At 66.4% G+C, this 55,895-nt stretch carries 54 protein-coding genes, 6 tRNA genes and 1 riboswitch (2 of these 61 only partly in view); of the genes, 32 read left to right on the top strand and 28 right to left on the bottom strand.

Annotation, left to right across the window (positions count from 1 at the left end; all coding sequences use genetic code 11):
- Positions 1 to 195 carry the end of a guanine deaminase gene (guaD, locus tag PQB87_RS05400; protein ID WP_111940422.1) on the top strand. 1,122 nt of this gene lie to the left of the window's left edge, so only the last 195 of its 1,317 coding nucleotides appear in the window; the start codon falls outside the window, past its left edge; its stop codon occupies positions 193 to 195.
- Between the two features lie 150 nt (positions 196 to 345).
- A riboswitch (yybP-ykoY riboswitch) is annotated at positions 346 to 483 on the top strand.
- Between the two features lie 78 nt (positions 484 to 561).
- A complete protein-coding gene (locus PQB87_RS05395) occupies positions 562 to 1,134 on the top strand; it encodes a TMEM165/GDT1 family protein (protein ID WP_021163944.1) in 573 nt (190 codons plus the stop codon).
- Positions 1,135 to 1,188: 54 nt separating this feature from the next.
- On the opposite strand, the gene PQB87_RS05390 is transcribed toward PQB87_RS05395, so the two are convergent.
- On the bottom strand, positions 1,189 to 1,887 hold the full coding sequence (locus tag PQB87_RS05390; RefSeq protein WP_059685575.1) for a DUF4136 domain-containing protein: 699 nt from the start codon (positions 1,885 to 1,887) through the stop codon (positions 1,189 to 1,191).
- Between the two features lie 187 nt (positions 1,888 to 2,074).
- Between PQB87_RS05390 and pepN the strand changes: the two genes are divergently transcribed.
- The 7 genes from pepN to PQB87_RS05355 all read left to right on the top strand — a co-directional run bounded on the left by pepN (position 2,075) and on the right by PQB87_RS05355 (position 9,919).
- The gene (gene pepN / locus PQB87_RS05385) at positions 2,075 to 4,771 is read left to right on the top strand and encodes an aminopeptidase N (protein ID WP_489242656.1); all 2,697 of its coding nucleotides are present in this window, start codon (positions 2,075 to 2,077) and stop codon (positions 4,769 to 4,771) included.
- 269 nt (positions 4,772 to 5,040) lie between these two features.
- On the top strand, positions 5,041 to 6,054 hold the full coding sequence (locus tag PQB87_RS05380) for a class 1 fructose-bisphosphatase (RefSeq protein ID WP_006485729.1): 1,014 nt from the start codon (positions 5,041 to 5,043) through the stop codon (positions 6,052 to 6,054).
- 205 nt (positions 6,055 to 6,259) lie between these two features.
- A tRNA-Thr gene (locus tag PQB87_RS05375) sits at positions 6,260 to 6,335 on the top strand.
- 170 nt (positions 6,336 to 6,505) lie between these two features.
- Positions 6,506 to 7,315, top strand: coding sequence for a helix-turn-helix transcriptional regulator (locus PQB87_RS05370; RefSeq protein WP_111940418.1), 810 nt, complete (start codon positions 6,506 to 6,508; stop codon positions 7,313 to 7,315).
- Positions 7,316 to 7,459: 144 nt separating this feature from the next.
- Positions 7,460 to 9,193 (top strand): FAD-dependent oxidoreductase, encoded by a 1,734-nt coding sequence (locus PQB87_RS05365; protein WP_111940416.1) that lies wholly within the window; start codon positions 7,460 to 7,462, stop codon positions 9,191 to 9,193.
- Positions 9,190 to 9,402 (top strand): hypothetical protein, encoded by a 213-nt coding sequence (locus tag PQB87_RS05360; RefSeq protein WP_111940414.1) that lies wholly within the window; start codon positions 9,190 to 9,192, stop codon positions 9,400 to 9,402. Before PQB87_RS05365 ends, PQB87_RS05360 begins: the two co-directional genes overlap by 4 nt.
- Before the next feature lie 262 nt (positions 9,403 to 9,664).
- Positions 9,665 to 9,919 (top strand): GlsB/YeaQ/YmgE family stress response membrane protein, encoded by a 255-nt coding sequence (locus tag PQB87_RS05355; protein WP_027788093.1) that lies wholly within the window; start codon positions 9,665 to 9,667, stop codon positions 9,917 to 9,919.
- A 79-nt stretch (positions 9,920 to 9,998) separates the two neighbouring features.
- Here the strand turns inward: PQB87_RS05355 and PQB87_RS05350 are convergent, their stop codons facing one another.
- The 3 genes from PQB87_RS05350 to PQB87_RS05340 form a co-directional block, all read right to left on the bottom strand.
- Positions 9,999 to 10,613: a hypothetical protein gene (locus PQB87_RS05350; RefSeq protein WP_111940412.1), complete on the bottom strand. Its 615-nt coding sequence runs from the start codon at positions 10,611 to 10,613 to the stop codon at positions 9,999 to 10,001.
- A complete protein-coding gene (locus PQB87_RS05345; protein WP_111940410.1) occupies positions 10,601 to 12,964 on the bottom strand; it encodes a TonB-dependent receptor in 2,364 nt (787 codons plus the stop codon). Before PQB87_RS05345 ends, PQB87_RS05350 begins: the two co-directional genes overlap by 13 nt.
- A 126-nt stretch (positions 12,965 to 13,090) precedes the next feature.
- The gene (locus tag PQB87_RS05340) at positions 13,091 to 13,480 is read right to left on the bottom strand and encodes a DUF2946 domain-containing protein (protein ID WP_111940408.1); all 390 of its coding nucleotides are present in this window, start codon (positions 13,478 to 13,480) and stop codon (positions 13,091 to 13,093) included.
- 240 nt (positions 13,481 to 13,720) lie between these two features.
- Here PQB87_RS05340 and PQB87_RS05335 point away from each other — a divergent pair, with 240 nt between their 5' ends.
- Positions 13,721 to 13,825 (top strand): chorismate mutase, encoded by a 105-nt coding sequence (locus PQB87_RS05335; RefSeq protein ID WP_162269111.1) that lies wholly within the window; start codon positions 13,721 to 13,723, stop codon positions 13,823 to 13,825.
- 223 nt (positions 13,826 to 14,048) lie between these two features.
- Positions 14,049 to 14,642 (top strand): chorismate mutase, encoded by a 594-nt coding sequence (locus tag PQB87_RS05330; RefSeq protein WP_111940406.1) that lies wholly within the window; start codon positions 14,049 to 14,051, stop codon positions 14,640 to 14,642.
- Positions 14,643 to 14,660: 18 nt separating this feature from the next.
- Here PQB87_RS05330 and PQB87_RS05325 read toward each other — a convergent pair whose 3' ends face one another.
- Together PQB87_RS05325 and PQB87_RS05320 are read right to left on the bottom strand one after the other, a co-directional pair.
- A complete protein-coding gene (locus PQB87_RS05325; RefSeq protein WP_111940404.1) occupies positions 14,661 to 15,800 on the bottom strand; it encodes an exonuclease domain-containing protein in 1,140 nt (379 codons plus the stop codon).
- Positions 15,801 to 15,941: 141 nt separating this feature from the next.
- Positions 15,942 to 16,145: a cold-shock protein gene (locus tag PQB87_RS05320; protein WP_011351289.1), complete on the bottom strand. Its 204-nt coding sequence runs from the start codon at positions 16,143 to 16,145 to the stop codon at positions 15,942 to 15,944.
- Between the two features lie 399 nt (positions 16,146 to 16,544).
- Here PQB87_RS05320 and PQB87_RS05315 point away from each other — a divergent pair, with 399 nt between their 5' ends.
- Entirely contained in the window at positions 16,545 to 16,811 is a 267-nt protein-coding gene (locus tag PQB87_RS05315; RefSeq protein ID WP_027788099.1) for a hypothetical protein, read from the top strand.
- Between the two features lie 499 nt (positions 16,812 to 17,310).
- Positions 17,311 to 18,456: a porin gene (locus PQB87_RS05310; RefSeq protein ID WP_059685587.1), complete on the top strand. Its 1,146-nt coding sequence runs from the start codon at positions 17,311 to 17,313 to the stop codon at positions 18,454 to 18,456.
- An 83-nt stretch (positions 18,457 to 18,539) separates the two neighbouring features.
- Here the strand turns inward: PQB87_RS05310 and greB are convergent, their stop codons facing one another.
- Positions 18,540 to 19,103, bottom strand: coding sequence for a transcription elongation factor GreB (greB, locus tag PQB87_RS05305; RefSeq protein ID WP_021163929.1), 564 nt, complete (start codon positions 19,101 to 19,103; stop codon positions 18,540 to 18,542).
- 129 nt (positions 19,104 to 19,232) lie between these two features.
- Here greB and PQB87_RS05300 point away from each other — a divergent pair.
- From PQB87_RS05300 to PQB87_RS05290, 3 genes are all read left to right on the top strand, one after another.
- Positions 19,233 to 19,309, top strand: a tRNA-Arg gene (locus tag PQB87_RS05300).
- A 66-nt stretch (positions 19,310 to 19,375) separates the two neighbouring features.
- Positions 19,376 to 19,452 (top strand) — tRNA-Arg (locus PQB87_RS05295).
- Between the two features lie 60 nt (positions 19,453 to 19,512).
- Positions 19,513 to 19,589 (top strand) — tRNA-Arg (locus PQB87_RS05290).
- Positions 19,590 to 19,776: 187 nt separating this feature from the next.
- Here the strand turns inward: PQB87_RS05290 and PQB87_RS05285 are convergent.
- The 4 genes from PQB87_RS05285 to PQB87_RS05270 form a co-directional block, all read right to left on the bottom strand.
- Positions 19,777 to 22,143: a RelA/SpoT family protein gene (locus tag PQB87_RS05285; RefSeq protein ID WP_021164124.1), complete on the bottom strand. Its 2,367-nt coding sequence runs from the start codon at positions 22,141 to 22,143 to the stop codon at positions 19,777 to 19,779.
- A gap of 63 nt (positions 22,144 to 22,206) precedes the next feature.
- Entirely contained in the window at positions 22,207 to 22,410 is a 204-nt protein-coding gene (rpoZ, locus tag PQB87_RS05280; RefSeq protein WP_006025620.1) for a DNA-directed RNA polymerase subunit omega, read from the bottom strand.
- A gap of 58 nt (positions 22,411 to 22,468) precedes the next feature.
- Positions 22,469 to 23,152 carry a guanylate kinase gene (gene gmk / locus PQB87_RS05275; RefSeq protein WP_060060678.1) on the bottom strand — a complete coding sequence of 228 codons (684 nt, stop codon included), beginning with the start codon at positions 23,150 to 23,152 and terminating at the stop codon, positions 22,469 to 22,471.
- Positions 23,153 to 23,240: 88 nt separating this feature from the next.
- Positions 23,241 to 24,164 carry a YicC/YloC family endoribonuclease gene (locus PQB87_RS05270; RefSeq protein WP_021164126.1) on the bottom strand — a complete coding sequence of 308 codons (924 nt, stop codon included), beginning with the start codon at positions 24,162 to 24,164 and terminating at the stop codon, positions 23,241 to 23,243.
- A 173-nt stretch (positions 24,165 to 24,337) separates the two neighbouring features.
- Between PQB87_RS05270 and rph the strand changes: the two genes are divergently transcribed.
- The 9 genes from rph to PQB87_RS05225 all read left to right on the top strand — a co-directional run bounded on the left by rph (position 24,338) and on the right by PQB87_RS05225 (position 30,858).
- Positions 24,338 to 25,069: a ribonuclease PH gene (gene rph / locus PQB87_RS05265; RefSeq protein ID WP_059695881.1), complete on the top strand. Its 732-nt coding sequence runs from the start codon at positions 24,338 to 24,340 to the stop codon at positions 25,067 to 25,069.
- 1 nt (position 25,070) lies between these two features.
- A complete protein-coding gene (gene rdgB / locus PQB87_RS05260; RefSeq protein WP_021164128.1) occupies positions 25,071 to 25,697 on the top strand; it encodes an RdgB/HAM1 family non-canonical purine NTP pyrophosphatase in 627 nt (208 codons plus the stop codon).
- A 34-nt stretch (positions 25,698 to 25,731) separates the two neighbouring features.
- Positions 25,732 to 26,946 (top strand): radical SAM family heme chaperone HemW, encoded by a 1,215-nt coding sequence (gene hemW / locus PQB87_RS05255; RefSeq protein WP_059498438.1) that lies wholly within the window; start codon positions 25,732 to 25,734, stop codon positions 26,944 to 26,946.
- Positions 26,947 to 26,990: 44 nt separating this feature from the next.
- Positions 26,991 to 27,078, top strand: a tRNA-Ser gene (locus tag PQB87_RS05250).
- 142 nt (positions 27,079 to 27,220) lie between these two features.
- The gene (locus tag PQB87_RS05245) at positions 27,221 to 27,616 is read left to right on the top strand and encodes a hypothetical protein (RefSeq protein WP_027788107.1); all 396 of its coding nucleotides are present in this window, start codon (positions 27,221 to 27,223) and stop codon (positions 27,614 to 27,616) included.
- Between the two features lie 233 nt (positions 27,617 to 27,849).
- Positions 27,850 to 28,143 (top strand): hypothetical protein, encoded by a 294-nt coding sequence (locus tag PQB87_RS05240; RefSeq protein ID WP_027788108.1) that lies wholly within the window; start codon positions 27,850 to 27,852, stop codon positions 28,141 to 28,143.
- A gap of 334 nt (positions 28,144 to 28,477) precedes the next feature.
- Positions 28,478 to 28,969: an energy transducer TonB family protein gene (locus tag PQB87_RS05235; RefSeq protein WP_059685594.1), complete on the top strand. Its 492-nt coding sequence runs from the start codon at positions 28,478 to 28,480 to the stop codon at positions 28,967 to 28,969.
- Positions 28,970 to 29,263: 294 nt separating this feature from the next.
- On the top strand, positions 29,264 to 30,574 hold the full coding sequence (locus PQB87_RS05230) for an MFS transporter (RefSeq protein WP_021164135.1): 1,311 nt from the start codon (positions 29,264 to 29,266) through the stop codon (positions 30,572 to 30,574).
- A 104-nt stretch (positions 30,575 to 30,678) separates the two neighbouring features.
- Positions 30,679 to 30,858, top strand: a complete 180-nt coding sequence (locus tag PQB87_RS05225) for a hypothetical protein (protein ID WP_021164136.1) — start codon at positions 30,679 to 30,681, stop codon at positions 30,856 to 30,858.
- A gap of 19 nt (positions 30,859 to 30,877) precedes the next feature.
- Here the strand turns inward: PQB87_RS05225 and waaC are convergent, their stop codons facing one another.
- Positions 30,878 to 31,876: a lipopolysaccharide heptosyltransferase I gene (waaC, locus tag PQB87_RS05220; RefSeq protein ID WP_489242655.1), complete on the bottom strand. Its 999-nt coding sequence runs from the start codon at positions 31,874 to 31,876 to the stop codon at positions 30,878 to 30,880.
- Between the two features lie 170 nt (positions 31,877 to 32,046).
- Between waaC and PQB87_RS05215 the strand changes: the two genes are divergently transcribed.
- Positions 32,047 to 33,606, top strand: coding sequence for a chloride channel protein (locus PQB87_RS05215; RefSeq protein ID WP_111940476.1), 1,560 nt, complete (start codon positions 32,047 to 32,049; stop codon positions 33,604 to 33,606).
- A 116-nt stretch (positions 33,607 to 33,722) separates the two neighbouring features.
- On the opposite strand, the gene PQB87_RS05210 is transcribed toward PQB87_RS05215, so the two are convergent.
- The 5 genes from PQB87_RS05210 to PQB87_RS05190 form a co-directional block, all read right to left on the bottom strand.
- A complete protein-coding gene (locus PQB87_RS05210; RefSeq protein WP_059485255.1) occupies positions 33,723 to 34,124 on the bottom strand; it encodes a YXWGXW repeat-containing protein in 402 nt (133 codons plus the stop codon).
- Positions 34,125 to 34,284: 160 nt separating this feature from the next.
- The gene (minE, locus tag PQB87_RS05205) at positions 34,285 to 34,539 is read right to left on the bottom strand and encodes a cell division topological specificity factor MinE (RefSeq protein ID WP_006486661.1); all 255 of its coding nucleotides are present in this window, start codon (positions 34,537 to 34,539) and stop codon (positions 34,285 to 34,287) included.
- A gap of 12 nt (positions 34,540 to 34,551) precedes the next feature.
- Positions 34,552 to 35,367, bottom strand: coding sequence for a septum site-determining protein MinD (minD, locus tag PQB87_RS05200; protein WP_042978309.1), 816 nt, complete (start codon positions 35,365 to 35,367; stop codon positions 34,552 to 34,554).
- A gap of 59 nt (positions 35,368 to 35,426) precedes the next feature.
- Positions 35,427 to 36,206, bottom strand: a complete 780-nt coding sequence (gene minC / locus PQB87_RS05195; protein ID WP_048024177.1) for a septum site-determining protein MinC — start codon at positions 36,204 to 36,206, stop codon at positions 35,427 to 35,429.
- Between the two features lie 169 nt (positions 36,207 to 36,375).
- Complete coding sequence (locus tag PQB87_RS05190; RefSeq protein WP_226214401.1) at positions 36,376 to 36,996, bottom strand: GNAT family N-acetyltransferase; 621 nt, start codon at positions 36,994 to 36,996, stop codon at positions 36,376 to 36,378.
- A 559-nt stretch (positions 36,997 to 37,555) separates the two neighbouring features.
- Between PQB87_RS05190 and PQB87_RS05185 the strand changes: the two genes are divergently transcribed.
- On the top strand, positions 37,556 to 38,716 hold the full coding sequence (locus PQB87_RS05185; protein ID WP_059685598.1) for an alkane 1-monooxygenase: 1,161 nt from the start codon (positions 37,556 to 37,558) through the stop codon (positions 38,714 to 38,716).
- A 105-nt stretch (positions 38,717 to 38,821) separates the two neighbouring features.
- On the opposite strand, the gene PQB87_RS05180 is transcribed toward PQB87_RS05185, so the two are convergent.
- The 4 genes from PQB87_RS05180 to serS form a co-directional block, all read right to left on the bottom strand.
- On the bottom strand, positions 38,822 to 40,357 hold the full coding sequence (locus PQB87_RS05180; protein ID WP_174414557.1) for a methyl-accepting chemotaxis protein: 1,536 nt from the start codon (positions 40,355 to 40,357) through the stop codon (positions 38,822 to 38,824).
- 56 nt (positions 40,358 to 40,413) lie between these two features.
- The gene (locus PQB87_RS05175; RefSeq protein WP_174414558.1) at positions 40,414 to 40,653 is read right to left on the bottom strand and encodes a hypothetical protein; all 240 of its coding nucleotides are present in this window, start codon (positions 40,651 to 40,653) and stop codon (positions 40,414 to 40,416) included.
- A 311-nt stretch (positions 40,654 to 40,964) separates the two neighbouring features.
- Positions 40,965 to 41,055: transfer RNA gene (locus PQB87_RS05170), tRNA-Ser, on the bottom strand.
- 134 nt (positions 41,056 to 41,189) lie between these two features.
- Entirely contained in the window at positions 41,190 to 42,491 is a 1,302-nt protein-coding gene (gene serS, locus PQB87_RS05165; RefSeq protein WP_021163430.1) for a serine--tRNA ligase, read from the bottom strand.
- 262 nt (positions 42,492 to 42,753) lie between these two features.
- Between serS and PQB87_RS05160 the strand changes: the two genes are divergently transcribed.
- Complete coding sequence (locus PQB87_RS05160; protein ID WP_021163431.1) at positions 42,754 to 43,020, top strand: DUF2164 domain-containing protein; 267 nt, start codon at positions 42,754 to 42,756, stop codon at positions 43,018 to 43,020.
- 39 nt (positions 43,021 to 43,059) lie between these two features.
- On the opposite strand, the gene PQB87_RS05155 is transcribed toward PQB87_RS05160, so the two are convergent.
- The 3 genes from PQB87_RS05155 to PQB87_RS05145 all read right to left on the bottom strand — a co-directional run bounded on the left by PQB87_RS05155 (position 43,060) and on the right by PQB87_RS05145 (position 47,605).
- Entirely contained in the window at positions 43,060 to 44,370 is a 1,311-nt protein-coding gene (locus PQB87_RS05155) for a replication-associated recombination protein A (RefSeq protein WP_027788118.1), read from the bottom strand.
- Between the two features lie 189 nt (positions 44,371 to 44,559).
- On the bottom strand, positions 44,560 to 45,249 hold the full coding sequence (lolA, locus tag PQB87_RS05150; RefSeq protein ID WP_021163433.1) for an outer membrane lipoprotein chaperone LolA: 690 nt from the start codon (positions 45,247 to 45,249) through the stop codon (positions 44,560 to 44,562).
- A gap of 46 nt (positions 45,250 to 45,295) precedes the next feature.
- Entirely contained in the window at positions 45,296 to 47,605 is a 2,310-nt protein-coding gene (locus tag PQB87_RS05145) for a DNA translocase FtsK (protein ID WP_021163434.1), read from the bottom strand.
- Positions 47,606 to 48,018: 413 nt separating this feature from the next.
- Between PQB87_RS05145 and trxB the strand changes: the two genes are divergently transcribed.
- From trxB to PQB87_RS05130, 3 genes are all read left to right on the top strand, one after another.
- On the top strand, positions 48,019 to 48,981 hold the full coding sequence (gene trxB, locus PQB87_RS05140) for a thioredoxin-disulfide reductase (protein WP_021163435.1): 963 nt from the start codon (positions 48,019 to 48,021) through the stop codon (positions 48,979 to 48,981).
- Between the two features lie 136 nt (positions 48,982 to 49,117).
- Positions 49,118 to 49,897 carry a Smr/MutS family protein gene (locus tag PQB87_RS05135; RefSeq protein WP_175829412.1) on the top strand — a complete coding sequence of 260 codons (780 nt, stop codon included), beginning with the start codon at positions 49,118 to 49,120 and terminating at the stop codon, positions 49,895 to 49,897.
- Entirely contained in the window at positions 49,884 to 50,507 is a 624-nt protein-coding gene (locus tag PQB87_RS05130; protein WP_039343458.1) for a trimeric intracellular cation channel family protein, read from the top strand. Before PQB87_RS05135 ends, PQB87_RS05130 begins: the two co-directional genes overlap by 14 nt.
- 89 nt (positions 50,508 to 50,596) lie before the next feature.
- On the opposite strand, the gene PQB87_RS05125 is transcribed toward PQB87_RS05130, so the two are convergent.
- The 4 genes from PQB87_RS05125 to PQB87_RS05110 form a co-directional block, all read right to left on the bottom strand.
- Positions 50,597 to 51,715 carry an ABC transporter ATP-binding protein gene (locus PQB87_RS05125; RefSeq protein ID WP_021163438.1) on the bottom strand — a complete coding sequence of 373 codons (1,119 nt, stop codon included), beginning with the start codon at positions 51,713 to 51,715 and terminating at the stop codon, positions 50,597 to 50,599.
- Positions 51,716 to 51,827: 112 nt separating this feature from the next.
- A complete protein-coding gene (locus tag PQB87_RS05120) occupies positions 51,828 to 52,685 on the bottom strand; it encodes a carbohydrate ABC transporter permease (RefSeq protein WP_059685608.1) in 858 nt (285 codons plus the stop codon).
- Positions 52,675 to 53,613, bottom strand: coding sequence for a carbohydrate ABC transporter permease (locus PQB87_RS05115; RefSeq protein WP_111940396.1), 939 nt, complete (start codon positions 53,611 to 53,613; stop codon positions 52,675 to 52,677). Before PQB87_RS05115 ends, PQB87_RS05120 begins: the two co-directional genes overlap by 11 nt.
- Positions 53,614 to 53,750: 137 nt before the next feature.
- A complete protein-coding gene (locus PQB87_RS05110; protein WP_027788123.1) occupies positions 53,751 to 54,998 on the bottom strand; it encodes an ABC transporter substrate-binding protein in 1,248 nt (415 codons plus the stop codon).
- A gap of 432 nt (positions 54,999 to 55,430) precedes the next feature.
- Here PQB87_RS05110 and zwf point away from each other — a divergent pair, with 432 nt between their 5' ends.
- Positions 55,431 to 55,895 carry the start of a glucose-6-phosphate dehydrogenase gene (zwf, locus tag PQB87_RS05105; RefSeq protein ID WP_027788124.1) on the top strand. It continues 1,005 nt past the right edge of the window, so 465 of the gene's 1,470 nt are visible here — the first part of the coding sequence; it begins with the start codon at positions 55,431 to 55,433; its stop codon lies off the right edge, out of view.

The following is a 55,895-nucleotide window of genomic DNA, read 5'->3' as shown; positions in this document are numbered from 1 at the left end:
CGCACGGAGGCCGACTTCGTCGTGCTCGATCCGCGGGCCACGCCGCTGCTCGCGCGCCGCACGAAGCGCGCGGATTCGCTCGAGGAACTGCTGTTCGCGTTCGCGCTGCTCGGCGACGACCGCGCGGTGTACCGCACCTATGCGGCCGGCAAACTCGTCCACGAGCGCGGGGCGGCGCGCCGCCCCGCCGCGTAACGGCGTTCCGGGGGGTGTCCCGGCAGGCGCGGGCGTTCGCCGCCGCGTCTGCCTGCCCGTCTGCCCGTCTGCCGTACAGCCGGAGCTTGCCGAGCACCAGGCGCCGCGCCGCTCGACCGCTTTCCCGCGCGCGACACGCCGTGCTAGAATTCGCCGCTCATTGGGGAGTAGCCGCTCCGCTCGATGTCCCGCGCCCCCGGCGCGCATCGTGACGGAGGCGTCCGTCAACAGACTTGGCCTTGCGGCCATGGCGGGCGCAGCCACCTAGGCCTGGCGAGACCGATGGTTCACAGTGCGCCGCATCAGGGCCCGGCGCGCCGTGGATCGTCGCTCGCACGCACAACACCGGCCCGTGGAACCCCATACGTGTCCCAAGCCTTCCTGATCTCCACCGGCGCCGTCGCCCTCGCTGAAATCGGCGACAAGACCCAATTGCTTTCCCTCGTCCTGGCCGCGCGCTATCGCAAGCCGGTGCCGATCATTCTCGGCGTGCTCGTCGCGACGCTCGTGAACCACGGTTTCGCCGGCGCGCTCGGCGAATGGCTCGGCGCGCTGGTCACGCCGTCGATCATGCGCTGGGCGCTCGCGTTCTCGTTCATCGCGATGGGGTTGTGGATCCTCGTGCCGGACAAGCTCGACGCCGACGAGGCCAATGCCAACCGTTCGCGGCTCGGCGTGTTCGGCGCGACCCTCGTCGCGTTCTTCCTCGCGGAAATGGGCGACAAGACGCAGATCGCGACCGTCGCGCTGGCCGCGCGCTTCCAGGACTACATCGGTGTCGTGGCCGGCACGACGTTCGGGATGATGCTCGCGAACGTGCCCGCGATCCTGCTCGGCGACCGCTTCGCGCACCGCCTCCCGACGAAGCTGGTGCACGGCATCGCGGCCGTGCTGTTCGTCGTGCTCGGCGCGCTGGCGCTGCTGGGCGTCGGGGTCTGACGGGGAAGAAAACGGCAGGCGCGGCCGGACGGCCGCGCCGAGGCTGATGCCGCGTTACTTGGCGGCGGCGCCCGAAGCGGGCGCAGCCGGCACCGCGCGCTCGTTGGCGGCCGGTGCCGCCGGGCCGCCGCGCTTGTCGACCGGCAGCCGGACCGAGCGAACCGCGCCGTTCGACAGCGGGAAATCGGCGAGCGCGCTGCGCGCGAGGAACGGCATCGCGTACAGCAGCGTGCCGTTGTCGCCGGTCGTGCGCGCGGACACGTTGTAAACCTCCTTGCCCGTCGCGCGCTCGGTGATGCGGATGCCGAGCGTGTAGTCGAACACCTGGTACGTCTGCGCGACATAACCGGCCGGCATCGGCCCCCAGGGCCCCCACGGGCCCCACGGCCCGCGCCGCCAGTACGGCCCCGGCCCGACGAACCACGGATCGTAATAGACGGGCTGCGGCACCGTCACGAGATCGCTGCCGACCGCATAGGTCAGCCCGACGAGATACCGCGCCTGCGCCTGCGGCACCTGCCGGAACGCATACGTGGACAGCTCGTTCGCGACGATCGGCTCGTAAGTCGACTGCTCGATGCTGTTCTTCTGCGCATCGGTGCGGGTGAACGCATAGGTGCGTGTCGCGTCGCTGCCGCTCCAGTCGGAGAAGGCCGTGACCTGGGTCGTCACGTAGCTGGTGCAGCCGGTCAGCAGCGCCACGCACAGCACCGCCGCCCAGCCCGCACCGCGTTGAATCCATTCGCGTTTCATGTTGATCCTCTTCGATCCGTCACCCGTTCGTCGCACCGCGCGAACCGTAACGGGATGCCGATAATACGCGGACTCCCGGAACCGGTAAAAAGTTCGCCCGGCACGCAGCCGCAAGCCTTTGTACAATGGCCCGGTTCGCCCGGCCCGTGCCACGGGCCCGTCCCCCACACCACCGATCTCGACGACCATGTCCGACAACGCTTCCTCCACCGTGATCCGCCGCGCCGACTACACGCCGCCGGCCTTTCTCATCGATACCGTTGCGCTCGAATTCGATCTCGCGCCGGCCCGTACGATCGTCAGGAATACGATGCGCGTGCGCCGCAACCCGGACGCCGCGCCCGCGCCGCACCTGGAGCTGATGGGCGAAGCGCTCGAATTCGTCGGCGCACGGCTGGACGGCGCGCCGCATGGCGCCGTGCGCGCGCACGAGCACGGGCTGACCGTCGAGAACGTCCCCGATGCATTCGAGCTGACGCTCGAAAGCGCATGCGCTCCCGACCAGAATACGACGCTGTCGGGTCTCTATGTATCGAGCGGCAACTTCTTCACGCAGTGCGAAGCCGAGGGCTTTCGCCGCATCACCTACTTCCTCGATCGCCCGGACGTCATGGCGTCGTACACGGTGACGCTGCGCGCCGACAAGGCCGCCTACCCGGTGCTGCTGTCGAACGGCAACCTCGTCGATTCCGGCGACCTGCCCGATGGCCGCCACTTCGCGAAGTGGGAAGACCCGTTCCGCAAGCCGAGCTACCTGTTCGCACTGGTCGCCGGCAAGCTCGTCGCGATCGAGGAGAAGATCACGACCGGCTCGGGCAAGGAAAAGCTGCTGCAGGTGTGGGTCGAGCCGGCCGATCTCGACAAGACGCGTCACGCGATGGATTCGCTGATCCATTCGATCCGCTGGGACGAGAAGCGCTTCGGCCTCGAGCTCGATCTCGACCGCTTCATGATCGTCGCGGTCGGCGACTTCAACATGGGCGCGATGGAAAACAAGGGGCTCAACATCTTCAACACGAAGTACGTGCTGGCGAACCCCGAGACCGCGACCGACACCGACTTCGCGAACATCGAGTCGGTGGTCGGCCACGAGTACTTCCACAACTGGACCGGCAACCGCGTGACCTGCCGCGACTGGTTCCAGCTGAGCCTGAAGGAAGGGCTGACGGTGTTCCGCGACCAGGAATTCTCGGCCGACATGGCCGCGGGCGACGCCGTCGAATCGGCGGCCCGCGCGGTCAAGCGCATCGAGGACGTGCGGGTGCTGCGCCAGTTGCAGTTCGCCGAGGATGCCGGCCCGATGGCGCACCCGGTGCGCCCGGAGAGCTACGTCGAGATCAACAACTTCTACACGATGACCGTCTACGAGAAAGGCTCGGAAGTCGTGCGGATGTACCAGACGCTGTTCGGCCGCGACGGCTTCCGCAAGGGGATGGACCTGTATTTCAAGCGCCACGACGGGCACGCCGTGACCTGCGACGACTTCCGCCACGCGATGGCCGACGCGAACGGGCGTGACCTCGCGCAGTTCGAGCGCTGGTACAGCCAGGCCGGCACACCGCGCGTGTCGGTGCGCACCGCGTACGACGCGGCCGCGCGCCGCTATACCGTCACGCTCGCGCAGGGGGGCTACGGCGACGCGTCGCCGGCCGCGCGCGAAACGCAGCAAGGCCCGCTGCTGATCCCGTTCGCGATCGGCCTGATCGGCCGCGACGGCCGCGACCTGCCGCTGCGCCTCGACGGCGAAGCCGCCGCGGCCGGCACGACGCGCGTGCTCGACTTCACCGACACCGAACAGACCTTCACGTTCGTCGACGTGCCGGAACAACCGCTGCCGTCGCTGCTGCGCAACTTCTCGTCGCCGGTGATCGTCGAGTACGACTACAGCGACGACGACCTCGCGTTCCTGCTCGCGCACGACAGCGATCCGTTCAACCGCTGGGAAGCCGGCCAGCGCCTCGCGACGCGCGCGCTGCTGACGCTCGCCTCGCGTGCCGCCGCGAACGAGCCGCTCACGCTCGGCGAGAACTTCGTTGCCGCCTTCCGCCGCGTGCTGACCGACGCGACGCTGTCGCCCGCGTTCCGCGAACTCGCGCTGACGCTGCCGTCGGAAACCTACCTCGCCGACCAGATGGCGGAAGCCGATCCGGCCGCCGTGCATCGCGCGCGCCAGTTCGTGCGCCGCCAGCTCGCCACCGCACTGCGCGCCGACTGGCTCGCCGCGTACGAGCAGCACCAGACGCCCGGCGCCTACGAACCGACGCCCGAGGCCTCCGGCCGCCGCGCGCTGAAGAATCTCGCGCTCGCGTATCTCGCCGAACTCGAGGATCCGGTCGATGCCGTGCGCCTCGCGACCGCGCAATACGACGCGGCGAACAACATGACCGATCGCGCGGCCGCACTCGGCGCGCTGCTGTCCGCCGCGGCCGCCGGCGCGAACGAACCGGCCGAGCACGCGCTCGACGATTTCTACCGCCGCTTCGAGAAGGAAGCGCTCGTGATCGACAAATGGTTCGCGATGCAGGCCGCGCAACGCGGTACGCCCGCGCAGCCGACGCTCGCGAAGGTTCGCAAGCTGCTCGCGCACCCCGCGTTCAACCTGAAGAATCCGAATCGCGCACGTTCGCTGATCTTCAGCTTCTGCGCGGCCAACCCCGCGCAATTCCACGCGGCGGACGGCTCGGGTTACGCATTCTGGGCCGAACAGGTGCTCGCGCTCGACGCGATCAACCCGCAGGTCGCGGCGCGCCTCGCCCGCTCGCTCGAACTGTGGCGCCGCTTCACGCCCGCGTTGCGCGACCGGATGCGCGAAGCGCTCGAGCAGGTCGCCGCCGGCGCGAAATCGCGCGACGTGCGCGAGATCGTCGAGAAGGCGCTCGCGTAACGCAATCCTCCGCATCGCTCACACGCGAAACAGCCGGTGCCGCCAGTGGCGGCGCCGGCTTTTTATTGCGTGAATACTGCCGGCCCCGGACGCAGTCGCGGGGTCTGACCGCGCCCGCTGCATGGCGCGTCCCGCGCGTCGTCGCCGCCGGAAACCGGGTCGATCCGGCCGCCCGGCCGTGTAACCGGACGAAAAAAGCCGGCGGCACGGGAGGCGCGACGGGTAAAATTGCGGCCATTCAAGGATTCTTTGGCCTTCTGGAGTCTGTCATGTCCATTGCCCGCCGCACCACGCTGTCGAAGTTCCTGATCGAACAGCAACGTGAGACCAACAACCTCCCCGCCGACCTGCGCCTGCTGATCGAAGTCGTCGCACGCGCGTGCAAGGCGATCAGCTACAACGTGTCGAAGGGCGCGCTCGGCGAGGCGCTCGGCACCGCCGGCAGCGAGAACGTCCAGGGCGAAGTGCAGAAGAAGCTCGACATCCTGTCGAACGAGATCCTGCTCGACGCAAACGAATGGGGCGGCAACCTCGCCGCGATGGCATCGGAAGAAATGGAAACCTTCTTCCCGATCCCGGCGAACTACCCGCGCGGCGAATACCTGCTCGTGTTCGACCCGCTCGACGGTTCGTCGAACATCGACGTGAACGTGTCGATCGGCACGATCTTCTCGGTGCTGCGTTGCCCGGACGGCAAGCAGGCAACCGAGGAATCGTTCCTGCAGCCGGGCACGCAGCAGGTCGCGGCCGGCTACGCCGTGTACGGCCCGCAGACGGTGTTCGTGCTGACGACCGGCAACGGCGTGAACTGCTTCACGCTCGACCGCGAAGTCGGCTCGTGGGTGCTCACGCAGAGCAACATGCAGATCCCCGCCGACACGCGCGAATACGCGATCAACGCATCGAACGCACGCCACTGGTACGACCCGGTCAAGCGCTACGTCGACGAACTGAACGCCGGCAAGGACGGCCCGCGCGGCGACAACTTCAACATGCGCTGGATCGCCTCGATGGTCGCCGACGTACACCGGATCCTGAATCGCGGCGGCATCTTCATGTACCCGGCCGACAAGCGCACGCCCGATCGTCCGGGCAAGCTGCGCCTGATGTACGAAGCGAACCCGATGTCGTTCATCGTCGAACAAGCGGGCGGCGCCGCGACGACGGGCACGCAGCGCATCATGGAAGTCCAGCCGACGGGCCTGCACCAGCGCGTGCCCGTGTTCCTTGGCTCAAAGAACGAAGTCGAGCGCGTGACCGGCTATCACGACGAAGCAAAATAATTGCACTGCAGCACTAGACGGAGGTGCGATGCGCAAGTACAATCGCGCCTCTTGATGTGGCCCTGACCGGTCGCATCACAGTGAAGTGAAAGCGGGAAGTCCGCCGGATCGAGGGTTTCGCGAAGCAGCAGCAGCAAGCTGAAAAAAATTCGCAAAACCTATTGCCAAGATCCCGGAAATCACCATATAATTTCATTTCTCTGCTGCCGGTGTAGCTCAGTTGGTAGAGCAGCGCATTCGTAATGCGAAGGTCGTAGGTTCGACTCCTATCTCCGGCACCAAGACATAAAGGTCTGACAAGCATCGCTTGTCAGACCTTTTCTCTTTTCCGGCGCCGAAATCGTGCGCCCGCCCTCTCGCCTCACCCCGTCCGCTTGCGGGCATCCCCGGACTCCCGTATCACGCGCCGACGACTACAATCGCCGGACACTCCACCCTCGCCCCCTTCTTCATGCGCACCTGGCGTCTCGAGCGAGCGAATCTCGCCGCGCAGCTGGACGTGTCCCGCGCGACGCGCCTCGTCGCCGCGATCGGCGGCAACGAGCCGAACGCATTCGCGGCCGAAATCCTGAAGCTGTTCGACGACGCGCTGTCCATCACGCAGTGCACGATCTTCGCGTACGAGTTCGGCAATCGCCCGCGCACGATGTCGGTCGCCGATCATCGCGGAGGCCGCTACCTGCGCGACCTCGCCGACACCTACGCACGACATTTCTACGCACTCGACGGCAACCAGCAGATCGTGTCGACCGCCCATCGCGGCACACGCCGCCACGATCTGCTGCTGCACCAGCAGGCCGGCGACGAGATCGATCACGAAGCGTATCGCGCCACGTGCTACCGCGGCCCCGACGTATCCGACCGGCTGGCGCTGCTGATGCAGCCCGGCGATGCGACGTGGCTGTCGATCAACCTGTACCGCGCGCATCGCAGCGGCGCATTCCAGCCGCGCGAGATCGCCGCGATCGAAGCGCTCGCACCGCTGATCGCGCAGGCCGCAAGGCATCACTACGCGCTCGCCGGTGCCGCGCAGATCGGTATCCCGCAACGGATGCTCGCGCGACTGCGCCATGCATGCCCCGATTTGTCCAAGCGCGAGCTCGACGTGCTGCGCGGCGTACTTGACGGCCAGACCGCGCACGAGATCGGCGAGACGATCGGCGTAAAGGCATCGAGCGTCGTCACCTACCAGAAGCGCGCATACCGGCGCCTCGGCATCTCGAGCCAGCGCGAGCTGTTTGCGCTGTGCATGCAGCCGTGAAACGTCGCGGCCTGCGTTGAGCCCCTCGCTGTACCCGAATTGGGGACAACCGGCGCACGACCGGCTTCCATACTGTCCCGACCTGTTGCACGCATCTTTGCGTCGATGCGCGCACGTCGAACCGGACTACCCTGGAAGCCAACGATGGATATCGACTTCAAGCCCTACCCGTTCGTCGCCGAGCGCCATCCCGCGCATCTGCCGGCCTGCGACGACGGTATCGATACACACCGGCATCGCGTTGCGATCGTCGGCGGCGGCCCCGTCGGCCTGGCCGTCGCGCTCGGCCTCGCGAACCACGGCATCCGCAGCGTGCTGATCGAGGCAGACGACGCAGTCTGCCACGGCAGCCGCGCCATCTGCATCTCGCGGCGCAGCCTCGAGATCATCGAGCGGCTCGGCGCGCTCGACGACTTCCTGCGCAAGGGGCTGCCGTGGACCGGCGGGCGCAGCTTCTACCGTCGCGACGAAGTGCTGCATTTCACGATGCCGCAGGACGAAAACCAGAAGCTGCCGCCGATGGTGAATCTCGCGCAGTATCACATCGAGCAGTTCCTGCTCGACGCCGCGCTGCGCCGCCGCGAACTCATCGAGATCCGCTGGCAGACGAGAGTCACCGGCGTGACCCCGCAACCGGACGGCGTGCGCCTCGACGTCGACACGCCGCTCGGCGGCTACGCACTCGACGCCGACCGGGTCGTCGCGTGCGACGGCGGGCGCAGCACGATGCGCGACGCGCTCGGCCTGTCGCTCCGGGGCACGAGCTACGAGGGCCGCTACGTGATCGTCGACATCGCGCTCGACAGCGACCGGCCGACCGAACGACTGGCGTACTTCGACCCGTCGTCGAACCCGGGCTCGACGGTGCTCGTTCACAAGCAGCCCGACAACGTGTGGCGGATCGACTATCAGTTGCGCGACGATGAGGATGCCGAAGCCGCCGTGAAGCCGGAGAACGTGATCCCGCGCGTGCAGAACCTGCTCGACATGATGGGCGAGCGCGGCGACTGGTCGCCGATCTGGATCACGATCTACAAGGCGAACGCACTGACACTCGAACGCTATCGACACGGTCGCGTGCTGTTCTGCGGCGACGCCGCGCACCTCGTGCCGATCTTCGGCGTGCGCGGCGCGAACTCGGGCATCGACGATGCCGACAACCTGGCATGGAAACTCGCGTACGTGACGCGCGGGCTCGCATCGGACACGTTGCTCGACAGCTACTCGGACGAACGCGTGTTCGCGACGCACGAGAACCTCCGCTACGGCACCAAGAGCACCGAATTCATGGCGCCGCCGTCATTCGCATTCGAACTGATGCGCAAGGCCGTGCTGTCGCTAGCGGTCCGCCATCCCGCACTGCGTTCGCTGATCAATCCGCGCCAGACGACGGCCATCGCGTATGCGACGTCGCCGCTCAACGCGGCCGAACGCGACACGTTTTCGGCCGGCCCCGCGCCCGGCACGGTGCTCGCCGAATGCCCGCTGATGCTGTACACGGCACACGGCAGCGACGTGCGCCGCGGCCACCTGACCGACCTCGTCGCTCCACGCTTCACCGCGTTCTGCTTCACCGCGGACGGCGTGCCCGATGCGACGCTGGCCGATCTCGAACGGCGCCTGCAGGCTGCGCGGATGCCGTTCGCGCTCGTCACGCTCGCACGGCATGCCGCGCCACGGCAACCGGCCTGCGGCGGCCATGACGTCGACGGCCGGCTGTTCGACATGTACGGCGCGCGCGACGGCACCGTCTATCTCGTGCGTCCGGACGGTCACGTACTCGGCCGCTGGCACGACGCGCGCGCCGGCGACGTGGCCGCCGCACTCGAACGCGCACTCCATCCGTGCGCATCGACCGATCCTCAGGAGACCGCATGATGACGGATACCGAACGCGACACCCTCTACACCGACCTGTGCCGCACGATGACGCGGATCGGTGAAGCCGATGCGTCGCTCTTTCTCGCCCGTTTCGCACTGCTGTCGATCGAGGCGATCGGCGATACCGCGACCGTCGCACGGCTGATTGCCGACGCAAGCGATGGATTGCCCGCCGCGGGCATGCAGGCTTCGACGCTCGGCCGATGACGCTCGCGGCCGACCGGCGTCACCGGCGGCCACTCCTTACAAATTCATTTCGCCGCGCATCGTCCGTGCGCCAGCCTCGCCGTATGCAGACGAATTCCCTGGAAAATCCGGTTAAGGGTGCATAACATTACTTAACGATTCCGACCCGTCTATCGCGTTACATTGCGTGGGCGGCGCGGCGGGTCGCAATGCCGCCTTCATTCAGCTTGCGGCGACACAGCCGACGTCCGGTCATTCGACACAACACAAGGAGAGGATCACCATGACTCATGGCTTGATTATGTGGCTCATCATCGGCGCGATCGCCGGCTGGCTTGCCGGCTTGCTCGTCAAGGGCGGCGGCTTCGGGCTGATCGTCGACATCATCGTCGGGATCGTCGGCGCAGTGATCGGCGGCTGGCTCGCCGGGCTGCTCGGCATCAGCATCGGCAGCGGTTTCATCGGATCGGTGATCGTCGCGGTCGTCGGTGCGGTGATCCTGCTGTTCGTGATCCGGCTATTCAAGCGAGCGGCCTGACGCTTCTCTCCACGCGCCTTCGGGCGCGTTTTCGCATCAGGCCGGCGCGCGGCCCGTTCGTCGCGCGCCACTGGCCCGTTCAGCGCGTGACGCGCTGCAACCCGCCGTCGAGCACGTCGGCCGTCAGCAATCCGCTGCGTGCTTCGCGTGCGCCATCGCGCCCGATCCACACGGTGCGCGGCACTTCCCCTCTCCATCCCGCATCGAGCGCCGCGCGCAGCCGCTCGGGCATCGGCTCGGCGTTCGCGTACTGCGCGACCTGCGGTGGCAGATTCATCCGCACGAGTACCCGGGAGATCGCCGCACCGTTGTCGTCGTACGCATCCATTGCGACCATCGCGAGCTGCACGTCCGGACTCGTAGCGATCTTCGGACGATTCTCGGCGCTCGTGTAGATCGGCTCCGGCATCGCGTTGACGGTGACGGGTGCGGACAGCGTGCGGCCGGCGTCGTCGGAATGCGCGACGACGACATGCGCGCCTTCGACCCACGCGACCCACAGCCGGTGATGCGTGTCGAATGCCGCCCCCGTCGCGAGCGGCGGCTTCTGCTTCGCGGGCGCGGCCTGCATGCTCATGTGCGCGGCATGCGAATCGGCGGCCTTCGGCACGACGTGGGTGTCGTGCGCACCGGCAGTCGAGAGCAACGCGCACCACAGCGCGCCGCCTGCCGCGAGCGATTTCACAGCGACCATTTCAGTTCTCCATAGAAAGTACGGCCCGGATACGGATGGAACACGTAGTAGCGGCGGTCCGTCAGGTTGTCGATGCCGACCGACGCGGTCCAGTGACGATCGAAGCGGTAGCGCGCCTTCAGGTCGACGATCGTGAACGAGCTCGTGCCGCCGTAGACGTCCGGGTTCACGTCGCTGTTGTCGAGCGTGTTGAACTGGCGGCCCGAATAGCGCACGCCGACGCTCGCGAGCCAGTGTTCGTCGAAGCGATACGACGCGAGCAGGTTTGCACGCATGCGCGGAATACGCGGAAAGCGCGATCCGACGTACGCGGGATTCGCGGCATCGGCGAGAATCTGCGCGTTGCTCGCCGACACGTTCGCGTCGAGACCGAGGCCGCGCAGCCCGACGTTCTCGCCGCTGAACGCGAGTTCGACACCGCGCACGCGCACGCGATCGACGTTCGAGATGTTGGTCACCGTCGTCGCACCCGACACTGTCGTCTGGCTGTAGATCGAATCGCGCAGATCGCTCTGGAACACGCTGGCACGCACGACGCCGACACCCACGTCGCGTTCGGCCGTGAAGTCCCAGTCGATCGCCTTTTCCGGCCGCAGGTTCGGGTTGTTGTTGACGATTGCGTTGTTCGAGATCGTGCCCTGGAACAGTTCGCCGACCGTCGGGTAACGCGTGCCCGTCGCGAACGACAGCCGGAAGCGCCAGACGTCGGTCGCATCCCATTGCAACGCGACTTTCGGCGACAGCGCATGCGCGCTGCGATCCGCATAACCGAGCGTGCCGCTCGCGTTACCGAGCGCGCCGCCGTACGCATCCCAGCGCTCGTAGCGCAGCCCCAGCGTCGCGAGCCAGCCCGGTGCGAAGCGCCACGCATCCTGCCCGAACAGCGCCTGCGTGCGCGTGTCGCCCCGATAGGTGCTCGCGAGCGACGTGGTCGGCCCGGCCAGCCAGTCGGCCGTGTTGTACGTGACGTTGCGCAGGAAGTAGTTGTCGTAGTGATAGCCGAACGTGAACGTGTGGCCCTTCACTTCCGGCGCCTCGGCCTTCAGGTCGAGCGTGCGCCAGCCGGTCCCGTCCCCCTGGAACAGCGTGCCTGCACCGCCCTGCACGGTCGACGCCGAGCGCTGCACGTCGCGCGACACGTCGTACGCGGACACGACGCCCGACAGGCGCCAGCCTGAATCGAGCCGGCCGTTCAGCCCGAGCGCGTACAGCCAGTTCTCCTGGTCGCCGCGCTGCGGCGCGAACGCATTCGGCGCAACGGTCATGTTCCGGCCACCGATCGATACGTTGCCGCCGTAGACCGGATTGCCGGCCGCATCGCGCAGGAAGGTTTCGCCGTGCTGCCGGTAATGGTTCTCCCAATGCCCGAGCATGAGCGTCGCGTCGACATGGTCGGTGAACGCGTAGCCCATCCGGATCGTCTCGTTGAGCTGTTCGGTCCGCTCGATCGTCTGCGCGCCGACGATCGTCCGCGGCTTGCCGTTGGGCCCGATGTCGGTCGCGGCGCCGCTCACGGGCACCGCGGCGCCCAGCTTCGGGTTGTACGCCGAATTGGGGCTCGCATATTGCATCGGCTGACCGTTGTTCTCGAGCCGATCGAGCGACAGCGCGAACCAGAACCGCCCGACGCGGTTCGCGATCCGCGCGGTCTGGTGATTGCCGCCGAAGCTGTCGGCGAATCCGTAGCCGTCGTGGTAGCGCTGCGTAAAGAACTGCGTCGACAGCGACGCCTCGAGCTTTTCCGGCCGGCGCGTCGTGAGCAGCACGGTCGAGCCGATCGAGTTGCCCGGGTACAGCGCGGAAAACGGGCCATAGAGCACGTCGACGCGCGCGATATCGTCAGGCGGAATCAGCGACCAGCGCGGCGGGTACGCGTAGCTCGAGCCGAGCAGGTTCGACAGCAGCACGCCGTCGGCGTAGACGAGCCCGCGCGCGCTCTGCAGTTCGTTGAAGTCGCGACCGGCGAACACGCTGTTGCGGTCGCCGATATAGCGCTTGCGGACCATCAGGTTCGGTGCGTATTTGAGCGCGTCCTCGGTGGTGACGTTGGTATGCGATTCGATCTGCTCGCGCGTGATCGATGTGACGACGGCCGGCGTATCCGGATCGACCGGTTGCCGCTGCGCGGTCACGCTGACCGCGGTCAGCGTACTGCCGGCCGGCACCGGCGAAACGGTTGCGGCGGTGGATGCCGGCGCGACGGTATCGGCGGGACGCTCGACACCACGGCGGGCAGTGTCGACACGCGTATCGTCAGTTGAAGCCGCATGGGCGACAGGCCACGCGAAAGCGGCCGCGCATGCGAGCGCGAGCCGCCCGCGCGACGGCCGCGCGGCGAAGGAGAAGGACATGAAGGGATTCCTGAAAACGTGATCGAACGCCGCCGGACACGAGCGCGCGCACCGCGCACGGACGGCGCGGCACGCGGCCCGGCCGCGAGCGGCACGCGCACCACCGGGGCGCGCGGACGACATCAATCAGATCGGAGCGTTTTCAGGCGGCGCGCGGGGCTGCGCGAGGCGGATACCCTTGCGGGGGCAATCAGGGATGACGGGTGCAGCCGCGCGGTAGGCGAACGTCCGCACGAAGCCCAGCAGCGCGGGCAGGCTCGTACCGAGCGCCACGTTCGCCGCGAAGCCGGGGCAGTACACGCAGTGCGGCACGCCGGCATGGTCGAACGACGGCGCATCGTGATCGCCGCCGGCCTGCGCGAGCACGACCTGGCGAGCGCCCGCTGCACTGCACAACTCGAGCGTGAGCTCACCGGAGCCGCTCGAGGCGAGACGCGCATAGCCGACGACGGGCGACAGTACGTTCAGTACCAGCGCCAGCCATACGAGGCCGATCCATCGCGTCGTTCGTTTCATCGCGGCCCAGGAAAAAGTGCGCGCAAGTATAACAAGCGACCCGATTGTTGCCGATTCCGCACGACTCGATAGTCGGCATCGCAGCGCGCGTCCGAGCGCATGTGCCGTTAATACAACAGAGACAAAATCTAACGATTCGCCACTGGCATAAATCCAAGCGCGAGGATGATAATCATCGAACCTGCTGGAGAAATGACCATGGACGAAAGACCAACTCGCATGCCACCGCCGGAGCAAGTGATGAGCCCGGATCCGGAACCCGTCGGCGTGGAATTCCTCGCCGAATTGCCCGACCACGTACGGGCATTCTTCGACGAGCAGCACAAGCTGTACTCGCCGAAGTGAACGCCTGTTCGGTTCTGTAACCGCCACGTGTCGATCATCGCTATCGTGCGGTTCATCATTGCGCCTCGCGCGCAACTCGCCTCGCACCCGGGCCGCAACAGCCTGACGGTGCCGGATCAGCTCGCCTGCTGATTCCTCTGTCGCGTCGCTACGCCGCGCGACTGTCTTCGTCTATCCTTCTGGTTTTCCACGTCCGGCCCGCCCGGCTCTCCCGATCGTTCCGATGAAGCAAGCCATTCGTGCCAGCGTCGCTGTCGCCGCGCTCGGCGTCGCCCTCTTTTCGTCCCCGCGCATCGCCGTTGCGGACGGCGACGACACCGCCCTCACCAACATCGTCGCACTCGCGTCGCAGCGCCTCGCGCTCGCTGAGCCGGTGGCTCGATGGAAATGGGCGAATCACAAGGCAATCGAGGACCGGCCGCGCGAAGCGGCGCTGCTCGAATCGGTCGGGAAGCGCGCGGCACAGGCCGGCGTCGATCCTGCGTTCGCGCGGACGTTCTTCGAGGATCAGATTGCCGCGAGCAAGGATGTGCAGAATGCCCTGTTCGCAACCTGGCGCGCGACGCGGCCGCCGGAAGGCTCGCCTCCCGATCTCGCGACCAGCACGCGCCCGGCGCTCGACCGGCTGACGCAGAAAATGCTCACCGGGCTCACGCAGGTTGCACCGCTGCGCGATGCGCCTGATTGTCAGGCGCGGCTCGCGCGCAGCATCGCGAACTGGAAGACACTCACGCGCTACGACTCCACGCAGACGCAGGCGCTCGACACCGCGCTGTCGCACGTCTGCTCGGCCGGCGGCGCAAGCGCGATCGGCTGACGCGGCGGTCGCGCCGGGTCAGCCCGCTTGGCCCGCAGGCGTGAGCGCGGCGAGCGGAATCAGTTGCAGGCCGCGCGCGAGATGCGTCTGCAGCAGGCGGTGGGTGAAGGGTTCGAATGCGCCGGCCGCCCCGTCGGCCGCGAGCCGCGCGGCCGCGTCGAGCGATTCCGCGACGCCGAGATAGCGCCAGCCATCGATCACATGAAACAGGCGGCGCTCGCCGCTCGCCTCGAACGCAACGGCGCCTTCGAACGGCCAGGGTGCATTGCCGACACGGGCCGTGTCGGCCGCAGGGCGCCGGTTGTACGACGGACGCAGCCCGGCGATCCATTGCGCTTCCGCAAGCATCGCCCCCAGTTCGTTACCCGTCTCGCGCCATTCAACGCGCCGTACCTGCTGCGCAAGCCGCATTTCCTTCGACGACCGACGCTCTCCCGTCAACAACGCGCGCAGCCGCTGCCGCACGCGTACGCTGCGGCCGACGTACAGTGGCGCGTCGCCCTCCCCGAACAGTGCGTACGCGCCGCACCCGGCCGGCGCGGTATCGAGCCAGGCTTCGGTCAGGTCGCCGCCCAGACGGAAGTGGCGCGTCGTGCGCGCGATCTGGTCGCGCAGCCGCTCGAGCGGCACGATGTCGTGCAACTGGCGCCAGAACTGCCACAGGAGATCGGCATCCGCCAGCGCCCGGTGGCGCGCAGCCGGCACGAGGCCGTGGCGCTCGATCAACGCGTCGAGCCCGTGCCGCGTTTCACGCGGGAACAGCGCACGCGACAGCCGCACCGTACATAGCACGTCGGGATTGAACGCGAACCCGGCGCGCTCGAATTCGGCCCGCAGGAAGCCGCGGTCGAAGCTCGCGTTGTGCGCGACGAAAAGCTTGCCGTCGAGCCGCTCGAACAAGGCCGGCGCCAGCGATGCGAACGACGGCGCGTCGCGCACCATCTCGTCCGAAATACCCGTCAGTTGCTGGATGAACGGCGGAATCGACTGTGCCGGATTGACGAGCGTCGTCCACGTCGACACGCCGAGCGGGCCGATTTCGACCACACCGATTTCGGTGATGCGGTGTTCGGCGGGCGAGCCGCCCGTGGTTTCAAGGTCGACGAAAACGAGCGGCTGTTCGCTGGCCGGATCGGACGGACGGGGGAAATCGGACATGAAAAGACTGGAAAACGATGCTTCCGTGAGTATGCACCGGCATCCCCGTTCGCGGCCAGCCCGAACCGTATTGTTCCGTCCCCGGAAAATGAAAAGCCCCCGCCATGCGGGGGCCGGACGTGATCGGCAATGCGTGGCGCGTCAGACCGCCTGGATATTCGCTGCCTGCTTGCCTTTCGGCCCGACTTTCACGTCGAACGAAACACGCTGGTTTTCCTTCAGCGTCTTGAAGCCGTCCATCTTGATTTCGGAAAAGTGCGCAAACAAATCTTCACCACCATTGTCCGACGTAATAAAGCCGAAACCTTTAGCATCGTTAAACCATTTCACGATACCGGTATCCATGTCTTCGTTCCCCACTCGATTAGATCAAAAAAGCTATTTTTATAGCCGTTTCCCGAAATCCCGAAACATCGCGCCAGCAACTGCACCAGCACCAGCACGCCGCCCGAGGACGGAGTGCTGACTTTATAAATTGGACAATCCGGGTGCGTCAAGAAAATTTTTGATGATCGTTTTATCAAAAAAGTGCTAATGCCATTGGAATCGGTACACCATCGCCTTTTATTAATTGATTCGAGTCAAAAACCTGTCAACATTACCGGGGTGGGAGTTCCGATAATCTCGACCCTGAAATTTCTACCGGGGACAAATCGCCTCGGTAAAATCCTCGGGTTTTTTCCGGGTTGCAGAAATGCGGGGACATTGCGATGCTCACCCAATGCCGGAAGGAAGGAGAAGGTCATGTGGCTGGACGGAATCAAGCGCTTCGCGAGCCGACTCGGGCGCGTACGCCGCAAGTCCCGCGCTCTGGCAGAGTCCGCGCGCGAAGCGCCGTGCGACACCGAGTTCGATACGACCTGGCACGGCGATCACTGGCAGAACCTGCTTGCATCGCCTCTCGATGCCCGTCACTACGTGATGGAAGACTGGACATACACGCCGCCCCCGAACGAAGCCAAGGAGGCCGCGCCTGCGGCCAAGCGCAAGCGGCGCTCGTACACGCAGTAGTGCGCAGCGGCGGGGCAAAAAAAAAGCGCGACTGGGAAGTCGCGCCGACAAAGGTTTGGAGATCTTTTCCGTCAACGAAAAAGTCTGCTTCGGAAAGCAGAGATCGCAGTATAGCGAGAGAACAACCTTTCATTATCCATGCTCCACACAAACCTCTATTGCCGATGTGTCAATAATCGCGCTATGACCGCCGTCGCCTGCCGCTGATTACCTGTCGCGATCGCGCAACGCCCGTTACGCAGTCCTGAGCGCCATTTTCTTTCGCTGCATCGCCGCAAACCCTTGCTGGACAACCGTTTGCCCTACCTCCACGATCTTTGCGGATTCCAAAATATATTATTGCTTAAAGCACGCCCCCTCCCCGCTCCACGCACTCCTTACACTGCAGATGGCTTTTTGAAAAGCGCACCGCCGCTCTGCCGGATCGGCCGCAGCGTCAAGCAAAACATGCCAGTCCGCAGCAGGTTCGATCGACATCATCCTGTTTGGAGACAGATCCATGAAAAAAACTCTGATCGTCACCGCGTTGTCGGGTGTATTCGTTACGGCAGCCCATGCCCAGAGCAGCGTGACGCTCTATGGCCTGATCGACGCCGGCATCACCTACACGAACAATCAGCGCGGCCACAGCGCCTGGCAGGAAACCAGCGGTTCGGTCAACGGCAGCCGCTGGGGCTTGCGCGGCACCGAAGATCTCGGCGGCGGCCTGAAAGCGATCTTCACGCTGGAAAATGGTTTCGGCATCAATAACGGCGCGCTGAAGCAGAACGGCCGCGAATTCGGCCGGCAAGCGTTTGTCGGCCTCGCACACAACAGCTACGGTTCGCTGACGCTGGGCCGGCAGTACGACAGCGTCGTCGACTATCTCGGGCCGCTGTCGCTGACCGGCACCCAGTACGGCGGCACGCAGTTCGCCCACCCGTTCGACAACGACAACCTGAACAACTCGTTCCGGATCAACAACTCGGTCAAATATCAGAGCGCGAACTACGGCGGCCTCAAGTTCGGTGCGTTGTACGGGTTCTCGAACTCGACGTCTTTCGCGAACAACCGCGCCTATAGCGGCGGCGTGTCGTACAGCTACCTGGGCTTCAACTTCGCCGCGGCCTACTTGCAGTTGAACAGCGACGTGAACGCGCTCGCGCAGGCAGCGACCGATCCGGGCGCGGTGACCGGCGACTGGACCTTCGCCTCGCGCGTGCAACGCACCTGGGGTGCCGGCCTGAACTACGGGTTCGGCCCGGCCACGGTCGGCTTCGTCTTCACGCAGACGCGCCTCACCGGCATCCGTGCAATCAGCGCGGGGCAGTCCGGCGTGTCAGGTGGCATCACGGGCCTCGGCGGAACCGCGCGCTTCAGCAACTACGAACTCAACGGCCGCTACGCGCTGACGCCGGCGCTGTCGCTTGCCGGCTCCTACACGTACACGCAGGGCCGCCTGGCCGGCGACAAGCCGACCTGGCACCAGTTCAACCTGCAAGCCGACTATGCGCTGTCGAAGCGCACCGACGTCTACCTGCAGGGCGAGTTCCAGAAGGTCAACAACGACGGCCTCGACCTCGGCGCCAACATCAACGGGCTGGGCGCCGCGTCATCGACCAACAAGCAGATCGCGGTCACGGCCGGCATGCGCCATCGCTTCTGAACGACCGGCCCATTCGCTGCGCGCCGGATGACGAAGCGCCCCGTCGGGGCGCTTTTTCTTTGCCGGACTGCGCCGGGTATCGCTCAGGCGTTGTCGCGCGGCGGGTAGCGAACGTCGAGCACGTCGATCGGCTGCGGGCCGGCCGGCGTCATCAGCATGACGGTATCGCCGATCTTCGCCTTGATCAGCGCACGCGCGACCGGGGAAATCCAGCTGACGCAGCCGCGATCCAGATCGACCTCGTCGATCCCGACGATCGTGATCGTATGATCTTCGCCGTCCGGCGTCTCGTAATCGACCGTTGCACCGAAAAACACCTGGTCGACATTCTCCTGCCGGCTCGCATCGACGACTTCGGCAAGATCGAGCCGCTTCGTCAGGAAGCGGATGCGGCGATCGATCTCGCGAAGCCGCCGCTTGCCGTAGATGTAGTCGCCGTTTTCCGACCGGTCGCCGTTCGATGCGGCCCAGGACACGAGCCGCACGACCTCGGGACGCTCGACGTCGATCAGGTTCAGCAGTTCGTCCCTCAGCCGCTTGTGGCCGGCCGGCGTGATGTAGTTCTTCGCGCCCGCCGGAATCGCCGGCTGGGCCTGGTCGAGATCGTCGTCGTCGCCGTCCGACTCTTTGACAAACGCCTTGTTCATGATGCAGATTCAACGTGGATGACTGATGCTCCAAGGGTACACGATGGGGGCCCCGGCAAGGCCGCGCAGAACAATTCGCGAATAAGGCTTCCCTTTTTATACAACCCTGCTATAATTTCGCTTCTGCGTGCGGCTGTAGCTCAGTTGGATAGAGTACTTGGCTACGAACCAAGGGGTCGTGGGTTCGAATCCTGCCAGCCGCGCCACTTTTTCGAGGGCCTTCCGAACCGAAGGCCCTTTCAGTTCGAAGCAGTAGAAGTTTTGTTTTGCGTGCGGCTGTAGCTCAGTTGGATAGAGTACTTGGCTACGAACCAAGGGGTCGTGGGTTCGAATCCTGCCAGCCGCGCCACTTTTTTGGGGGCCTTCCCATCGCAGAAGGTTCCGACAGTCAAGCAGTACCGTTTTGCGTGCGGCTGTAGCTCAGTTGGATAGAGTACTTGGCTACGAACCAAGGGGTCGTGGGTTCGAATCCTGCCAGCCGCGCCACCTTAAAAGGGCTTTCCTCCGGGAAAGCCCTTTTTCTTTTCCGCCTCCCCTTCCCTTGCTCACGACACGGCCCGGTTACAGGCGCCCTTGCCCAGCCACGCCGCACGTTCGCCCTTCGTGCCGCACAAATGAAAACGGCGGCCATATTGGCCGCCGTCGATCAATCGCCCGCTCGTGCCGGCAAGCTTCAATAATCCTGCCGCTCGCGCTCGATCCGCATGCCGCCGTCATGGCGCGCGTGCGCGCCGTCGTCGGTCGAACGCTCGCGCATGATCCGCATCACGTCCGGATTGGTCCGCACGCGCCGCATCACGTTCGCAAGATGCACGCGGTCGCTGACCTGGATCACGAAGCGCAGTACCGTCGATTCGTGTGTCAGATCCTCGTCCATCGCGATATGCACGATGTTCGCGTCGGCCGACGTGATGTCCGCCGCCACGCGCGCAAAGATGCCCTTGGTGTTCTTCACGAGCGCCTTCACCGCGACATCGAACAGGCGGCCCGGCTGCGGCGCCCATTCGACGTCGATCCAGCGGCCCGGATCGCGGCGATGAATCCGCTGCGCCACGCGGCAATCGGTCGTATGAATCGCCATCCCCAAGCCGATGCCGATGTAGCCCATGATCGCGTCGCCCGGAATCGGCCGGCAGCACGCGGACAACTGCACCGACATCCCCTCGGTGCCGGTAATCACGACCGGCGGCGCATGGTGCGCGGGATGCCGCTCGGACTTCGGCAGATCGTCGTCCGCGTCGCGGCCGCTCATCAGCACCTCGATGCGCTTTGCCATCACCGCGGCAACGCGACGGCCGAGGCCGATGTCCGCGAAGATTTCCTGACGGCTCTTGTTGCCCGTCCACTGCACGAGCTTCTCCCACACCTCCGGCTCGACATCGGCCAGCGCGAGACCATAGCCTTTCAGGCTCTGGTCGACCAGCCGCTCGCCAAGCTGCACCGACTCGTTCAGGCGCATCGTCTTCAGGTAGTGACGGATCGCCGAGCGCGCCTTGCCGGTACGCACGAAGCCGAGCCATGCGGGGTTCGGCTTCGAATACGGCGCGGTGATCACCTCGACGATGTCGCCGCTCTTCAGCTCGGTGCGCAGCGGCAGCAGCTCGTTGTTGATCTTCACGGCCACGCACTGGTTGCCGAGATCGCTGTGGATCGAATACGCGAAATCGAGCGCCGTCGCGCCGCGCGGCAGCGCCATGATCTTCGACTTCGGCGTGAACACGTAGACCGCGTCGGGGAACAGGTCGATCTTCACGTGCTCGAGGAATTCGCTCGAATCGCCGGCTTCGCTCTGGATGTCGAGCAACGACTTCAGCCACTGGTGGGCGCGCTTCTGCACGTCACTGAGATCGGCGCTGCCGTTCTTGTACAGCCAGTGCGCGGCGACCCCCGCCTCGGCAATCTCATGCATCTTGCGCGTGCGCACCTGGAACTCGATCGGCGCGCCGAACGGACCGACGAGCGTCGTGTGCAGCGACTGATAGCCGTTGATCTTCGGGATCGCGATGTAGTCCTTGAACTTGCCGGGCACGGGCTTGTACAACGCGTGCAGCGCGCCGATGCACGTGTAGCAGTCGAGCGGGCTGTCGACGACGACGCGAAAACCGTAAACGTCGAGCACCTGCGAGAACGACAGCTGCTTGTCGCGCATCTTGCGGTACACGCTGTAGATGGTCTTTTCGCGGCCGGTGATCTCGGCGTCGATCTTCGCGTCGGCCATCGCGCGCTGCGCGGCCTCGAGAATCTTGCTGATCACTTCGCGGCGGTTGCCGCGCGCCGCCTTGACGGCCTTCTCGAGCGTCGCGTAGCGATGCGGGTTGAAGTTCGCGAAGCTCATGTCCTGCAGCTCGCGATACGTGTTGTTCAACCCGAGGCGGTGCGCGATCGGCGCGTAGATATCGAGCGTCTCGCGCGCGACGCGGCGGCGCTTTTCCATCGGCACCGCGCCGAGCGTGCGCATGTTGTGCAGGCGGTCGGCGAGCTTGACGAGAATGACGCGCACGTCGCGTGCCATCGCGAGCAGCATCTTGCGGAAGTTTTCCGCCTGCGCTTCCTCGCGACTGCGGAACTCCATCTTGTCGAGCTTCGACAGGCCGTCAACCAGTTCGGCAACCTTCGGGCCGAACCGTTCGGCCAGCTCGCTCTTGGTCACGCCCTGGTCTTCCATCACGTCGTGCAGGAGCGCTGCCATGACGGCCTGCGCGTCGAGCTTCCAGCCGGCACAGATTTCCGCGACGGCGACGGGATGGGTGATGTAGGGTTCGCCGCTCTGGCGATATTGACCGAGGTGGGCTTCGTCGCTGAAGTGGAACGCCGCCTTGACCTCTTTGATTTCTTCCGGAGCGAGATACTCGGCCAGCACGGCCGTCAGTTTCGCGATCGAAACGACGCCGTGCTTGCGCGGCTGCTCCGGTGTGGCGGTCGGCCCGAACAGATGCCGGAAGGACTGTTCGAGGACCGCGTCGATGTACTGGCGCGCAGGCGACTGGGCCGTGGCTTCGGTGGTCGAATCCGCGGAGGCGGACGATGGGGTGGTGCTCATATTCGCCTCCAGGTCGAGTCGTTGCGCGCGTGGATTACATGGCTGGAACGGGCCGGATGCGCGTTACACCGGCACCTTCTTCAGCATCTCGACGCCGACCTGGCCGGCAGCGATTTCGCGCAGCGCGACGACGGTCGGCTTGTCACGGCTTTCGATCTTCGGCGTATGGCCTTGCGCGAGCTGCCGCGCGCGATAGGTGGCGGCGAGCGCCAGTTCGAAGCGGTTCGGGATTTGCTTCAGGCAGTCTTCGACGGTAATGCGAGCCATGTTGGTAATTCCTTCTGAATATAGTCCTTATTCTACCTTATGTCCCTCGTCCCCCGCGTCATTCCGCGTGGGGCAGATGGATGCCGAGCTCGATGAACAGCTCCGTGTGTCGCGCGTACTGCGAAGCAAAGCGCAGGCGCGTAGCCGCGACGATGCATTCGAGCTCCGCGAGCGCACGCTCGAAATTCTCGTTGATCACCACGTATTCCGCTTCCGACGCGTGCGCGATCTCGCTGCCGGCGGCGAGCAGGCGACGCGTGATCACGTTCGGTTCGTCCTGGCCGCGCTTCTTCAGGCGCTCCTCGAGCGCGTCGAGCGACGGCGGCAGGATGAAGATGCCGACCGCGTTGCGGAACTGCTTCTTCACCTGCAGCGCGCCCTGCCAGTCGATCTCAAGCAGCACGTCGTGGCCGTTCTTCATCTGCTCTTCGATCCAGACGCGCGACGTGCCGTAGTAGTTGCCGTGCACTTCCGCGCTCTCGAGGAATTCGTGCGCCGCGTGACGCGCGCGGAAATCCTCGACCGTCGTGAAGTGATAGTGCCGGCCGTCCTGCTCGCCCGGACGCGGCTTGCGCGTCGTGTACGAGATCGACAGGCAGATGTCGTTGTCCTTCGACAGCAGCGCATTCACGAGCGTCGACTTGCCGGCGCCCGACGGCGCGACGACCATGAACAGGTTGCCGGGATAGACGCCGCCGTGCAGCGAATGCGATGCGTGGGCGTCGCGATGGGAATCGGTCATGACAGCCTCCGCCGGGCCGCCCCAAGGAGGCTGGCCGCCCCCTCGAGGGGCAGCGAACATAGTGAGCGTGGGGGTCGTTTCATCTCTTTTACTCCAGGTTTTGCACTTGCTCGCGCATCTGCTCGATCAACAGCTTGAGCGCCATCGATGCGTCGGCCAGTTCCTTCGCCGCCGCCTTCGAGCCGAGCGTGTTTGCTTCTCGATTCAGTTCCTGCATCATGAAGTCGAGACGCTTGCCGACGCGGCCGCCCTTCTCGATCACATGGCGCGTTTCGTTCAGGTGCGCGGTGAGACGCGACAGCTCTTCCGCGATGTCGATCCGGATCCCGTACATCGTCACTTCCTGACGAATGCGCTCCGCGGCTTCCTCGCGCGTGACGATCGTCGCGCCGCCTTCGGGCGCCGCGATCCCGAGCGCTTCCTGCAGCCGTTCGACGATCTTCTGCTGATGCTTCGCGATCAGCTCCGGCACGAGCGGCGTGATGCGCGCGACGATCGCTTCCATCTCGGTGACGTTCGACAGCAGCATCGTCGCCAGTTGCGCGCCTTCGCGCGAACGCACGACGACGAGCTCGCCGATCGCTTCCTTGCCGCACGCGAGCACCGCGTCGCGGATCGCTTCCGCCGACACGCCGCTTTCGGCGATCACGCCGGGCCAGCGCAGGATCTCGCCCGCGCGCAGGCGGCCGACGCCCGGGAACGTGTCCAGCACCGAGCGCTCGAGCTCGGCGAGCTGGCCGAGCGCCGACTGGTTCAGCGCGCCGGCGCCGATGCTCTGCTCGCCGCGCTGCAGGTTGATGCGGATGTCGACCTTGCCGCGCGACAGCTTGTTCATCAGCATTTCGCGCAGCGCGGGTTCGCACGCGCGCACGTCGTCCGGCATCCGGAAATTCAGGTCGAGGAAGCGCGAGTTCACGGTGCGCAGTTCGACCGACACGCTGGTGCCGCCGTTACCGGTGGCCGTCGCGAGTTCGCGCGTCGCGCTCGCGTAGCCCGTCATGCTGTAGATCATGGTTCGTCTCGCCGTCTGGGTGCCCTCGCGGGCGGGGATATGTCGAGGCGCCCGGCGCATCGGAAAGCGCGGGGCGGGAAGCGCGCATTATCCCATTTTTGGGAACCACCCCGCCGGGCAAGCCCGCCGTTCGGCGCTAAAATCGGGGTTTCCTCTCGTTCCGCGATTCCCACATGACGTCCTCCGTTTCCCGCCCGAGCGGCCGCCGCGCCGACGAACTGCGCAAGGTCGCCCTCACGCGCCACTACACGAAACACGCCGAAGGCTCGGTGCTGGTCGAATTCGGCGACACCAAGGTGCTCTGCACCGCGAGCGTCTCCGAACGCGTGCCCGATTTCCTGCGCGACCGCGGGCAAGGCTGGCTGACCGCCGAATACGGCATGCTGCCACGCGCGACGCACACGCGCAGCGACCGCGAAGCCGCACGCGGCAAGCAGACCGGCCGCACGCAGGAAATTCAGCGCCTGATCGGCCGCGCGCTGCGCGCCGTGTTCGACCTCGAGGCGCTCGGCCCGCGCACGATCCACATCGACTGCGACGTGATCCAGGCCGACGGCGGCACGCGCACGGCGAGCATCACCGGCGCGTTCGTCGCCGCACACGACGCCGTGTCGACGCTGATCGCGGCCGGCAAGCTCACGCGCTCGCCGATCACCGACCACGTCGCCGCGATCTCGGTCGGCGTGTACGAAGGCGCGCCCGTGCTCGACCTCGATTACGCGGAAGATTCGCGCTGCGATACCGACATGAACGTCGTGATGACGGGCGCCGGCGGCTTCGTCGAAGTCCAGGGCACGGCGGAAGGCGTGCCGTTCTCGCGCGCCGAGATGAACGCGCTGCTCGACCTCGCGCAAGGCGGGATCGCCGAACTCGTGCAGCTTCAGAAAGACGTGCTGGGCGCCTGACATGCCGGACGACCACACCATCGCGCCGCTGTCGCGCATCGTCCTCGCGTCGAACAACGCCGGCAAGCTGCGCGAATTCACCGCGCTGTTCTCGACGGTCGGCATCGAGATCGTCCCGCAGGGCGACCTCGCGGTGCCCGAGGCGGACGAGCCGTTCGGCACCTTCATCGAGAACGCGCTGACGAAGGCGCGTCACGCGTCGCGGCTCACCGGGCTGCCGGCGATCGCCGACGATTCGGGCCTGTGCGTGCGCGTGCTGCGCGGCGCGCCGGGCGTCTATTCGGCGCGCTATGCGCAGCGCGCGGGCCGCGACAAGGGCGATGCGGCGAACAACGCGTATCTCGTCGAGCAGCTGCGCGGCGTCGACGACCGGCGCGCATACTACTGCTGCGTGCTCGCGCTCGTGCGCCATGCGGACGACCCCGAGCCGCTGTTCGCCGAAGGGCGCTGGGCGGGCGAGATCGTCGATACCCCGCGCGGCGAGCACGGATTCGGCTATGACCCGTATTTCTATCTGCCTTCGCTCGGCGCGACGGCCGCCGAACTCGAACCGGCCGTGAAGAACACGCACAGCCACCGTGCGCTGGCGCTGAAGGCGCTGCTGGCGCGGCTCGCGGAGGAAGCATGAGCATGCCCGATACCCCTTCGCTGCGGGAGGTTGCATGAGCCAGGCCGCGGAAACCGGCGCACGCGTCGTCGCGACCTTCACGTCGCCCGGCCAGGTGCGGCTCACGTCGCTGCCGCCGCTCGCGCTGTACGTGCATTTCCCGTGGTGCGTACGCAAGTGCCCGTACTGCGATTTCAACTCGCACGAGTGGAAAGGCGAACGGTTTCCGGAAACCGAATATCTCGACGCGCTGCGCGCCGATCTCGAGCAGGCGCTGCCGCTCGTGTGGGGCCGGCAGGTGCATACGGTGTTCATCGGCGGCGGCACGCCGAGCCTGCTGTCGGCCGCCGGCCTCGACCGGCTGCTGTCCGACGTACGCGCGCTGCTGCCGCTCGACGCCGATGCCGAGATCACGCTCGAGGCGAATCCGGGCACGTTCGAGGCCGCGAAGTTCGCGCAGTTCCGCGCGAGCGGCGTGAACCGCCTGTCGGTCGGCATCCAGAGCTTCAACGAAACGCACCTGAAGGCGCTCGGCCGGATTCACGACACCGCGCAGGCGCGCGCGGCCGTCGAGATCGCCGCGAAGAACTTCGACAACTTCAACCTCGACCTGATGTTCGCGCTGCCGAACCAGACGCTCGACGAATGCCGTACCGACATCGAAACCGCACTTTCGTACGCGCCGCCGCATCTGTCGCTGTATCACCTGACGCTCGAGCCGAATACGCTGTTCGCGAAGTTCCCGCCGGTCGTCCCCGACGACGACGCGTCGGCCGACATGCAGGAATGGATTCACGCACGTACGGCCGAGGCCGGCTACGGGCGCTACGAAGTGTCCGCGTATGCGAAGCCGAATCATCAGTGCAAGCACAACCTGAACTACTGGCGTTTCGGCGACTATCTCGGGATCGGTGCGGGCGCGCACACGAAGCTGTCGTTCCCGAACCGGATCCTGCGGCAGGCACGCTACAAGCATCCGGCGACCTTCATCGAGCAGGCGATGGCCGGCACGGCCGTGCAGGAAGAGCGTGAAGTCGGCGCGCGCGACCTGCCGTTCGAGTTCATGCTGAACACGCTGCGGCTCGTCGAGGGCTTCCCCGTGCACAGCTTCGCCGAGCGCACCGGCCTGCCGATGAGCACGATCGAGCCGGCACTGCAGGAAGCGGAACGGCGCGGGCTGATCGCACGCGATTTCGCGCAGATCGCGCCGACGCCGCTCGGCCAGCGTTTCCTCAACGACCTGCAGGAATTGTTCCTGCGCGACGATTGAGGGCATGAAGATCGCGGCATTTCGGTTACAATGCCGCCTCGTGTGGAAGCGTGGCCGAGCGGTTTAAGGCACCGGTCTTGAAAACCGGCGACGGGAAACTGTCCGTGAGTTCGAATCTCACCGCTTCCGCCAGGAAGTTTGCCAAACCCCGTCCATTCAGCGAATGACGGGTTTTTTTGTTGGTTCCCGTACGGCTTTCCCCCACGTTCCGACGCGTCCCGCCGGATGCCGTTACAATCCGGCGCTCCGATTCGCGAAACGGGAAACCCTCGTCATGAAGCCCCTCATCGTCTCGTCGCTCGTCGCCTTGCTCGCGGCCGTCAGCACGCACGCGGCAGCCGACACCGCGTCCGGCAGCGACGCGCAAGCGTCGTGCGCGATCGCATACGTGTCCGGCGTCGGCGGCTCGCCGCGCGGCCTGAGCGAATACCTCGCGAGCCCGTCGCCGTACAACTACCTGAAAGACAACGACCTCCAGTGCAAGGTGGGTGACGACGGACGCACGTCGAACTGCACCGGCGTGACCTATCTGCGCAACGAACAGGTGAGCGTGTACGACGATTCCGATCCGGCGACGCTCACCGTCGTGGCACGCGTGGAGCTCGACCACGGCCAGAAATACCCGGTGATCATCGTCGTGCAGCGCAAGGACGCCCGCTGCAAACAATGATGCAGCGCCGCGCACGAACCCGTTCGTCGAAACGGCACGTGCGTTCGCGCCGGGTTCTCGCGCGGCATCCGAGCCACCGGCACGGGCAGCAGCCCGTCATCGCGCCGCAGCGCGCCGGAAGCCTCCCGGCCAGCCGCTCGATCACCTAGAATTCGATCAACACGGCGACACGACCGCCGCCGCGTACTCGATGCCGCGCGCGCCACCCCTGCGTGCGGTACACGGAGATCGCCATGACCGAACTGTCGATACCGACGGAACACGTCGATTACGAAGGCTTCGAGGTCCATGTCGTGCCGGCTGCCGTGCCCGGCAGCGACACGCGCTACACCTACACCGGCTACGTATGCCATCCCGGCGCGAATCCCGCGTTACCCGGCCACGCGGTACCGTTCCATGCGGACGGCGAGGAAAGCTTCGCAAGCCTCGATGAAGCCGTCCACGAAGCCGTGCATGTCGGCAAGAGCATCATCGACGGCACGCACCCCGACCTGTCGGTCCTGTCACTCGTCACGCACGGTTTCTGAACCGGGCGGCACGCGTCGCTGACGATTGCGCGGGCATCCGCCGCGGTGCAGCCCGCGACAACCGATGCGCGCTGCCGAACCGTCGCCAAGCGCCTGCGCGCCGGTCGCGTTCCTCGCCTTGCTTTCAACCGTGCAACACGCGCGCCGGGATACGCACGTGCAACAGCCGCGCGAGCGTGCCGTCACATGTCACGTCACATCGCGATACGCGGGCGCACGCTGCCTCGCCATCAGCGATCGCGACACCCGGCATCGCCCGTTATGTGTTTCTCCCGATGCCGGCTCGCGCCCGTGCACCTATCATTTTTTTATAGTCACTTCTGGCTAGCCTCCCATGCGCCCCCTTTCCCGTTCGCGCGTCGACCGGCTGCGTGCAGTTGCACTGGCCGTCGTCGCCATGCTCGCGGCGTGCACGATCACGCCGCCTCCGTCGCTGCACTCGATCCTGACGATTCCGTCGATCACACGCAGTGGCAGCCTCGACCAATACCGCGTCGAAATCGCGCAGCGTGTCGCCGAACGCAATCCGTCCGGCATGCTGCACGGCACGCCGCAGGCCATGCTCCGTTCGCTCGTCGTCGTGGCCTTCACCGTCGATGGCAGCGGCCGGCTCGTCAACGCGTCCGTCTATCGCAGCAACGGCGACAGCGAAGCGGAAGCGCTCGCGCTCGCGTCGCTGCGCCGCTCGGCACCGCTGCCGCCGCCACCGTCGCGACTGCTCGACGGCAACGGCCGGCTCGAAATGATGGAAGGCTGGCTCTTCAACGACGACGGCCATTTTCAGTTGCAAAGCACCGCGTCGGCGCAGGCGCAATCGATCGACTGACCGGCCCGCCGCACCGCGATTGCCGGTGCGCGGCAGCGCTGGCTATAATTTTCCGCAATCGCGCGGCCATCACGCCGCGCGCGCGTTCGTGCGCCCCACCCGGCATGCGAGCCGACCACGCCGGCACCGGGCGGCGGCGACGTACCCGTCTCCATCGTCGACCGGCGGGTGACGTCCGCGCCACGGCGCGCGTCCACGCCGCTACCGCATCATCCGCTCGGCTGCCCCCGGCAGGCGTCCGCCTGTCCGACCGCACACCCAGCCGACCGCCCTAACGACAAAACGGAGACATCCATGTCCGCATCCCCCCCGACCGTTGCACACGCAACCGGTTCGGCCGGCGCCGTCAGCCACCGGCGCATCGTGTTCGCGAGCTTCATCGGCACCGCGATCGAGTTCTACGATTTCTATGTGTACGCAACGGCTGCCGCGCTCGTCATCGGCCCCGTATTCTTTCCGCACGGCTCCGCAACCGCACAGGCGCTGTCCGCATTCGTCACGTTCGGCATCGCATTCATCGCGCGCCCGATCGGCTCGTTCCTGTTCGGGCACTTCGGCGACCGCATCGGGCGCAAATCGACGCTCGTCGCGTCGCTGCTCGTGATGGGCGTATCCACCACCGCAATCGGCTTCGTGCCCGGCTACGACGCGATCGGCACGCTCGCGCCGGTGCTGCTGTGCGTGCTGCGCTTCGGCCAGGGGATCGGCCTCGGCGGCGAATGGGGCGGCGCCGCGCTGCTCGCGACCGAGCATGCGCCGCAGGGCAAGCGCGGCTGGTTCGGCATGTTCCCGCAGCTCGGGCCCTCGGTCGGCTTCCTGATGTCGAACGGCCTGTTCTTCGCGCTCGCGTTGTCGCTGTCGGACGAGCAGTTCCGCAGCTGGGGCTGGCGCATCCCGTTCCTGGTCAGCGCGGTGCTCGTCGCGCTCGGCCTGTACGTGCGACTCAAGATCACCGAAACGCCCGCGTTCCAGGCCGCGCTCGATCGCAACGAGCGCGTACGCGTGCCGGTCGCGACCCTCGTCACGCAACACTGGCAGCCGACGCTGCTCGGCGCGCTCGCGATGGTCGTCTGCTACACGCTGTTCTACATCTCGACGGTGTTTTCGCTGTCGTACGGCGTGTCGGCGCTGCATATTCCGCGCCAGAGCTTCCTCGGCCTGCTGTGTTTCGCGGTCGTGTTCATGGGACTCGCGACGCCGCTGTCCGCGTGGGCATCCGATCGCTTCGGCCGCAAACCGGTGCTGGTCGTGGGCGCGATCGCCGCACTGCTGTCGGGTTTCGCGATGGAACCGCTGCTCGGCAGCGGCTCGATGCCGCTCGTCGCGCTGTTCCTGACGATCGAGCTGTTCCTGATGGGCGTGACGTTCGCGCCGATGGGCGCGCTGCTGCCGGAACTGTTCCCGACCAACGTCCGCTATACGGGCGCGGGGGTCGCGTACAACCTCGGCGGGATCCTCGGCGCGTCGATCGCGCCGTACATCGCGCAACTGCTGGCGGCGCGCGGTGGGCTGTCGTGGGTCGGCGGGTATGTATCGGTTGCGGCGGCCATCAGCCTGATCGGTGTGCTGCTGATGCGCGAAACGCGCGACGCGTCGCTCGTCTGATGCTCCGGGGCGACCCGGGTTGTGCGGAGGCCGGCGCTGCCTATACTCGATCCTGGGTGCGCCGCCGCGCGCCCCCGGGATCCCGCCTCGAAGGAGCCGCCGCCATGAACATCCGCCTCGGCAATGCCGATCTCGTCCTGATCCTCGCGCTTGCGCTCGGTGGCGCGCTCCTGCTCGCGCTGCGCTTCCGGCCGAAGACGTGGCGCGGCCTCGTGTTCGAGGCGCTGCTGGCGAACCTGGCGGCGATCGCCGCCGTCGTCACGGTCGAGGCGCTACTCGCCTGAACCGGCCCGCCCCGCTTCGTCAGGCGGTCAGTCGCGCGTGCAGCGCGCCGTAGGCCGGGCAGACCGCATCGATCGCGTCCAGCGCCTCCTCGACCGACGGCACCGTGCCCGGCTCGCCGATGGACAGGGCATTCGGCGCGCCGCCGATCCCGCAATGGTGTCGCGACGTCGCGACGAAGATCATCACGGTCGGCCGCTGCAACGCGTGCGCCATGTGCACGAACCCCGTATCGACCCCCACCACGAGCGCAGCCCGGCCAAGCGCCGCGCCGAGTTCGCGCACCGTCATCGCGGGCAGCACGACCGCCCCCGGCGCGCGCGCGGCGATGTCCTGCGCGTCGTCGTGCTCGGCAGCCGATCCCCACGGCAACAGCACGCGCACGCCGCGCGCCATCATCTGCGTGGCGAGCGCGGCCCAGTGGTCGGCCGGCCATTTCTTGTCGGGGTTGGACGTCGCATGGAACAACAGCATGAACGGTGCGCCGTCGGTCACGGCCGTCGGCAGGTTCGCATCCTGCGGCGGAACGATGCCGTACATGGCGACACCCTCGGGCGCGTAACCGAGCGCCTCGCCGGCGCTCACGCGCATCCCGTGCCACGCATCGCAATCCGGCCGCGGGCCGAAGCGATGCGAATACGCGAAGCGTGCGCCCGTTTCGCCGAGATCCTGCGTCTGGTAGCCGATGCGGCGCGCGGCGCGCGCCAGCACCGAAATGATCGCGCTCTTGTAGACGCCGTGCAGGTCGATCACCGCATCGTAGCGGTGCGCCCGCAGCGCGCTGATCGACGCCGAGATCGCCTTCAGGTCGCCGCGATTGCGCATCTTCTTGAAACGGCGCAGCGGCGCGCAAAGGACATGGCTGACGCCCGGATGCCAGCGCACGACCTCCGCGCACGATTCGTCCACCGCCCAGTCGACCGTTACGCCGGGAAAGGCGCGATGCAGATCCGCCACGACAGGCAGCGTCTGGACGACGTCGCCGAGCGACGTCACTTTCACGATGAGGATGCGTTTCACGTTTGCGGGGAAGAGCGAGCCATTTGGGGATGCTAACGACGGATACCCGCCGCGAACATTACTCCTGAATTACATTTGCAACGAAATGCTACAAGCTTGCGAAACCCTGTCGCCCACTGTGCGACCCCGGTTCCTTTTTATAATGTGTCCTTTGCCCGATGGCCCCGCCGATGCCACGCCCCGCTCTTGCCGCCCTTCCCGCCCTGTTTCCCGCCCTCACCCGTCGCTCGTTGAGAATCTGGCGCCAGTACGGCGTTTTCTGGCTCGGCGCGATCGTCGTCGGCCTCGCGGCCGTGCTCTACGCGCGACTGATCGACTGGGGCTATGAAAGCTTCCGCACGATGCGCGATCACGCCGCGTGGCTGCCGCTGCTGCTGACGCCGGCAATCGCCGCGGTGTCGGTATGGATCACGCGCCGCTTCTTCCGCGGCGCCGAGGGCAGCGGCATCCCGCAGGTGATCGCGACGCTGCACGCGCGCCCGAGCGCGTTCGGCTCCCGGCTGCTGACGCTGCGCATCCTGTTCGGCAAGGTGCTGGTGTCGTTCCTCGGCATCCTGGGCGGCTTCACGATCGGCCGCGAAGGGCCGACCGTGCAGGTCGGCGCGGCGCTGATGTTCAACCTGCGGCGCTTCTACCCGCGCTCGAACGCGCAGATCGAACGCCAACTGGTGCTCGCCGGCGCGGCGGCCGGGCTGTCGGCCGCGTTCAATACGCCGCTCGCCGGGATCGTATTCGCGATCGAGGAGCTGACGCGCAGCTTCTCCGCGCGCGCCAGCGGCGTGCTGATCACCGCGATCATACTCGCCGGCGTCGTCGCGCTCGGCCTGAACGGCAACTACACGTATTTCGGTACGATCGATGCCGGCCCCCATTTCCCGAAACTGCTGGCGCTCGCCGTGCTGGTCACCGCGATCGTGACCGGGATCGCGGGCGGGCTGTTCTGCTGGCTGCTGCTCAACACGGGGCGCTGGCTGCCCGCGCGGCTGCTGGGCCTGTATCGCGAGCGGCCGATCGCGTTCGCCGCGCTGTGCGGATTCGCGATCGCCGTCGTCGGCCTCGTATCGGGCGGCACGACCTTCGGCAGCGGCTATGCCGAAGCACGCGGCCTGCTCGACGGCAGCCAGCATCTGTCGGTGTTCTACCCGTTCCTGAAAATGGTGTCGATGGTCGCGTCGTACCTGCCGGGCATCCCCGGCGGGATCTTCGCCCCGTCGCTGTCGATCGGCGCAGGGTTCGGCAACCTGCTGCACATCGTGTTCAGCAACATGAGCCTGCCGATGCTGATCGCGCTCGCGATGGTGGGCTACATGGCGGCCGTCACGCAGTCGCCGATCACGTCGTTCGTGATCGTGATGGAGATGATCAACGGCCACGCGCTCGTGATTTCGCTGATGGCCACCGCGTTGGTGTCGAGCCGCGTATCGCGCTTCTTCGCGCCGCCGCTCTACGAAACGCTCGCGCTGCGCTATCTCGCGCCGCCCGTCGCGGCCGCGGAACCGGCTGCGGCAGCCGCGGCGAGCGCGACGGTGGCAACCGGCGTCACCGAGCCGCAGGATGCGGCCGCCGCGCCCGCCGACCCGCTCGACACGCTGCGCGACGAAGGTGGTGAAGTGCCGCCCGCCACCGCGCCGACCGAAGGCGCCGCCAATGCGCCGGCGCCGCACGACGACGAGCCGGCCGCGGCCGGGACGAACGGCGCGGCGCAGCCCGGCCCGCGCGACGCTCAGTAGATCACGACGGGTGCCGGCCGGTAGTACACGGGCCGCGCCGGCACGACGATGCACCCGGCCAGCGTGATCGCGACGAGCGCGATGGCGATTGCGGTTCTTCTCATCGCCCGCCTCCATCACGCCCAGTGGCCACGGGTCCAGAACCAGTTCGGACCGCGCTGGTCCCAATGGCCCGGCACCCATTGCATGCCGACGCGCTCGGCCTCCCAGTGGCCGCCGATCCACACGTAGCGGCCATGCTCCCAGTGCCAGTGCCCGCGATCCCACACATAGCCCACGCGTGCGGACGGCACGACCTCGTAGCGCACCGGCGGCGGCGCATTCGGCGCGACGATGACGACTTCCTCGGTGCGCACGGCGACCGGCTCGGCGACAACCACGCGGCCCTGCGGCGCGATCACCGGTGTGCCGACGAGAATCTCGTCCGCATGCGCGGCAAGCGGCGCGACGACGGCTGACAGGCTCGCGGCAAGCAGGGCGAGCGAAACGATACGACGTTGAACAGTAGAGACAGCCATCACAACCTCCAGGTTGAACAAGTTACGCGAGCGTATTCGTTCAATGCGGGAGAACCGATAACGGCCGACAGGCGCTGTGTTACGGCGTGCCCGAAAGTGCAACAGGGCGTAAGACGCGCACGGCGGCGAGTGCCGCCGTGCGGAGGGACACAGGTAGCACTCAGGCCTGCGGGATCTCGATCTTCACTTCGAGGACTTCGAGATCGTCCTGGCGCTCGAGGCTCACGCGGATGTCATCGTTCGAAATATGGACGTACTTCGAGATGACCGCGACCAGCTCCTTCTGCAGCGCCGGCAGGTAATCGGCCGGCGGGCGGCCGCCGACGCGCTCGTGCGCGATGATGAGCTGCAGGCGCTCCTTCGCGACCGATGCGGACTTCTTCTTCTCACCGAGGAGAAACGAAAGGATGGACATTGGCGGCCTCCGTTACTTGCTGCCGAAGAGGCGCTGCAGCAGGCCCGGCTTCTGGTAATCGGTGAAGCGCAGCGGCTTGTCTTCACCGAGGAAGCGCGCGACGACGTCCTTGTACGCTTCCGCCACGTCGGTGCCGTCGATATGCACGGCCGGCAGGCCCTGGTTCGACGCATGCAGGACGGCTTCCGACTCGGGCACCACGCCGATCAGCTTGATGCGCAGGATCTCGCTGATGTCCTCGAGCGACAGCATCTCGCCTTCGCTGACGCGCTTCGGGCTGTAGCGCGTGATCAGCAGGTGTTCCTTGATCGGATCCTTGCCTTCGGTCGCACGCTTCGTCTTCGACGACAAGATGCCGAGAATGCGGTCGGAGTCGCGCACCGACGACACTTCCGGGTTCGTGACGATCAGCGCTTCATCCGCGAAGTACATCGCGTGCAGCGCGCCCGCCTCGATGCCGGCCGGCGAATCGCAGACGATGTATTCGAAGTCCATCGCGGCGAGGTCGTTCAGCACCTTCTCGACGCCTTCGCGCGTGAGCGCATCCTTGTCGCGCGTCTGCGACGCCGGCAGGATGAACAGGTTCTCGCACTTCTTGTCCTTGATCAGCGCCTGGTTCAGGTTCGCTTCGCCCTGGATCACGTTCACGAGGTCGTACACCACGCGGCGCTCGCAGCCCATGATGAGATCGAGGTTGCGCAGGCCGACGTCGAAGTCGATCACGGCCGTCTTGTGGCCGCGCAGCGCGAGACCGGACGCAAAGCTCGCGCTCGTCGTCGTCTTGCCCACGCCGCCCTTGCCCGAGGTCACCACGATGATTTTTGCCATTTACCCAATACCCTGTGTTCGTCAATGAGAGCCGATCGATCCGGAGCGCACCGCGTGTATTACGTCAGGCGCAGCGGTTCGATCATCAGTTTTTCCTCTTCGAGCCGGATCTGCACCGCTTTCCCCAGTACATCGGCGGGCAACGGGTTCTCGGTTGTCCGATAGATACCCGCGATCGAAATCAGTTCCGGCTCGAGACACGTGCAGAAAATGCGCGCGTCGTGATTGCCGTGCACGCCCGCGAGTGCGCGGCCGCGCAACGGCGCGTAGATGTGGATATTGCCTTCCGCGATGATCTCCGCGCCGTGACTGACCGGCGCGAGCACCACGAGGTCTCCTTTCGCGTAAATCTGCTGCCCCGAACGCAACGGCCGGTCGATCACGAGCGTCTGGCCGCCCGGCTGGTTCGACACCGGCACCGGCTCGGACGCCTGCTCGGGCGCCACCGCGGCTGCCGCGGCGACGACGGCCTCGGCGACCGGCGACGCTTCCGCGCCCTCGGCCGGTTTCGCGGCCGGCACGCGGCGATCGCGCGCCTCGAGCAACGGCAGGCCGGCTTCCCCCGCCCAGCCCTGCGTGGCCAGCGCGACGACACCCACCGGGCGCATCCGCACGTCGTTCAGCATCTGGCGGATGTCCGCCAGCGCGACGCGTTCGCCGTCCGCCAGGCGGCGGACGTCGATCGCGACGACATCGTCGGCGAAAAACTCGGGAGTCGCTTCGAAGCGCTTGACCAGTTCGGTACGCAACGCATCGAGATCGGTCGTCTTCACGGTGAACAGCAACGTATCGACCGATCCGCTGCGCAGCTCGAAGAATGGCGATTTTTTAAGCGACATGGACACTCTGCAAAAATTTTTTGCGTATTTTACAGGCGTCCACGCGCGCGGCCATTATTTTTGGGGAACCGGGTTGCGGCGCACCGGGCGGGCGCGCAACCGGAAAGCGGGCTGGCAAGCGGGCGACCGGACCTTCATCGCGCCGCGCGGCCCGCGTTCTGACGTCGCGTCAGTGCTTCACCTGCGACACGTACAGCGATTTCATCGCGCCGGGCATCCGCGCGATCGGCGCGTGTTCGCCGGTGTTGCCGAAACCCGCGCGCTCGTAGAAGCGGATCGCGTTGCGGTTCGCATCGGCAATCCACGCGTAGACGTCCTGGGCGCCGCGCTCGGCGAGCCAGGCGGTGGCCGTCTCCAGCAGCAGCACGCCGCCGCGCAGATGGCGCACCGCGTGCGCGACCCACAGCTCGCTGACGAACGCACGCCGATCGGGCGTATTGTCGAAATACGCGCCGATCATGCCGGCCGGATGGCCTTCGGTATACAGCAGGAAAGTCGTCGACTCGTCGGACACGGCGCGCTGCGCGGCGATCGCCGACGCTGCGTCCGTTTCGACGTTCAGCAATTCGGCCTCCGGCGCTTCGCCGGGCGCGTAGGGCTCGCGCAGCGATGCAGCGCGGAGTTCGCGATACACGCCGCCCTGGTCGGCAACGATACGACGAACGGTCAAGGTCGAACTCATGCAGGCACAGCCCCCTTCGGACAGCAAGCTATTAGCTTCAACCGAAAGCGGGGCATGAGTCAAATCGTAATTTTCAAATGGCGGCGCGAATCGAAAGGCGGCAGGCACTGCGGGCGGCCATGCGGCGAGCCCGTGTGCAGGTGCAGCATCGGCGCATCGATGCGGCAACCGGACGACCTCCGCGACGGCTTCATTCGACGCCTGGCGCCAGTCGCCTTGCGGCACGAGGCAGTCGCAGGTCGGGCCCCGTGCATTTCATCATGAATGGCGTAATGATCCGTAATATTGGTAACGTCGAAGCAAGCGACATGGGTCGCCATCCCGCTCCGTATATTGCGACGCAACATTTGTTGCGAACCCGCAGCGTCGACGCCCGTCCTCGTCACGGCACGCCATCCGTCTGACAAACCTGCCGCCCGCGCGGGCCGATCCGGCCATTCCCGCATGTTTCAATCGGCGTGCGCGGGCCCTTCCCTGCCTGCGCCGCACGCGCGCCGCCGTTTGGAGCCGCGCGCCTAGTGCCGGAGTTTGGCAAGCGTGCGCATGGGTCGTATAACAGGCAGAACCGGACGACGATCCGGTTCAACCGCGCGTGCGTCGCGGGCCAACGAGAATTCGAACAACCGTACAGGCGGCCGCCTTCGGGCCGGCCGGCAGGAGGGAGACAATGGCAATGACCGACGGATCGGCTTCGGGCTGGTCGGATGGCAAGCGTTACCTGTGGCTGCTCGGCGCGCTGACGATCACGCTGCCGATTCTCGCCGCCCAGCTCGCGCTGTCGACGGGCCTGCACGTGTTCTGGTGGTTCGGCCCGCTGTTCGCGTTCGGCGTGATCCCGATCCTCGACACGCTGATCGGCGACGATCGCGACAATCCGCCCGAGGCCGTGGTACCGCACCTCGAACGGGAGCGCTACTACCGGCTGATCGTCTATCTCGCGACCCTCGTCGAATACGTCGCGTTCTTCGCGTGCGTATGGATCGTCGGCACGCACGCGCTCGCCTGGTACGACTATGTCGGCTTCGCGCTGTCGCTCGGCGCCGCGACGGGCATCTCGATCAATACCGCACATGAACTCGGGCACAAGACCGACCGCTTCGAGCGCTGGCTCGCGAAGATCACGCTCGCGCCGGTCGCATACGGCCATTTCTACGTCGAGCACAATCGCGGCCACCATGTGCGTGTCGCGACGGCCGAGGATCCGGCGAGCGCGCGCTACGGCGAATCGTTCTGGGCCTTCCTGCCGCGCACCGTGACCGGCAGCATCCGCTCCGCGTGGCGGCTCGAGAAGGCCCGCCTCGAACGGCTCGGGCATTCGCCGTGGACCTGGCGCAACGAGGTGCTGCACGCATGGGCGATGACCGTCGTCGTGTGGGGCATCGCGATCGCGCTGGCCGGCAAGGTCGTGATCCCGTTCCTCGTGATCCAGGCCGTCTACGGCGCGTCGCTGCTCGAAGTCGTGAACTACGTCGAGCACTACGGGCTCGGCCGCCGCAAGCTGCCGAACGGTCGCTACGAACGCTGCACGCCGCAGCATTCGTGGAACAGCAATCACGTCGTCACCAACCTGTTCCTGTACCAGTTGCAACGGCACGCCGACCATCACGCGAATCCGACGCGCTCGTATCAGGCGCTGCGCCACTTCGACGATTCGCCGCAACTGCCGGCCGGCTACGCGACGATGATCCTGTTCGCGTACGTGCCGCCGCTCTGGTATCGCGTGATGAATCCGCGGGTGGTCGCGCACTACGGCGGCAACATGGCGCAATCGAACATCAAGCCGTCGATCCGCGCCCGGGTGCTCGCGCAATATCCGGCCACAGCTTGATCGCGGGGGCCGGGCCGGTGGAGGCGTGGCGTCGGCGCGTACCGCCGACAACCGATGCCACGCCCGTCCCCGGTTCCGTTCGAGCCGGGCACGACGAGGCCGCCGTCACGCCATTTCCGGCAACCTGAACACGGCAACCGCATGCCGCAGCGCGCTCGCCTGCTCGGCGAGTGCCTGCGTCGCGGCCGATGCCTGCTCGACGAGGGCCGCGTTGCGCTGCGTCGCTTCGTCCATCTGCGTGACCGCGATGTTCACCTGCTGGATGCCGCCGCTCTGCTCCTGCGACGCGGACGAGATCTCGCCGACGATCGTCGTGACGCGCTGCACCGCGCCGACGATCTCGTGAATCGACTCGCCCGCCCGGCCGATCAGCACGGCGCCTTCGTCGACCCGCCGCGTCGACTGCTCGATGAGCCCCTTGATCTCCTTCGCGGCGGCGGCGCTGCGCTGCGCGAGCGTACGCACTTCCGCCGCGACGACCGCGAAGCCGCGCCCCTGCTCGCCCGCGCGCGCCGCCTCGACCGCTGCGTTCAGCGCGAGGATGTTGGTCTGGAACGCAATGCCGTCGATCACCGCGATGATCTCGCCGACCTTCGCCGAGCTGTCGGCAATGCCGTTCATCGTGCCGACGGCATCCGACATCACGCCGCCGCCTGCCGCCGCGATGCTCGATGCGTCGCGCGCCAGCTGCGCCGCGTGCTGCGCGTGCTCGGCCGACTGGCGGACGATGCCCGTGAGTTCGGTCATGCTGGCGGCCGTCTCCTCGAGCGACGCGGCCTGTGCCTCGGTACGCGCCGACAGATCATGATTGCCCGACGCGATCTGTGCGCTCGCCGTCGCGACGGCTTCGGCGTGCGTACGCACTTCGAGCACGACGCCCGACAGGCTCGCCTGCATCGTCCGCAACGCGCGCAGCAGGTCGGCGATCTCGTCGCGCCCGGCCGCGTCGACGTCGCGCGTCAGGTCGCCCTCGGCGACGGCCTGCGCGCATGCGACCGCGCGGTCGAGCGGACGCAGGATCGCGCGGCTGAACAGGAACGCACCGACCATCGCGACGCCGAGCACGACCAGCATCAGCACGAGGCTCGCGACAGTGGCGTGCTGCGCATCGCGGCTCGCCTGCGCCGACACGGCGGCACTCTCGTCGGCAATCGACTTCGCGGCCCGCTCCAGCAGCACCGCGGGTTCGCGGTCGACGCCCGCCACGGCGGCATCGCCGGCCGACGGCTCGAAACCGGCCGCCTTGAACGCGTCGAACCCGCGCCGGTAACCCTCGCCCATCGCCGTGTGCGCACGTATGAACTGCTCGACGAGCGAGCGGCTCTCGCCGGGCGGCAACTGATGAACGAGCTGCGCGGCGAGCGTATCGACCGTATGCTCGCGCGTCTGGAACGCCTGCCAGTACTGGTCGAGCTTCGCGGGCTGCTTGCCGCGCAACAGCGTGTCCTTCCATTCCTGCACTTGCAGCTTGAACTGCACGAGCGTGGCCGACACGAGCCGTTCGTCGCCGACGTTCGTCTGCACGTCGTCGGCAAACGTATCGATCGACCGATTGAGAATGTGGATGCCGTACAGCGCGCCACCGAACATCAGCAGCAGCGCGACGGCGAATGCGAGGGGAATCTTGTAGCTCAGCTTCATGGGACCTTGAATCGACGGGAACGATGCAGTCCGGCATGAGCGCCGGCCGCCCTGTGTTAACGGCGCAGGAAGCGCGGGCTTAAAACTGAAGAAAGCGGCAAGGACCGGACGAGCACGGAAAAGTCGGCCAGTTCGGTCAGGTCAGATGCGGCGCGCGCTGCGCGCCTGCCGCGGCCGTGCGCGGGCTCGGCATCCAGCAGTGAGCAAAGACGATCGACAGCAAGCCGAATGCGGCCCCGGAAGCTGCAGGCAATCACGTTGGCCAGGCAGTGATCGCCCTGTGTCGGCGTCGACACGACGCATCTCGACATTCGGCATGACCGACGCGGAAAACACGAGACGGTCGTCCCGCACCGCATACACGACGAGCCGCGCCAGCATCACGCGGAACGGCGGCGACGACACGCGCCCCGCGATCCGGACAGGCTGAACTGCCGACGCTGCCCACTGCGCAGCAAGACGTATGGGACACGGTCGCTATCGCATCGGCACATTCCGATGCATCGATGGTCGATGCTGTTGCCACCGCAACGCCTTGCGACACACGATTTAGCAAGCCCAAAACGAAAAACCCCTTGATCCTTCCGGATCAAGGGGCTTCGTATTTTGGCGGAGAGGGTGGGATTCGAACCCACGGTACGGGGAAACCGTACGCCTGATTTCGAGTCAGGTACATTCGACCACTCTGCCACCTCTCCTTCCTTGCTGCTTTACTGCATTTCGCGTTTGGTCGTTTCCGCGAAAGAAAAGATTATAGAACGATCTCTTCGAATCTCACAAGCCCTTTTTGCAAATTTTTTGCGAGGATTGAAGCGATCGCCGGAGCGCAACCTTACGACGCCTGTGCCGGCGCGTCGATACGCTCGATGCCGCCCATGTACGGACGCAGCACTTCCGGCACCGTGACCGAGCCGTCCGCGTTCTGGTAGTTCTCCAGCACCGCGACGAGCGTGCGGCCGACCGCAAGGCCCGAACCGTTGAGCGTATGCACGAGTTCCGGCTTGCCCTGTGCGTTGCGGAAACGCGCCTGCATCCGGCGCGCCTGGAACGCCTCGGTATTCGAGCAACTCGAGATCTCGCGATAGGTGTTCTGCGCGGGCAGCCACACTTCGAGGTCGAACGTCTTCGCGGCCGAGAAGCCCATGTCGCCCGTACACAGCGTGATCACGCGGTACGGCAGGCCGAGCTTCTGCAGGATCGCTTCCGCATGGCCGACCATCTCGTCGAGCGCCGCGTACGACGCATCCGGCGCGACGACCTGCACCATCTCGACCTTGTCGAACTGGTGCTGGCGGATCATCCCGCGCGTGTCGCGGCCATACGAACCGGCTTCCGAGCGGAAGCACGGCGAATGCGCGGTCAGCTTGATCGGCAGCGCGGAGCCTTCGACGATCGACTCGCGCACGGTGTTCGTCAGCGAGATTTCCGACGTGGAGATCAGGTATTGCGTGACCTTGTTCTCCTCGCCGCCCTTCTCGACGCGGAACATGTCGTCCGCGAACTTCGGCAGCTGGCCCGTACCGTACAGGATCTCGGGGTTCACGATGTACGGCGTATAGGCTTCGGTGTAGCCGTGCTGCTGCGTGTGCGTGTCGATCATGAACTGCGCGAGCGCGCGGTGCAGGCGCGCGATCGAGCCGCGCAGCATCGTGAAGCGCGCGCCGGCGAGCTTTGCGCCGGTCTCGAAATCGAGGCCGAGCGGCGTGCCGACGTCGACGTGATCCTTCACCTCGAAGTCGAACTGGCGCGGCGTGCCCCAGCGGCGCACCTCGACGTTGTCGGCTTCGTCCTTGCCGACCGGCACGCTTTCATGCGCGACGTTCGGCATACCGAGCATCAGGTCGGACAGGCGCGCCTGGATGTCGCCGAGCTTGGCTTCCCCCGCCTTCATTTCGTCGCCGATCCCGCCGACCTCGGCCATCACGGCCGACGTGTCCTCGCCCTTCCCCTTCATCGCACCGATCTGCTTCGACAGGCTGTTGCGGCGCGCCTGGAGCTCTTCGGTACGGGTCTGGATCGCGCGGCGCTCCGCTTCGAGGGCGGAGAACGCGGCGATGTCGAGGGTGTAGCCGCGATCGGCGAGGCGCTTCGCGACGCCGTCGAGGTCTTTGCGCAGCAACTGGATGTCGAGCATGGGAGGACTTGGAGAATCGTTGTGTAAGACGGGAATTCTAACGCACCGCAGGGCCGCCAAGGCACTGGACGGACGGACTATGCTGCAAACGGGCGATGACCGTGGCGCGATGGCCATGGCAGTATCGCGTTGCCGGCCCGCCCGTCGGCACCCGCGAAATCGCGCGGCATCGAAGCGCCGCGGATCGCGAAACGCCCGCGCGGGCCCGCGGCGGCGCATCGAGCGAGGCGCCCGCCCCACGTCACAGCACCCAAGGAACCCGATGGCCATCGAACTGGACAAGGAAATACGCGACCGCGCGATCGCGTCACTGCAACGCTATTTCACAGAAAACATGGATGAGCCGATCGGCAATATCCAGGCCGGCGCGCTGCTGCACTTCTTCGTCGAGGAGATCGGCCCGGTGATCTACAACCTCGCGATCGCCGACGCGCAGTCGAGCCTGCACACGCGCATCGCCGAACTCGACATCGAATGCCATCAGGAGCCGTTCGACTACTGGAAGAAGCAGCCGGCACGCAAGCGCTGACGCGAGCCACGACCATGCCGGCCGCCCCGGGCCGCGCCGTCAGTCCTTCTTGCCGGCTTCGCGATCGAGTTCGCGCAGCCACGCGAGCTTGTCGGCGATCTTCGATTCGAGCCCGCGCGGCACCGGCTTGTACCAGCGCGGTTCGCGCATCCCGTCCGGCAGGTACGTCTCGCCGGCCGCATATGCATTCGGCTCGTCGTGCGCGTAGCGATATGCGTGACCGTAGCCGAGTTCCTTCATCAGCTTGGTCGGCGCGTTGCGCAGGTGCACGGGCACCTCGCGCGACTTGTCCTGCTTCACGAACGCCATCGCCTGGTTGAACGCGTTGTAACCCGCGTTGCTCTTCGCCGCGCACGCGAGATAGATCACCGCCTGCCCGAGCGCGAGCTCGCCTTCCGGCGAGCCGAGCCGCTCGTAGGTTTCGGCCGCGTCGTTCGCCACCTGCAGCGCGCGCGGGTCGGCCAGGCCGATGTCTTCCCACGCCATCCGCACGATCCGCCGCGCGAGGTACTTCGGATCCGCGCCGCCGTCGATCATCCGGCAGAACCAGTACAGCGCACCGTCCGGGCTCGAACCGCGCACCGACTTGTGCAGCGCCGAGATCTGGTCGTAGAAGTTGTCGCCGCCCTTGTCGAAGCGCCGCGCGTTCAGCGTCATCGCGCTGCTGACGAAATCGGCGTCGATCGTCGCGACACCGGCCGACGTGGCCGCCGTCTGCGCCTGCTCGAGCAGGTTCAGGAAGCGCCGCGCGTCGCCGTCCGCATAGCCGACCAGCGTATCGATCGCCTTGTCGTCGAACGCGAGGCCGTCGAGCGCGATTTCCTGTGCGCGCTTCAGCAGCTGGCGCATCTCGTCGTCGTCCAGCGACTTCAGCACGTACACCTGCGCACGCGACAGCAACGCCGAATTGACCTCGAAGCTCGGGTTCTCGGTCGTGGCGCCAATGAAGGTCACGAGCCCCGACTCGACGAACGGCAGCAACGCGTCCTGCTGCCCCTTGTTGAAGCGGTGGATCTCGTCGACGAACAGGATCGTGTGGCGGCCGGTGCGGTTCAGCGTGTCCTTCGCCTGCTCCATCGACTCGCGAATGTCCTTCACGCCGCCGAGCACCGCGGACAGCGCGATGAATTCGCAGTCGAACGCGAGCGCGGTGAGCCGCGCGAGCGTCGTCTTGCCGACGCCGGGCGGCCCCCACAGGATCATCGAATGCGGCTTGCCCGATTCGAACGCGAGCCGCAGCGGCTTGCCTTCGCCCAGCAAATGCGTCTGGCCGATCACCTCGGCGAGCGTCTTCGGCCGCAGCGCCTCGGCGAGCGGCCGGCGCGGCTCGACTTGAAACAGATCGGACATGAACCCTCGCTCCACATCAAACGGTCGCGGCCGAACCGGCCGCCGGACCCGACATTATGACAGCCGCGCGACGGCACCGCCGTGCCTGCTGCCCGTGCCTGGTGCCCGCGCCCGGTGCCCGCGCCCGAAAACAACACGGGCCTGCCGTCGCCGGCAGGCCCGTTGCGAAAAAGCGGCGTGCGGCGCCGGTCAGCCGGTAATCACGTCGGCGCCCTTCGGCACGACGAACTTGAACGTATCGCCCTTCAGCGGCGGATTCGTCTGGATGTTCGTAAACGTCAGCAGCGTGACGTTGCCGAACACGTCGTGCAGCTCCATCGCGGCGAGCGTGCCGTTGCGAAAACCGATGCCGATCCGCTGGAACTGCGTGTCCTGCGCCTTCGGCAGCATCTCGAGCCACTCGATGCCGCCCTTCTCGCCGGCATCGCGCAACGTGTAGCTCTTGTCGAGATCGTTGCTGCCGAACAGGATCGCGGCCGGGCTCGCGCCCAGCGCGCCGTTCAGCTTGCGCTCGGTCACCTGGTTCAGGTCGCGGTCATACACGTAGAGCTTCTCGCCGTCGGCCTGCAGCACCTGCTGGTACGGCTTCTGGTACGTCCAGATGAACTTGCCCGGGCGCGCGAACACGAACGTGCCGCTCGAATTGTCGGTGGGCTTCGGCACGGCCTGCGCGGCGCTCGCGCCCTTCGCCGGTGCCTTGACGATCTGCTGCGTGAAGTCGCCCTTCGCCGAACGCACCTGCGACACGAACGCCTTCAGTTGCTCGGTGCCGCCCGCGAACGCGTGCGTCGCCGCGAGCATCAGCGATGCGCCGGCGAGCGCCGCGCCGAGCCAGCGCCGCGTCGAACGAAGAGACATTGCGAACGAATGTTGCTGCATATTGCGGTTTTCTCCCTGGGTGGCCGGCGCCGCGAACGCCGCGGACTCATTCCGCGTCGCGCGCCGGCACAAGAATTTCGCGGTTGCCGCTCGACGACATCGCCGACACGAGCCCCGACTGCTCCATCTGCTCGAGCAGCCGCGCCGCGCGGTTATAGCCGATCCGCAGGTGCCGCTGCACGAGCGAGATCGACGCGCGGCGGTTCTTGATGACGATCTCGACCGCCTGGTCGTACAGCGGATCAGACTCGCCGCCGCCTTCGCCGGTTCCCGCGCCGGCCGAGCCCTCGTCGCCGTCGGCGGTGCCTCCTTCGAGCAGGCCCTCGACGTAATTCGGCTCGCCCTGCTCCTTGAGCTTCTCGACGACGCGGTGCACTTCGTCGTCGGCGACGAACGCGCCGTGCACGCGCACCGGCAGCCCGCTGCCCGGCGGCAGGTACAGCATGTCGCCCATCCCGAGCAGCGATTCGGCGCCCATCTGATCGAGAATCGTGCGCGAGTCGATCTTCGACGACACCTGGAATGCGATCCGGGTCGGCACGTTCGCCTTGATGAGGCCCGTGATCACGTCGACCGACGGACGCTGCGTCGCGAGGATCAGGTGGATGCCGGCCGCGCGCGCCTTCTGCGCGATCCGTGCAATCAGTTCCTCGACCTTCTTGCCGACGACCATCATCAGGTCGGCCAGCTCGTCGATCACCACGACGATGTTCGGCAGGCGGCCGAGCGGCTCGGGATCTTCCGGCGTCAGGCTGAACGGGTTCGGCAGCTTCTCCTCGCGCTTCGCGGCCTCGTCGATCTTGTTGTTGTAGCCCGCGAGGTTGCGCACGCCGAGCTTGCTCATCAGCTTGTAGCGGCGCTCCATCTCCGCGACCGTCCAGTTCAGCGCGTGGCCGGCCTGGCGCATGTCGGTGACGACCGGGCACAGCAGGTGCGGAATGCCTTCGTAGACGCTCATTTCGAGCATCTTCGGATCGATCAGGATCAGGCGCACCTGCTCGGCGGTCGCTTTATACAGCAGCGACAGGATCATCGCGTTGATCCCGACCGACTTGCCCGAGCCGGTCGTACCGGCGACCAGCAGGTGCGGCATCTTCGCGAGATCCGCGCACACCGGCTTGCCGCCAATGTCCTTGCCGAGGCTGAGCGTGAGCGCCGACGATGCGGCCGCGTACACCTCGGAACCGATGATCTCGGACAGGTGCACCGTCTGGCGGCGCTGGTTCGGCAGTTCGAGCGCCATGTAGTTCTTGCCGGGAATCGTCTCGACGACGCGGATCGACACGAGCGACAGCGAGCGCGCGAGATCCTTCGCGAGATTGACGATCTGGCTGCCCTTCACGCCGGTGGCCGGCTCGATCTCGTAGCGCGTGACGACCGGGCCCGGATACGCGGCCACGACGCTCGCCTCGACGCCGAAATCCTTCAGCTTCTTCTCGATCAGGCGCGACGTGAATTCGAGGGTATCGGCCGAAATCGCCTCCTGCGCCTTCGGCGCGGGGTCGAGCAGCGACACCGGCGGCAGCGTCGAATCGCCCGGCAGGTCGGTGAAGAGCGGCACCTGACGCTCGCGCTCGACGCGCTCGGACTTCGCCGGCGTGACGACCGGCGGCACGATCGTCACGGGCTCGTGATCCTCGATGCGCACGCGTTCCTCTTCGACCTTGCCTTCGCGGCGCACGGCCGCGGCCTCGCCGAGCTTGCGGTCGCGCTCGGCCTCGCGGCGCAGCTTCGCGACATTGACGGCGGACAGGATCGCACCGCCGACGCGCTCGGCGACCGACAGCCACGAGAAGCGGAAATACAGCGACAGGCCGATCGCGAGCAGGATCAGCAGCAGCAGCGTGCCGCCGGTGAAACCGAACGCGTGCGACATCGCGCCCGCCACGGCCTCGCCGATCACGCCGCCCGGCGCGCGCGGCAACTGCACCTTCAGCGACCACATGCGCAGCGCCTCGATGCCGTCGCACGCCAGCACGACGAGCACGAACGCGAAGATTTCGGTGAGCCAGCCGATCGGCCGCTCGGGTTCGTCCACGACCGCCTCGTGACGCGTGATGCGGCGGTAATTGACGGCGATGCGCCGCGCGAGCGGCACGATCAGCCAGTAGGCCGACAGGCCGAACAGCAGCAGGATGATGTCGGCTGTCCAGGCGCCGACGCGGCCGGCCCAGTTCGAGATGTGGTCCACCTGGGCGGCGTGCGTCCAGCTCGGATCGCGCCGACTGTAGCTCAGCAGGGCCATCACCAGAAATGCGCAGAGCGCGACCTGGAGAATCCAGCGGATCTCCGTGAGGAGCTTCGACATCCGGTGCGGCAACGCCTGTGCCTGGGCGGAATAAGGAGCTTTTGCCATGAATCCGTATAAAGAGGACGGGCTGCGCGCCCGCCTGTCGTTCGATCCCGCATATTGTAAGCGCTGCACCGGGCCGCCAAGTGTAAATGACGGTTACATAACAGGGCCAGGGTACGGCCGGCGCGGCGCATGCTCTCCGCGGCAGCCCTTTCTGCCCTTTCACTCCGGTGCGCGGTCCGGCCGGCCGCCCGCAGCCGCGCCGCCCCGGGCGGGTGCCATGCCCCGCCCGCCCCGCGTGCGCGACCGTTGCGCCGCGAGACACTATCGCCGCGATTGAAACTCTCGTTCGGCAACGCAGCAACGGGGCCTTTATAATGCGCGTCTGATACCCATCTATGACGGCATCCCGGTCAACCCGGATCGTACGGCGAGCCCTACCCCGCCCGCCGCAGCCGACTTTTACGGATTCGCACATGTCCACGCCCAAACACGCCAAAGTCCTGATTCTCGGTTCCGGCCCCGCCGGCTACACGGCTGCCGTCTACGCGGCACGTGCCAACCTGTCCCCGGTGCTGATCACCGGCATCGCGCAGGGCGGCCAGCTGATGACCACGACCGACGTCGAAAACTGGCCGGCAGACGCGAAAGGCGTACAGGGTCCGGAGCTGATGGCGCGCTTCCTCGAGCACGCCGAGCGCTTCAACACCGAAATCGTGTTCGACCACATCCACACCGCGAAGCTGCACGAGCAGCCGATCCGCCTGATCGGCGACTCGGGCGAATACACGTGCGACTCGCTGATCATCGCGACCGGCGCGTCCGCGCAGTATCTCGGCCTGCCGTCCGAAGAACACTTCATGGGCAAGGGCGTGTCGGCCTGCGCGACCTGCGACGGCTTCTTCTATCGCGGCCAGGAAGTCGCGGTGATCGGCGGCGGCAACACGGCCGTCGAGGAAGCGCTCTACCTGACGGGCATCGCGAAGAAGGTCACGGTGATCCATCGCCGCGACAAGTTCCGCGCGGAGCCGATCCTGATCGACCGCCTGCTGGAAAAGGAAAAGGAAGGCGCCGTCGTGATCAAGTGGGATCACGTGCTCGACGAAGTGACGGGCGAGGATTCCGGCGTCACGGGCCTGCGCATCAAGAACGTGAAGACCGGTGCGACGGAAGACCTCAGCGTGCAGGGCGTGTTCGTCGCGATCGGCCACAAGCCGAACACCGACCTGTTCCAGGGCCAGCTCGAGATGAAGGACGGCTACATCCTGACGAAGAGCGGCCTGCACGGCAACGCGACGTCGACGAGCGTGCCGGGCGTGTTCGCCGCCGGCGACGTGCAAGACAACGTGTACCGCCAGGCAATCACCAGCGCGGGCACGGGCTGCATGGCCGCGCTCGACGCGCAGCGCTACCTCGAAAGCCTGCACGACAAGAAGTAAGCCGCGAGACCGCTCGCGCCGGGCGCTACAATGGCGTCCGCTGCCGCGAAGCGGGCTCGACCGGAAAGCCGCTGCCGCCGTGCAGCGGCTTTTTTTTGCCCGCGCGCCCGAACGCGCCTGCCCTGCGTACCGAATCATGGCGAAGAACCAGCCCCATCCGAGCGATCCCGCGAAGCGGCAGATCGCCGCCCGCCCCGCAAACCCCGCGCCCGTCGCGCCGGCGCCCGCGCCCGATCCCGCCGCATTGCGCGGCCAGGGGCTCGCGGGCCTCGGTGCGTTGCGCAAGTCGCTGCAAGGCGAAGCCGATCGCCGCGAACGCCAACGCGTCGAAACGGCCAAGGCCGAGCGCAAGGCGGAAGCCGACGCGAACCTGTTCCGCAACGAGATCGGCGCGATCCAGCCGCTCAATGCCCCACCGCGCGCGGCAGCCGGCCGCACGCCGCCCGATCCGGTGCCGAAGCAGACGCAGCGCGACGAGGAAGCCGTGCTGAACGCGACGCTGTCCGACGAATTCGATCCCGAGACGCTGCTCGACAGCGACGACTCGCTGTATTACCACCGCCCCGGCATCAGCCGCGACGTCGTGCGCAAGCTGAGGAGCGGCGCGTGGATCGTGCAGGCGCAGATCGACCTGCACGGGATGCGGCGCGACGAGGCGCGCGACGCGCTCGCCGAGTTCATCCGCGAAGCCGGCAAGAAAGGGCTGCGCTGCCTGCGCGTGATCCACGGCAAGGGGCTCGGCTCGATCGGCAAGGAACCCGTGCTGAAGGGCAAGGTGCGCGCGTGGCTCGTGCAGAAGGAAGAAGTGATCGCGTTCTGCGAGGCGCGCGGCCACGACGGCGGCGCGGGCGCGGTGCTGGTCCTGCTGCAGCCGTTCGCGGCACCCGTCGACCGGGGGCCGCGTGCCGCATCCTAGGCTGACGCTCGCGATCGCGGTACTGGAGGCGATCGCCACGCTGGCCTTTGCGATCTCGGGCTTCATCGAGGCGCGCAAGAACCGCCTCGATTCGGTCGGCACGTTCGTCGTGGCGCTCGCCACCGCGTTCGGCGGCGGCACGCTGCGCGACATCCTGCTCGAGCGCCGGCCGTTCTACTGGGTCGTGCACGACGACTACGTGATCGCGATCTTCGTGCTCGCGCTGTTCGCGCCGTTCGTGCTGCGCATGCTGTCGCGGCTGTCGGCCGAGCGGCTGCTGCTCGTCGCCGATGCGATCGGGCTCGGGATCTTCAGCATCTCGGGCACGGCGATCGCGCTCGATGCCGAGATGCCGCGCTTCATCGCGGTGATGATGGGCGTGATTACCGGCGTGGTCGGCGGGATCGTCCGCGACGTGCTGTGCAACGACATCCCGCTGATCCTGCGCGATTCGCGGCCGTACGCGACCTGTGCGTTCGTCGGCTGCTGGTTCTACCTGCTGCTCGTGTGGCTGCAGTTCGATTCCGTGTACAGCGTGCTGCTCGCGACCGGCTTCATCCTCGTCGCGCGGCTCGCGACCTTCAAGTTCGACGTGCGGCTGCCGCACTGAGCGCCGCCGCAACGCCGAACGCATCGCCAGAAACAAAAGGGGCCGCTCACGTCGAGACGGCCCCTGCTTCATTCAGCGCGAACGCCGCGTCACGCGATCCGCTCTTCCGACGCCGGATCGAACAGCACCGCCTTCGACACGTCGAACAGCAGCGACTGCGTCTGCCCCGGTTGCGGGTTCGCGGCCGGATGCACACGGCTCACGATCCGCTTGCCGTTCACCTGTGCGAACACGTGCGTGTCCGGCCCGGTCGGCTCGGTCACGTCGACGCGCACGTCGATCGGCTGCAGCTTCGACGCCTCGCCGTGGTGCGCGTTGCGCGCATCGGTGATGCGCTCCGGACGCAGCCCGAGGATCACCTCGCGGCCGACGTGGCCGTTCATCCGCTTCGCATCGAACGGCAGGTTCAGCGCGCTGCGCGCAAGGCCCGTATCGATCTCGAGCGCGATCCCGCTGCCCTGCTCGACCAGCTTGCCGTTGATGAAGTTCATCGGCGGCGCGCCGATGAAGCCCGCGACGAACAGGTTCGACGGCGAATCGTAGATCTCCTGCGGCGCGCCGAACTGCTGGACCACGCCGTCCTTCATCACCGCGATCCGGTCGCCGAGCGTCATCGCCTCGATCTGGTCGTGCGTCACGTAGACGATCGTCGTGCCGAGACGCTGGTGCAGCAGCTTGATTTCCGCGCGCATCTCGATGCGCAGCTTCGCGTCGAGGTTCGACAGCGGCTCGTCGAACAGGAACAGCGACGGATCGCGCGCGAGCGCGCGGCCCATCGCGACACGCTGGCGCTGGCCGCCGGACAGCTGGCCCGGCTTGCGGTCGAGCAGGTGCTGGATCTGCAGCATCTGCGACACGCGGTCGACGATCTGCTGCTGTTCGCTCTTCGGCACCTTGCGGATGTTCAGGCCGAACGAGATGTTCTCGCGCACCGTCATCGACGGGTACAGCGCGTACGACTGGAACACCATCGCGATGTCGCGATCCTTCGGCGACAGGTCGTTGACGACCTTGCCGTCGATGCAGATCTCGCCGCTCGTGACCGTCTCGAGCCCGGCGATCATGTTGAGCAGCGTCGATTTCCCGCAGCCCGAACCGCCGACCAGGATCAGGAACTGTCCGTCCTCGATCTCGATGTCGACACCCTTCAGGACCGGCACCCCGTTCGGGTAGGTCTTGTACACGTCACGGATGGAAAGGCTTGCCATGCTGTGAATCCTCTGTCTCGTCTCGCGCGGCACACTCCGGCGCCGCGTCGGGTTCGTTTCGATGCGCCGCGCGCGAGGCGCGGCCGGTTCGTCGTATCGGATGAAGCCGCGCTTACCCCTTCACCGCGCCCGCCGTCAGCCCGCGCACGAAATAGCGGCCGGCAACGATGTAGACGAGCAGCGTCGGCAGCGCGGCGATGATCGCGCCGGCCATGTCGACGTTGTACTCCTTCACGCCCGTCGACGTGTTGACGAGGTTGTTCAGCGCAACCGTGATCGGCATCGAATCGACGCCGGAGAACACGATCCCGAACAGGAAGTCGTTCCAGATCTGCGTGAACTGCCAGATCAGGCACACCATGAAGATCGGCAGCGACACCGGCAGCAGGATCTTCGTGAAGATCGTGAAGAAACCGGCGCCGTCGATGCGCGCGGCCTTCACCAGCTCGGCCGGCACGCTCACGTAGAAGTTGCGGAAGAACATCGTCGTGAACGCGATCCCGTACACGACGTGCACGAACACGAGGCCCGGAATCGTGTTGGCGAGGCCGAGCATCCCCTGCAGGCGCGCCATCGGCAGCAGGATCACCTGGAACGGGATGAAGCAGCCGACCAGCATCATCGTGAACAGCGCGTCGGCGCCGCGAAAGCGCCAGTGCGTGAGCACGTAGCCGTTGAACGCGCCGATCAGCGACGAGATCAGCACGGCCGGGATCACCATCTCCAGCGAGTTCAGGAAGAACGGCTTCATCCCGTCGCAGCGCACGCCGGTACACGCACCGCTCCACGCCTTCACCCACGGGTCGATGGTCCAGCTGGTGGGCGGCGTCAGCAGGTTGCCGGTGCGCAGCTGGTCGAGATCCTTGAACGACGTCGACAGCATCACGTAGATCGGGAACAGGAAATACAGCGCGAACAGGATCAGTGCCGCGTAGATCACTGCCCGGCTGATCGTCATCTTAGGCTGCATTGCGGGTGCTCCTCGATTCCATATACATCAGCGGCACCAGCACCGCGACCACGGTCGCGAGCATCATCACCGAGGATGCCGCGCCGAGCCCGAGCTGGCCGCGGTTGAACGAAAACGTGTACATGAACATGGCCGGCAGCGACGACGACGTGCCCGGGCCGCCCGCCGTCAGCGCGACGACGAGGTCGAAGGTCTTGATCGTGATGTGGCAGAGGATCAGCAGCACCGAGAAGAACACCGGGCGCATGCTCGGGATCACGATCTTGCGGTAGATGGTCGGCAGCGTCGCGCCGTCCACCTGCGCGGCCTTGAAGATCTCGCTGTCGACGCCGCGCAGCCCTGCGAGGAACAGCGCCATCACGAAGCCGGTCGACTGCCACACGGCCGCGATCACCACGCAGAAGATCGCCTTGTCCGGATCGTCGAGCCAGCCGAACGAGAAGCTCGTCCAGCCCCAGTCGTGCATCACCTTCTCGAGGCCGAGGCCCGGGTTCAGGATCCACTGCCACGCGGTGCCCGTGACGATGAACGACAGCGCCATCGGGTACAGGAAGATCGCGCGCAGCGCGCCTTCGTTGCGGATCCGCTGGTCGAGCAGGATCGCGAGGAACAGCCCGAGCGCGACGCAGATCGCAATGAACGGAATCCCGAACCACGCGAGGTTCGCGGCGGACGTCCACCACACGTCGTTCTGGAACAGGTCCGTGTAACGGCCGAAGCCGTCGAATTCGTAGTTCGGCAACAGCCGCGAATTGGTCAGCGACAGATAGCCGGTAATCAGGATGAAGCCGTAGATGAACACCACGGCGATCGCGACGCTCGGCGCAAGCACGAGCTTCGGGATCCAGCGATCGGCGAAGGCCGACATCGGCGACGTGCGCCGTGCGGCGCCAGCGCCGGATCCGTTTCCGCTAAGAGGGGCAGCCACTTGATTCGACTCCTGGAACGAGGGCGACGCAGGCCGGGCCGGCGCCGGTACGGCACGGGCCCGCGGGCGAGCCCGTTTGCTGCACATGCAAAAACGCCCGGCCGAGATAGCGTGTCCGGCCGGGCGCCTGTCGCGCGTTACTTGACCTTCGCGGCCTTCGCGAGCGCGGCGACCGCGCTCTTCGAATCCTGCTGCGAGTTCATGAACTTCGTCACGACGTCCGTGATCGCGCCGGCGGTCGCATCGCTCTGCGCCATCCCGTGTGCGAGCGACGGCACGAAGCCGCCCGACTTGATCGCGGTCTGCTCGTCGGCGTACGACTTCTTCGCGCAGTCGTCGAACTTGTCCATCTTCACGCCGAGGCGCACGGGCACCGAACCCTTCAGCAGGCTGAACTGCTCCTGGAAGTCCGGCGTCATGATCGTCTTCGCGAGCGCGAGCTGGCCCGGCGTCGCGGCCTTCTCGCCCTTCTGCTGGAAGAACACGAACGAGTCGACGTTGAACGTGTAGGCATTCGCCGTGCCCGGCACCGCCGCGCAGATGTAGTCCTTGCCCGCCTTCTTGCCGGCGTTCTCGAACTCGCCCTTCGCCCAGTCGCCCATGAACTGCATGCCGGCCTTGCCGTTGATGACCATCGCGGTCGCGAGGTTCCAGTCGCGGCCGTTACGGCCGGTATCGAAGTAACCCTGGATCTTGCGCACCGTGTCGAACACGGACAGCATCTGCGGCGACGTCAGCGTCGCCTGGTCGAGGTCGACCAGCGCCTTCTTGTAGAACGCCGGGCCCTGCGACAGCACGACGTCTTCCCACAGCGTCAGGTCCTGCCACGGCTGGCCGCCCATCGCGACCGGCTGGATACCCGCGGCCTTCAGCTTGTCGGCCACCGCGAAGAATTCAGGCCAGGTGGTCGGCACCTTCGCGCCGACCTTGTCGAGCGCGGCCTTGTTGATGTACAGCCAGTTCACGCGGTGCACCGAGAACGGCGCCGCGACGGTGTGGCCCTTGTACTTGATGATCTTGTCGATTTCCGGCGGCAGGTTCTGCTTCCAGTCGCCGGCAGCGGAATCGATGTTGACGAGCACGCCCTGGTCGGCCCAGTCCTGGATCAGCGGACCCTTGATCTGCGCGGCCGACGGTGCGTCGCCGCTGATCACCTTGGTCTTCAGCGCGGTCATCGCCGCTGCGCCCGCGCCGCCCGCGACCGCGAAGTCCTTCCACACGTAGCCCTGCTTCTGCAGGTCATCCTTCAGCACGCCGACGGCCTTCGACTCGCCGCCCGAGGTCCACCAGTGCAGCACCGTTACATTCTCGGCTGCCTGCGCCGCCACGGCGCCAGCCATCAGACCTGCCGCGCAGAGCGCGCCCATGATCGAGCGAACTTTCATTACTTATCTCCTCCAGACTGAATCAACTCGTGAGGTTCCCTGACCGGGAACCGGCTTCTTGATAAACGACGGGGAAATCGAGCCGCGGGACGCATGCAGCGTACGGGGCCGATGACCGGCCGGGCTCTTACAGAAAGCGTGAATCGAGATTCAACGGCGTGTCTCCTCTTTGTGTTTCTGGCCCGCCGCGATGCTGCGGCGCGAGCCCGGGGCCGACGCCGCGCTGACGATGCGCGCCGTCAATGTCCGATAACATTCGGCACAAGGCGTTCCCGAAGGCGAAGCTCGCGCAGTTCATCGACCGCACTTCTTTTTTTCTTCACCCAGGTGCTACCCCTTGCGGCGGATTGTAGTTAAACTACAATTCAGTGTCAAAAATATTTTTATCGCACTACGGATCGCTTCCCAGCACCCCCAACACGGCGGAGACACATGCATACCGATTCCAGCTTTACCTTCGTACTTTTCGGCGGCACCGGCGATCTGTCGATGCGCAAGATCCTGCCCGCGCTGTTCGAAGCGCACCGTGCGAACATGCTGGCGGAGAGCGGCCGGATCGTCGCCGTGGCGCGTCACGAATCGGATCGCGCGGGTTATCTCGAGTGGGTCGACACGCACGTGAAGCCGCACGCGGAGAAAGCCGCCGGCAAGGCGCTCGACGAAACCGCGTGGAAGTCCTTCCTCGATCGCATCGAGTACGTGAAGCTCGACCTCGGCCGCGCGGAAGACTACGTCGTGCTGCGCGACGCGATCGCATCGCTGCCCGGCATCCGCGTGTTCTATCTCGCGACGGGCCCGTCGCTGTTCGTGCCGATCTGCAAGGCGCTCGCGTCGGTCGGCCTGAACGAAGGCTCGCGCATCGTGCTCGAGAAGCCGCTCGGCTACGACCTGAAGTCG

It is taken from the genome of Burkholderia sp. KL41, assembly GCF_057005415.2.
The sequence above is the reverse complement of the archived record's forward strand: the minus strand, read 5'-3'. Positions and strand labels throughout refer to the sequence as shown.

Coding starts and splice junctions, on each gene's coding strand:
- PQB87_RS05390 (WP_059685575.1), bottom strand. CDS start 1,887: ATGAAACGCGAATGGATTCAACGCGGTGCGGGCTGGGCGGCGGTGCTG.
- pepN (WP_489242656.1), top strand. CDS start 2,075: ATGTCCGACAACGCTTCCTCCACCGTGATCCGCCGCGCCGACTACACG.
- PQB87_RS05380 (WP_006485729.1), top strand. CDS start 5,041: ATGTCCATTGCCCGCCGCACCACGCTGTCGAAGTTCCTGATCGAACAG.
- PQB87_RS05370 (WP_111940418.1), top strand. CDS start 6,506: ATGCGCACCTGGCGTCTCGAGCGAGCGAATCTCGCCGCGCAGCTGGAC.
- PQB87_RS05365 (WP_111940416.1), top strand. CDS start 7,460: ATGGATATCGACTTCAAGCCCTACCCGTTCGTCGCCGAGCGCCATCCC.
- PQB87_RS05360 (WP_111940414.1), top strand. CDS start 9,190: ATGATGACGGATACCGAACGCGACACCCTCTACACCGACCTGTGCCGC.
- PQB87_RS05355 (WP_027788093.1), top strand. CDS start 9,665: ATGACTCATGGCTTGATTATGTGGCTCATCATCGGCGCGATCGCCGGC.
- PQB87_RS05350 (WP_111940412.1), bottom strand. CDS start 10,613: ATGGTCGCTGTGAAATCGCTCGCGGCAGGCGGCGCGCTGTGGTGCGCG.
- PQB87_RS05345 (WP_111940410.1), bottom strand. CDS start 12,964: ATGTCCTTCTCCTTCGCCGCGCGGCCGTCGCGCGGGCGGCTCGCGCTC.
- PQB87_RS05340 (WP_111940408.1), bottom strand. CDS start 13,480: ATGAAACGAACGACGCGATGGATCGGCCTCGTATGGCTGGCGCTGGTA.
- PQB87_RS05335 (WP_162269111.1), top strand. CDS start 13,721: ATGAGCCCGGATCCGGAACCCGTCGGCGTGGAATTCCTCGCCGAATTG.
- PQB87_RS05330 (WP_111940406.1), top strand. CDS start 14,049: ATGAAGCAAGCCATTCGTGCCAGCGTCGCTGTCGCCGCGCTCGGCGTC.
- PQB87_RS05325 (WP_111940404.1), bottom strand. CDS start 15,800: ATGTCCGATTTCCCCCGTCCGTCCGATCCGGCCAGCGAACAGCCGCTC.
- PQB87_RS05320 (WP_011351289.1), bottom strand. CDS start 16,145: ATGGATACCGGTATCGTGAAATGGTTTAACGATGCTAAAGGTTTCGGC.
- PQB87_RS05315 (WP_027788099.1), top strand. CDS start 16,545: ATGTGGCTGGACGGAATCAAGCGCTTCGCGAGCCGACTCGGGCGCGTA.
- PQB87_RS05310 (WP_059685587.1), top strand. CDS start 17,311: ATGAAAAAAACTCTGATCGTCACCGCGTTGTCGGGTGTATTCGTTACG.
- greB (WP_021163929.1), bottom strand. CDS start 19,103: ATGAACAAGGCGTTTGTCAAAGAGTCGGACGGCGACGACGACGATCTC.
- PQB87_RS05285 (WP_021164124.1), bottom strand. CDS start 22,143: ATGAGCACCACCCCATCGTCCGCCTCCGCGGATTCGACCACCGAAGCC.
- rpoZ (WP_006025620.1), bottom strand. CDS start 22,410: ATGGCTCGCATTACCGTCGAAGACTGCCTGAAGCAAATCCCGAACCGC.
- gmk (WP_060060678.1), bottom strand. CDS start 23,152: ATGACCGATTCCCATCGCGACGCCCACGCATCGCATTCGCTGCACGGC.
- PQB87_RS05270 (WP_021164126.1), bottom strand. CDS start 24,164: ATGATCTACAGCATGACGGGCTACGCGAGCGCGACGCGCGAACTCGCG.
- rph (WP_059695881.1), top strand. CDS start 24,338: ATGACGTCCTCCGTTTCCCGCCCGAGCGGCCGCCGCGCCGACGAACTG.
- rdgB (WP_021164128.1), top strand. CDS start 25,071: ATGCCGGACGACCACACCATCGCGCCGCTGTCGCGCATCGTCCTCGCG.
- hemW (WP_059498438.1), top strand. CDS start 25,732: ATGAGCCAGGCCGCGGAAACCGGCGCACGCGTCGTCGCGACCTTCACG.
- PQB87_RS05245 (WP_027788107.1), top strand. CDS start 27,221: ATGAAGCCCCTCATCGTCTCGTCGCTCGTCGCCTTGCTCGCGGCCGTC.
- PQB87_RS05240 (WP_027788108.1), top strand. CDS start 27,850: ATGACCGAACTGTCGATACCGACGGAACACGTCGATTACGAAGGCTTC.
- PQB87_RS05235 (WP_059685594.1), top strand. CDS start 28,478: ATGCGCCCCCTTTCCCGTTCGCGCGTCGACCGGCTGCGTGCAGTTGCA.
- PQB87_RS05230 (WP_021164135.1), top strand. CDS start 29,264: ATGTCCGCATCCCCCCCGACCGTTGCACACGCAACCGGTTCGGCCGGC.
- PQB87_RS05225 (WP_021164136.1), top strand. CDS start 30,679: ATGAACATCCGCCTCGGCAATGCCGATCTCGTCCTGATCCTCGCGCTT.
- PQB87_RS05215 (WP_111940476.1), top strand. CDS start 32,047: ATGCCACGCCCCGCTCTTGCCGCCCTTCCCGCCCTGTTTCCCGCCCTC.
- PQB87_RS05210 (WP_059485255.1), bottom strand. CDS start 34,124: ATGGCTGTCTCTACTGTTCAACGTCGTATCGTTTCGCTCGCCCTGCTT.
- minE (WP_006486661.1), bottom strand. CDS start 34,539: ATGTCCATCCTTTCGTTTCTCCTCGGTGAGAAGAAGAAGTCCGCATCG.
- minD (WP_042978309.1), bottom strand. CDS start 35,367: ATGGCAAAAATCATCGTGGTGACCTCGGGCAAGGGCGGCGTGGGCAAG.
- minC (WP_048024177.1), bottom strand. CDS start 36,206: ATGTCGCTTAAAAAATCGCCATTCTTCGAGCTGCGCAGCGGATCGGTC.
- PQB87_RS05185 (WP_059685598.1), top strand. CDS start 37,556: ATGGCAATGACCGACGGATCGGCTTCGGGCTGGTCGGATGGCAAGCGT.
- PQB87_RS05180 (WP_174414557.1), bottom strand. CDS start 40,357: ATGAAGCTGAGCTACAAGATTCCCCTCGCATTCGCCGTCGCGCTGCTG.
- serS (WP_021163430.1), bottom strand. CDS start 42,491: ATGCTCGACATCCAGTTGCTGCGCAAAGACCTCGACGGCGTCGCGAAG.
- PQB87_RS05160 (WP_021163431.1), top strand. CDS start 42,754: ATGGCCATCGAACTGGACAAGGAAATACGCGACCGCGCGATCGCGTCA.
- PQB87_RS05155 (WP_027788118.1), bottom strand. CDS start 44,370: ATGTCCGATCTGTTTCAAGTCGAGCCGCGCCGGCCGCTCGCCGAGGCG.
- lolA (WP_021163433.1), bottom strand. CDS start 45,249: ATGCAGCAACATTCGTTCGCAATGTCTCTTCGTTCGACGCGGCGCTGG.
- PQB87_RS05145 (WP_021163434.1), bottom strand. CDS start 47,605: ATGGCAAAAGCTCCTTATTCCGCCCAGGCACAGGCGTTGCCGCACCGG.
- trxB (WP_021163435.1), top strand. CDS start 48,019: ATGTCCACGCCCAAACACGCCAAAGTCCTGATTCTCGGTTCCGGCCCC.
- PQB87_RS05135 (WP_175829412.1), top strand. CDS start 49,118: ATGGCGAAGAACCAGCCCCATCCGAGCGATCCCGCGAAGCGGCAGATC.
- PQB87_RS05125 (WP_021163438.1), bottom strand. CDS start 51,715: ATGGCAAGCCTTTCCATCCGTGACGTGTACAAGACCTACCCGAACGGG.
- PQB87_RS05120 (WP_059685608.1), bottom strand. CDS start 52,685: ATGCAGCCTAAGATGACGATCAGCCGGGCAGTGATCTACGCGGCACTG.
- PQB87_RS05110 (WP_027788123.1), bottom strand. CDS start 54,998: ATGAAAGTTCGCTCGATCATGGGCGCGCTCTGCGCGGCAGGTCTGATG.